The sequence below is a fragment of the Blastococcus brunescens genome, from assembly GCF_035320885.1.
GTDB classification, from domain to species: domain Bacteria; phylum Actinomycetota; class Actinomycetes; order Mycobacteriales; family Geodermatophilaceae; genus Blastococcus_B; species Blastococcus_B brunescens.
This window is the reverse complement of the sequence record NZ_CP141261.1, coordinates 3,492,218-3,548,118: the sequence shown is the minus strand read 5'-3', so window position 1 is coordinate 3,548,118 and position 55,901 is coordinate 3,492,218. Positions and strand designations below refer to the sequence as shown.

At 72.6% G+C, this 55,901-nt stretch carries 58 protein-coding genes and 11 pseudogenes (2 of these 69 running past the window's edge); 50 read left to right on the top strand and 19 right to left on the bottom strand.

Features of this window, described 5'->3' with window-relative positions:
* From U6N30_RS23875 to hpf, 14 genes and pseudogenes are all read left to right on the top strand, one after another.
* Positions 1-195: the 3' portion of a DUF808 domain-containing protein gene (locus tag U6N30_RS23875; RefSeq protein ID WP_324274236.1), read on the top strand. The gene continues 750 nt to the left of window position 1, outside the view; only the last 195 of its 945 coding nucleotides appear in the window; its start codon lies beyond the left edge, outside the window; the stop codon is at positions 193-195.
* Between the two features lie 108 nt (positions 196-303).
* Positions 304-645 carry an FAD-dependent oxidoreductase gene (locus tag U6N30_RS23870; RefSeq protein WP_324274235.1) on the top strand — a complete coding sequence of 114 codons (342 nt, stop codon included), beginning with the start codon at positions 304-306 and terminating at the stop codon, positions 643-645.
* Positions 582-1,235 carry an FAD-dependent oxidoreductase gene (locus U6N30_RS23865; protein WP_324278611.1) on the top strand — a complete coding sequence of 218 codons (654 nt, stop codon included), beginning with the start codon at positions 582-584 and terminating at the stop codon, positions 1,233-1,235. Before U6N30_RS23870 ends, U6N30_RS23865 begins: the two co-directional genes overlap by 64 nt.
* A gap of 20 nt (positions 1,236-1,255) precedes the next feature.
* Positions 1,256-2,113 carry a glycerol-3-phosphate dehydrogenase C-terminal domain-containing protein gene (locus tag U6N30_RS23860; protein WP_324274234.1) on the top strand — a complete coding sequence of 286 codons (858 nt, stop codon included), beginning with the start codon at positions 1,256-1,258 and terminating at the stop codon, positions 2,111-2,113.
* Between the two features lie 115 nt (positions 2,114-2,228).
* Positions 2,229-3,470, top strand: a complete 1,242-nt coding sequence (gene manA, locus U6N30_RS23855) for a mannose-6-phosphate isomerase, class I (RefSeq protein WP_324274233.1) — start codon at positions 2,229-2,231, stop codon at positions 3,468-3,470.
* Between the two features lie 125 nt (positions 3,471-3,595).
* A pseudogene (locus U6N30_RS35700) lies at positions 3,596-3,832 on the top strand (adenosylhomocysteinase); the annotation flags it as partial.
* A gap of 95 nt (positions 3,833-3,927) precedes the next feature.
* Entirely contained in the window at positions 3,928-5,070 is a 1,143-nt protein-coding gene (locus U6N30_RS23850; protein ID WP_479690540.1) for an adenosylhomocysteinase, read from the top strand.
* Positions 5,071-5,220: 150 nt separating this feature from the next.
* Positions 5,221-5,928 (top strand): MtrAB system response regulator MtrA, encoded by a 708-nt coding sequence (gene mtrA, locus U6N30_RS23845; RefSeq protein WP_422677975.1) that lies wholly within the window; start codon positions 5,221-5,223, stop codon positions 5,926-5,928.
* A gap of 271 nt (positions 5,929-6,199) precedes the next feature.
* A pseudogene (gene mtrB / locus U6N30_RS23840) lies at positions 6,200-7,426 on the top strand (MtrAB system histidine kinase MtrB); the annotation flags it as partial.
* Between the two features lie 65 nt (positions 7,427-7,491).
* On the top strand, positions 7,492-7,638 hold the full coding sequence (locus tag U6N30_RS23835) for an ATP-binding protein (RefSeq protein ID WP_324274231.1): 147 nt from the start codon (positions 7,492-7,494) through the stop codon (positions 7,636-7,638).
* A gap of 180 nt (positions 7,639-7,818) precedes the next feature.
* Entirely contained in the window at positions 7,819-8,826 is a 1,008-nt protein-coding gene (locus U6N30_RS23830; protein WP_324274230.1) for an LpqB family beta-propeller domain-containing protein, read from the top strand.
* A gap of 5 nt (positions 8,827-8,831) precedes the next feature.
* The gene (locus U6N30_RS23825) at positions 8,832-9,536 is read left to right on the top strand and encodes an LpqB family beta-propeller domain-containing protein (protein ID WP_324274229.1); all 705 of its coding nucleotides are present in this window, start codon (positions 8,832-8,834) and stop codon (positions 9,534-9,536) included.
* Between the two features lie 29 nt (positions 9,537-9,565).
* Positions 9,566-10,381: a ComF family protein gene (locus tag U6N30_RS23820; RefSeq protein ID WP_324274228.1), complete on the top strand. Its 816-nt coding sequence runs from the start codon at positions 9,566-9,568 to the stop codon at positions 10,379-10,381.
* 39 nt (positions 10,382-10,420) lie between these two features.
* Positions 10,421-11,098, top strand: a complete 678-nt coding sequence (hpf, locus tag U6N30_RS23815) for a ribosome hibernation-promoting factor, HPF/YfiA family (protein ID WP_324274227.1) — start codon at positions 10,421-10,423, stop codon at positions 11,096-11,098.
* A 50-nt stretch (positions 11,099-11,148) separates the two neighbouring features.
* Here the strand turns inward: hpf and U6N30_RS23810 are convergent, their stop codons facing one another.
* The 5 genes and pseudogenes from U6N30_RS23810 to U6N30_RS23795 form a co-directional block, all read right to left on the bottom strand.
* The gene (locus U6N30_RS23810) at positions 11,149-11,775 is read right to left on the bottom strand and encodes an aldehyde dehydrogenase family protein (RefSeq protein ID WP_324274226.1); all 627 of its coding nucleotides are present in this window, start codon (positions 11,773-11,775) and stop codon (positions 11,149-11,151) included.
* A 117-nt stretch (positions 11,776-11,892) separates the two neighbouring features.
* Positions 11,893-12,589 (bottom strand): annotated as a pseudogene (locus U6N30_RS34515) (aldehyde dehydrogenase family protein); the annotation flags it as partial.
* Between the two features lie 31 nt (positions 12,590-12,620).
* The gene (locus tag U6N30_RS23800; RefSeq protein WP_422677974.1) at positions 12,621-13,376 is read right to left on the bottom strand and encodes a dehydroquinate synthase/iron-containing alcohol dehydrogenase family protein; all 756 of its coding nucleotides are present in this window, start codon (positions 13,374-13,376) and stop codon (positions 12,621-12,623) included.
* Between the two features lie 106 nt (positions 13,377-13,482).
* A pseudogene (locus U6N30_RS34510) lies at positions 13,483-13,833 on the bottom strand (iron-containing alcohol dehydrogenase); the annotation flags it as partial.
* Positions 13,826-15,030, bottom strand: a pseudogene (locus U6N30_RS23795) (Ldh family oxidoreductase). The pseudogenes U6N30_RS23795 and U6N30_RS34510, both read right to left, overlap by 8 nt.
* On the opposite strand from U6N30_RS23795, the gene U6N30_RS23790 reads away from it, so the two are divergent.
* The 22 genes and pseudogenes from U6N30_RS23790 to U6N30_RS23675 all read left to right on the top strand — a co-directional run bounded on the left by U6N30_RS23790 (position 14,936) and on the right by U6N30_RS23675 (position 31,663).
* Positions 14,936-16,981: an extracellular solute-binding protein gene (locus U6N30_RS23790; RefSeq protein WP_324274224.1), complete on the top strand. Its 2,046-nt coding sequence runs from the start codon at positions 14,936-14,938 to the stop codon at positions 16,979-16,981. The pseudogene U6N30_RS23795 and the gene U6N30_RS23790 sit on opposite strands and share 95 nt — an antisense overlap.
* Positions 16,982-17,102: 121 nt before the next feature.
* Entirely contained in the window at positions 17,103-17,465 is a 363-nt protein-coding gene (locus U6N30_RS23785) for an ABC transporter permease family protein (protein ID WP_324274223.1), read from the top strand.
* The gene (locus U6N30_RS23780) at positions 17,462-18,196 is read left to right on the top strand and encodes an ABC transporter permease (RefSeq protein WP_324274222.1); all 735 of its coding nucleotides are present in this window, start codon (positions 17,462-17,464) and stop codon (positions 18,194-18,196) included. Before U6N30_RS23785 ends, U6N30_RS23780 begins: the two co-directional genes overlap by 4 nt.
* A complete protein-coding gene (locus U6N30_RS23775) occupies positions 18,184-18,762 on the top strand; it encodes an ABC transporter permease (RefSeq protein WP_324274221.1) in 579 nt (192 codons plus the stop codon). The genes U6N30_RS23780 and U6N30_RS23775 overlap by 13 nt, the downstream gene beginning before the upstream one ends.
* Positions 18,763-18,770: 8 nt before the next feature.
* Complete coding sequence (locus tag U6N30_RS23770) at positions 18,771-19,910, top strand: ABC transporter ATP-binding protein (RefSeq protein ID WP_324274220.1); 1,140 nt, start codon at positions 18,771-18,773, stop codon at positions 19,908-19,910.
* Positions 19,911-19,914: 4 nt separating this feature from the next.
* Positions 19,915-20,415 (top strand): hypothetical protein, encoded by a 501-nt coding sequence (locus U6N30_RS23765; RefSeq protein WP_324274219.1) that lies wholly within the window; start codon positions 19,915-19,917, stop codon positions 20,413-20,415.
* Positions 20,412-20,573, top strand: a complete 162-nt coding sequence (locus tag U6N30_RS23760; protein WP_324274218.1) for a hypothetical protein — start codon at positions 20,412-20,414, stop codon at positions 20,571-20,573. Before U6N30_RS23765 ends, U6N30_RS23760 begins: the two co-directional genes overlap by 4 nt.
* 193 nt (positions 20,574-20,766) lie before the next feature.
* Complete coding sequence (locus U6N30_RS23755) at positions 20,767-21,087, top strand: enolase C-terminal domain-like protein (RefSeq protein ID WP_324274217.1); 321 nt, start codon at positions 20,767-20,769, stop codon at positions 21,085-21,087.
* 1 nt (position 21,088) lies between these two features.
* Positions 21,089-21,673: an enolase-like domain-containing protein gene (locus U6N30_RS23750; protein WP_324274216.1), complete on the top strand. Its 585-nt coding sequence runs from the start codon at positions 21,089-21,091 to the stop codon at positions 21,671-21,673.
* Positions 21,592-22,247 (top strand): annotated as a pseudogene (locus U6N30_RS23745) (enolase C-terminal domain-like protein). The gene U6N30_RS23750 and the pseudogene U6N30_RS23745 overlap by 82 nt, the downstream one beginning before the upstream one ends.
* A complete protein-coding gene (locus U6N30_RS23740; protein ID WP_324274214.1) occupies positions 22,244-23,407 on the top strand; it encodes an enolase C-terminal domain-like protein in 1,164 nt (387 codons plus the stop codon). Before U6N30_RS23745 ends, U6N30_RS23740 begins: the two are co-directional and overlap by 4 nt.
* Before the next feature lie 157 nt (positions 23,408-23,564).
* Complete coding sequence (locus U6N30_RS23735; protein WP_324274213.1) at positions 23,565-23,726, top strand: hypothetical protein; 162 nt, start codon at positions 23,565-23,567, stop codon at positions 23,724-23,726.
* Positions 23,663-24,775, top strand: a complete 1,113-nt coding sequence (locus U6N30_RS23725; RefSeq protein ID WP_479690539.1) for a hypothetical protein — start codon at positions 23,663-23,665, stop codon at positions 24,773-24,775. The genes U6N30_RS23735 and U6N30_RS23725 overlap by 64 nt, the downstream gene beginning before the upstream one ends.
* Positions 24,664-26,339 (top strand): annotated as a pseudogene (locus U6N30_RS34505) (preprotein translocase subunit SecA); the annotation flags it as partial. The gene U6N30_RS23725 and the pseudogene U6N30_RS34505, both read left to right, overlap by 112 nt.
* Positions 26,234-26,923 (top strand): SEC-C metal-binding domain-containing protein, encoded by a 690-nt coding sequence (locus U6N30_RS23710; RefSeq protein ID WP_324278435.1) that lies wholly within the window; start codon positions 26,234-26,236, stop codon positions 26,921-26,923. The pseudogene U6N30_RS34505 and the gene U6N30_RS23710, both read left to right, overlap by 106 nt.
* A 227-nt stretch (positions 26,924-27,150) precedes the next feature.
* Positions 27,151-27,758: pseudogene (locus tag U6N30_RS34500) on the top strand (UGSC family (seleno)protein).
* Entirely contained in the window at positions 27,755-28,831 is a 1,077-nt protein-coding gene (locus tag U6N30_RS23700; protein WP_324274210.1) for a hypothetical protein, read from the top strand. The pseudogene U6N30_RS34500 and the gene U6N30_RS23700 overlap by 4 nt, the downstream one beginning before the upstream one ends.
* A 267-nt stretch (positions 28,832-29,098) precedes the next feature.
* A complete protein-coding gene (locus tag U6N30_RS23695) occupies positions 29,099-29,644 on the top strand; it encodes an amidohydrolase family protein (protein WP_324278434.1) in 546 nt (181 codons plus the stop codon).
* A gap of 103 nt (positions 29,645-29,747) precedes the next feature.
* Positions 29,748-29,990: an amidohydrolase family protein gene (locus U6N30_RS23690; protein ID WP_324274209.1), complete on the top strand. Its 243-nt coding sequence runs from the start codon at positions 29,748-29,750 to the stop codon at positions 29,988-29,990.
* Position 29,991: 1 nt separating this feature from the next.
* Entirely contained in the window at positions 29,992-30,531 is a 540-nt protein-coding gene (locus U6N30_RS23685; protein WP_324274208.1) for an AMP-binding protein, read from the top strand.
* A complete protein-coding gene (locus U6N30_RS23680; RefSeq protein WP_324274207.1) occupies positions 30,525-31,211 on the top strand; it encodes an AMP-binding protein in 687 nt (228 codons plus the stop codon). Before U6N30_RS23685 ends, U6N30_RS23680 begins: the two co-directional genes overlap by 7 nt.
* Positions 31,145-31,663 carry an AMP-binding enzyme gene (locus U6N30_RS23675; protein WP_324274206.1) on the top strand — a complete coding sequence of 173 codons (519 nt, stop codon included), beginning with the start codon at positions 31,145-31,147 and terminating at the stop codon, positions 31,661-31,663. Before U6N30_RS23680 ends, U6N30_RS23675 begins: the two co-directional genes overlap by 67 nt.
* Before the next feature lie 20 nt (positions 31,664-31,683).
* Here U6N30_RS23675 and U6N30_RS23670 read toward each other — a convergent pair whose 3' ends face one another.
* From U6N30_RS23670 to U6N30_RS23635, 9 genes and pseudogenes are all read right to left on the bottom strand, one after another.
* Positions 31,684-32,628, bottom strand: a complete 945-nt coding sequence (locus tag U6N30_RS23670; protein ID WP_324274205.1) for an IclR family transcriptional regulator domain-containing protein — start codon at positions 32,626-32,628, stop codon at positions 31,684-31,686.
* Between the two features lie 62 nt (positions 32,629-32,690).
* Positions 32,691-33,110 (bottom strand): aconitase X swivel domain-containing protein, encoded by a 420-nt coding sequence (locus tag U6N30_RS23665; protein ID WP_324274204.1) that lies wholly within the window; start codon positions 33,108-33,110, stop codon positions 32,691-32,693.
* Positions 33,111-33,186: 76 nt separating this feature from the next.
* Positions 33,187-34,077 carry an aconitase X gene (locus tag U6N30_RS23660; protein WP_422678141.1) on the bottom strand — a complete coding sequence of 297 codons (891 nt, stop codon included), beginning with the start codon at positions 34,075-34,077 and terminating at the stop codon, positions 33,187-33,189.
* A gap of 191 nt (positions 34,078-34,268) precedes the next feature.
* Positions 34,269-34,385, bottom strand: a pseudogene (locus tag U6N30_RS34495) (aconitase X); the annotation flags it as partial.
* Positions 34,382-34,998: pseudogene (locus U6N30_RS23655) on the bottom strand (FAD-dependent oxidoreductase). The pseudogenes U6N30_RS34495 and U6N30_RS23655, both read right to left, overlap by 4 nt.
* Complete coding sequence (locus U6N30_RS23650; protein WP_324274202.1) at positions 34,920-37,343, bottom strand: dihydroxy-acid dehydratase domain-containing protein; 2,424 nt, start codon at positions 37,341-37,343, stop codon at positions 34,920-34,922. Before U6N30_RS23650 ends, U6N30_RS23655 begins: the two are co-directional and overlap by 79 nt.
* A 152-nt stretch (positions 37,344-37,495) precedes the next feature.
* A complete protein-coding gene (locus U6N30_RS23645; RefSeq protein WP_324274201.1) occupies positions 37,496-38,302 on the bottom strand; it encodes an ABC transporter permease in 807 nt (268 codons plus the stop codon).
* Positions 38,299-39,051, bottom strand: a complete 753-nt coding sequence (locus U6N30_RS23640; protein ID WP_324274200.1) for an ABC transporter ATP-binding protein — start codon at positions 39,049-39,051, stop codon at positions 38,299-38,301. Before U6N30_RS23640 ends, U6N30_RS23645 begins: the two co-directional genes overlap by 4 nt.
* Before the next feature lie 211 nt (positions 39,052-39,262).
* Complete coding sequence (locus U6N30_RS23635) at positions 39,263-40,360, bottom strand: ABC transporter substrate-binding protein (RefSeq protein ID WP_324274199.1); 1,098 nt, start codon at positions 40,358-40,360, stop codon at positions 39,263-39,265.
* A 471-nt stretch (positions 40,361-40,831) separates the two neighbouring features.
* On the opposite strand from U6N30_RS23635, the gene U6N30_RS23630 reads away from it, so the two are divergent.
* The 5 genes and pseudogenes from U6N30_RS23630 to U6N30_RS23610 all read left to right on the top strand — a co-directional run bounded on the left by U6N30_RS23630 (position 40,832) and on the right by U6N30_RS23610 (position 45,040).
* Complete coding sequence (locus U6N30_RS23630; protein WP_324274198.1) at positions 40,832-41,467, top strand: hypothetical protein; 636 nt, start codon at positions 40,832-40,834, stop codon at positions 41,465-41,467.
* Positions 41,464-42,036: a hypothetical protein gene (locus U6N30_RS23625; RefSeq protein ID WP_324274197.1), complete on the top strand. Its 573-nt coding sequence runs from the start codon at positions 41,464-41,466 to the stop codon at positions 42,034-42,036. Before U6N30_RS23630 ends, U6N30_RS23625 begins: the two co-directional genes overlap by 4 nt.
* A complete protein-coding gene (locus U6N30_RS23620) occupies positions 41,969-42,778 on the top strand; it encodes an FAD-dependent oxidoreductase (protein WP_324274196.1) in 810 nt (269 codons plus the stop codon). The genes U6N30_RS23625 and U6N30_RS23620 overlap by 68 nt, the downstream gene beginning before the upstream one ends.
* Complete coding sequence (locus tag U6N30_RS23615) at positions 42,661-44,382, top strand: dihydroxy-acid dehydratase domain-containing protein (RefSeq protein WP_324274195.1); 1,722 nt, start codon at positions 42,661-42,663, stop codon at positions 44,380-44,382. Before U6N30_RS23620 ends, U6N30_RS23615 begins: the two co-directional genes overlap by 118 nt.
* Positions 44,383-44,450: 68 nt before the next feature.
* Positions 44,451-45,040: pseudogene (locus U6N30_RS23610) on the top strand (hypothetical protein).
* 17 nt (positions 45,041-45,057) lie between these two features.
* Here U6N30_RS23610 and U6N30_RS23605 read toward each other — a convergent pair.
* The gene (locus U6N30_RS23605) at positions 45,058-45,426 is read right to left on the bottom strand and encodes an Rv3235 family protein (protein WP_324274194.1); all 369 of its coding nucleotides are present in this window, start codon (positions 45,424-45,426) and stop codon (positions 45,058-45,060) included.
* A 237-nt stretch (positions 45,427-45,663) separates the two neighbouring features.
* Complete coding sequence (locus U6N30_RS23600) at positions 45,664-46,266, bottom strand: LysM peptidoglycan-binding domain-containing protein (RefSeq protein WP_324274193.1); 603 nt, start codon at positions 46,264-46,266, stop codon at positions 45,664-45,666.
* Between the two features lie 197 nt (positions 46,267-46,463).
* Between U6N30_RS23600 and U6N30_RS23595 the strand changes: the two genes are divergently transcribed.
* Positions 46,464-47,033, top strand: coding sequence for a hypothetical protein (locus tag U6N30_RS23595; RefSeq protein WP_324274192.1), 570 nt, complete (start codon positions 46,464-46,466; stop codon positions 47,031-47,033).
* A 40-nt stretch (positions 47,034-47,073) separates the two neighbouring features.
* On the opposite strand, the gene U6N30_RS23590 is transcribed toward U6N30_RS23595, so the two are convergent.
* A complete protein-coding gene (locus tag U6N30_RS23590; protein ID WP_324274191.1) occupies positions 47,074-47,343 on the bottom strand; it encodes a helix-turn-helix domain-containing protein in 270 nt (89 codons plus the stop codon).
* 741 nt (positions 47,344-48,084) lie between these two features.
* Here U6N30_RS23590 and U6N30_RS23585 point away from each other — a divergent pair.
* The 7 genes from U6N30_RS23585 (at position 48,085) to U6N30_RS23555 (ending at position 51,635) form a co-directional block, all read left to right on the top strand.
* Positions 48,085-48,342 carry a hypothetical protein gene (locus U6N30_RS23585; protein ID WP_324274190.1) on the top strand — a complete coding sequence of 86 codons (258 nt, stop codon included), beginning with the start codon at positions 48,085-48,087 and terminating at the stop codon, positions 48,340-48,342.
* 295 nt (positions 48,343-48,637) lie between these two features.
* Positions 48,638-49,675, top strand: coding sequence for a CpaE/TadZ family protein (locus U6N30_RS23580; RefSeq protein WP_324274189.1), 1,038 nt, complete (start codon positions 48,638-48,640; stop codon positions 49,673-49,675).
* Between the two features lie 22 nt (positions 49,676-49,697).
* Positions 49,698-50,396, top strand: a complete 699-nt coding sequence (locus tag U6N30_RS23575; RefSeq protein WP_324274188.1) for a wax ester/triacylglycerol synthase family O-acyltransferase — start codon at positions 49,698-49,700, stop codon at positions 50,394-50,396.
* 32 nt (positions 50,397-50,428) lie between these two features.
* Positions 50,429-50,686, top strand: coding sequence for a hypothetical protein (locus U6N30_RS23570; RefSeq protein WP_324274187.1), 258 nt, complete (start codon positions 50,429-50,431; stop codon positions 50,684-50,686).
* Positions 50,677-51,075: a WS/DGAT domain-containing protein gene (locus U6N30_RS23565; protein ID WP_324274186.1), complete on the top strand. Its 399-nt coding sequence runs from the start codon at positions 50,677-50,679 to the stop codon at positions 51,073-51,075. The genes U6N30_RS23570 and U6N30_RS23565 overlap by 10 nt, the downstream gene beginning before the upstream one ends.
* Before the next feature lie 48 nt (positions 51,076-51,123).
* A complete protein-coding gene (locus U6N30_RS23560; RefSeq protein ID WP_324274185.1) occupies positions 51,124-51,513 on the top strand; it encodes a DUF6912 family protein in 390 nt (129 codons plus the stop codon).
* Positions 51,447-51,635 carry a DUF6912 family protein gene (locus tag U6N30_RS23555; RefSeq protein WP_422677973.1) on the top strand — a complete coding sequence of 63 codons (189 nt, stop codon included), beginning with the start codon at positions 51,447-51,449 and terminating at the stop codon, positions 51,633-51,635. Before U6N30_RS23560 ends, U6N30_RS23555 begins: the two co-directional genes overlap by 67 nt.
* A gap of 1,586 nt (positions 51,636-53,221) precedes the next feature.
* Here U6N30_RS23555 and U6N30_RS23550 read toward each other — a convergent pair.
* Both U6N30_RS23550 and U6N30_RS23545 read right to left on the bottom strand, forming a co-directional pair.
* Positions 53,222-55,120, bottom strand: a complete 1,899-nt coding sequence (locus U6N30_RS23550; RefSeq protein ID WP_324274183.1) for an FtsK/SpoIIIE domain-containing protein — start codon at positions 55,118-55,120, stop codon at positions 53,222-53,224.
* Between the two features lie 109 nt (positions 55,121-55,229).
* Entirely contained in the window at positions 55,230-55,709 is a 480-nt protein-coding gene (locus U6N30_RS23545; protein ID WP_324274182.1) for an FHA domain-containing protein, read from the bottom strand.
* On the opposite strand from U6N30_RS23545, the gene U6N30_RS23540 reads away from it, so the two are divergent.
* Positions 55,607-55,901: the 5' portion of a hypothetical protein gene (locus tag U6N30_RS23540; RefSeq protein ID WP_324278610.1), read on the top strand. The gene runs 86 nt beyond the window's last position; only the first 295 of its 381 coding nucleotides appear in the window; its start codon is at positions 55,607-55,609; the stop codon falls past the right edge of the window. The genes U6N30_RS23545 and U6N30_RS23540 overlap by 103 nt on opposite strands.

Below are 55,901 nucleotides of genomic sequence, written 5' to 3'. Positions count from 1 at the left end.
TTCCACCCGATCTACGAGTTCGTCCACCACCTGGAGGAGGCGGCGAAGGAGGCGACCGGCGCCGTCGGCGGCGTCGTGGGGTGGCTGGTCAACACCGTGAGCAGCGCGATCCTCGGGCTGGTCGTCGGCGCGCTGGTCGTGCTGGTCATGTCCCTGACGGTGCACCGCAGGAAGGCCGACGCCGGGTCGCACTGACGAAGGACCCGCCTGCCCCCACCGCTCGCAGGCTCGCGGCGGGCCCCTGCAGGCGGGCCGTTCCATCGCGTCACCCTGGCTCGGCGCGAGCCTCCGGACGGGGCCTGGATGTTGAGGGACAGTGGAGGGCATGCACACGGGGAGACCGACCGCACGCTGCTGTCACCGGAGCGCCGCCGGACCGACCGCGCCGCGCTCGCCGACGGCGTGGTCGACGTCCTGGTGATCGGTGGCGGGGTGACCGGCGCCGGTGCGGCGCTCGACGCCGCCAGCCGGGGCCTGTCGGTCGCACTCGTCGAGGCCCGGGACTGGGCGGCCGGGACGTCGAGCCGGTCCAGCAAGCTGATCCACGGGGGCTGCGCTACCTCGAGCAGTTCGCCTTCCCGTTGGTCCGGGAAGCGCTGGCCGAGCGGTCCCGGCTGGTCCAGACGATCGCCCCGCACCTGGTGACCCCGCTGCCCTTCCTGCTGCCGCTGACCTCGCCGGTCTGGCAGCGCGCGTACTTCGGCGCCGGGGTCGCGCTGTACGACGTGCTCGGCGCCGCCTTCACGCCCGGTCGGGAGTCGGGCGGGCGGGGGATCCCCAGGCACCGGCACCTGTCCCGGGCGAAGACCCTCGAGGCGTTCCCCGCCCTGCGGGGGACGTGGTGCGCGGTGCCATCCAGTACTGGGACGCGCAGGTGGACGACGCGCGGCACACCTCGCCGTGGTGCGCACGGCAGCGGGGTACGGCGCGCGCGTGCTGTCCAGCGCCCGGGTGACCGGGCTGCTGCGGGACGGCGCCGGCGGGGAGCTCCCGGCTCCCACTCGCCGGTCGTCGGCGCCCGCGTGGCCGACCTGACCGACGGGTCGTCGTTCACCGTCCGGGCCCGCAGCGTGGTCGCGGCCACCGGGGTGTGGAGCGACGACATCGGATCGATGCTGGGCGACGCGGCGCCCAGCCTCAAGGTGCGGGCCTCCAAGGGCGTGCACCTCGTCCTGCCCGGTTCCGCCATCGACCGTGCGGAGCTCGCGGGGACGGGGGTGACCAGGCCGGCCTGATCCTCCGGACGCCCACCAGCGTGCTGTTCGTCATCCCGTGGGGTGAGCGCTGGATCGTCGGCACCACCGACACGCCCTGGCGGCTGGACCGCGACCACCCCGCGGCGAGCAGTGCCGACATCGACTACATCCTCGGCCAGGTCAACCGGGTGCTCGTGCGGCCGGTCGGCACCGACGACATCCTGGGCGTCTACGCCGGCCTGCGGCCGCTGCTGGCGGGTGAGTCGGACGAGACGAGCCGGCTCTCGCGCGAGCACGCCGTCCTCACGCCGGTCCCCGGGCTCGTGCTGGTCGCCGGCGGCAAGTACACGACCTACCGGGTCATGGCCGAGGACGCCGTCGACGCGGCCGTTGCCGGCCTCCCGGGCGTTCCGGCGTCCCGGACGGCGCGGCTGCCGCTCGTGGGCGCGCACCACTGGCAGGAGGTCCGGGACGGCGCGGCCGGGCTCGCCGCCGGCAGCGGGGTGCCCGAGGAGACGGTGGCGCGGCTGCTGCGCCGGCACGGCGACCGCACCCGGGACGTCCTCGACCTGGTGCGGGAGGACCCGGCGCTCGGCCGCCCCCTGGAGGGGGCACCGGGCTACCTGGCCGCCGAGGTGCTGCACGCCGTCCTCGCCGAGGGTGCGCTGCACCTGGACGACGTCCTGACCCGGCGGACGCGCGTCTCGATCGAGACCGCCCACCGCGGTGTCGAGTCCGCGCCGGAGGTGGCCCGCCTCATGGCCGCGGCACTCGGCTGGGACGAGGAGCGGACGGCGCGCGAGGTGGCGCACTACGGCGCGCGGGTCGAGGCCGAGCGGGAGTCCCAGCGCATGCCCGACGACCACACCGCCGACGCCGCCCGGCTCGGCGCGCCGGACGTCCGCGCGGGGGTCTGAGGAAGGACGACGTCCTCGCCACCCGTCGCAGGCCCGGCGCGGGCACGGGACGGGGCCACCCCGGACGGGGAGGAAGGCCGGGAAGGGGCCCGCCGTCCGGGTAGCCTCCAGCGCGATGTGGCAGCTCATGAACCCGGTGCGGCACTACCCCTGGGGGTCGCGCACGGTCATCCCCGAACTCCTGGGTGAGCCGAGTCCTGCCGACCAGCCGTACGCCGAGCTCTGGATGGGCGCCCACCCGGACGCGCCGAGCGTGCTGTCCACGGGCACGCCGCTGGACAAGGCGATCGAGTCCGATCCCGAGCTGCTGCTGGGGTCGTCCGTCCGCGAGCGGTTCGGCGGCCGGCTGCCGTTCCTGATGAAGGTGCTGGCCGCCGAGCAGCCGCTGTCCCTGCAGGCCCACCCCACCACCGCGCAGGCCGAGGTCGGGTTCGCGGCCGAGGACACGGCGGGGATCCCGCACGACGACCCCAAGCGCACGTTCAAGGACCCCTTCCACAAGCCGGAGCTGCTCCTCGCGCTGACCGAGTTCGAGGCGCTGTGCGGTTTCCGTCCGGTCGAGGAGTCCCTGCACTGCCTGGCCAAGCTCCAGGTGCCCGAGCTGAAGCCGACGATCGCGGCACTGGCCCGCGGCGGTCTGCGGGCGGCCATCCCGCAGCTGCTGGCGCTGACACCGGCGCTCCGGACGGAGCTGGTCACCTCCGTCGCCCGGGCCGCGGCGCGGTTCGTGGCCGCGCACGACCCGGAGTTCATCAACACCTACCGCTGGGCGGCGTCCCTGGCGCAGACCTACCCCGGTGACCCCGGCGTGGTCATCTCGCTGATGTGCAACCACCTCAAGCTGGCGCCCGGCGAGGCGGTCTTCCTGCCCGCGGGGAACCTGCACGCCTACCTGTCCGGGGCGGGCGTCGAGGTCATGGCCAGCTCGGACAACGTCCTGCGCGGCGGCCTCACCGGCAAGCACGTCGACCTCGCCGCGCTGATCGAGGTGCTGGACTTCACCGACGGCAAGGTGCCCGTCATCCACCCGGTGCTCGGCCCCGGCGGGCTGCGCTACCCGGTGCCGGTCGAGGACTTCGACCTGACCCGCATCCAGCTCGACGGGCAGGCCGGTTCGCTGACCACCCGGGGTCCGCAGGTTCTGCTGTGCACGGAGGGCCGGGCGGAGCTCGCCTCCGCCGACCCGGCCTCGCCGGAGGGGCGGGTGGTCCTCGAGAAGGGGCGGCCGCGTTCGTCCCCGCGGGCGCGCACGTCAGCGCGTCGGGGCCCGCCGTCCTGTACCGGGCGACGACGAACCTGCACTGATCCGCGGGGGTGTCCCGCGTCGCGCTCCCACGGGGTTGCGCCGCGGCCGTAGACTGGTCGACGGCACGAGCCCCGCCGAAGCCTCGGCATGCTCGCTCTCCCCGCATCGGGGATCGAAGCGACCCTGCATCCGACTGCATCGCCTGGCCTCGTGCCGGGCGGAACCCTGGAGCCTCCATGACCGCCAGCACCACCCTGACCGACGTCGACCACAAGGTCGCCGACCTCTCCCTGGCCGCCTTCGGCCGCAAGGAGATCCAGCTCGCCGAGCACGAGATGCCCGGCCTGATGTCCCTGCGCACCGAGTACGGCGACGCCCAGCCGCTGGCCGGCGCCCGCATCGCCGGCTCGCTGCACATGACGGTGCAGACCGCCGTCCTCATCGAGACGCTGACGGCCCTCGGCGCCGACGTCCGCTGGGTCAGCTGCAACATCTTCTCCACGCAGGACCACGCCGCCGCCGCGATCGTCGTCGGCGACGGCACCCCGAGCAGCCGGCCGGCGTCCCGGTGTTCGCCTGGAAGGGCGAGTCGCTGCCCGAGTACTGGTGGTGCACCCAGCGCCTGTTCGAGTTCCGCGACGAGTCGGGCGCGGTCGTCGGCCCGAACATGCTCCTGGACGACGGCGGCGACGCCACCCTGCTCGTGCACCTGGGCACCCGCTTCGAGGCCGACGGCGTCGTCCCCGACACCACCGAGGCCGACTCCGAGGAGTACGGGGTCATCCTCGACGTCCTCCGCGGCACCCTGGGCGAGGACCCCGGCTACTGGACCCGCATCGGCCAGGGCATCAAGGGCGTCACCGAGGAGACCACCACCGGCGTCATGCGGCTCTACGAGCTCGCCCGTGACGAGCGGCTGCTGTTCCCGGCCATCAACGTCAACGACTCGGTCACCAAGAGCAAGTTCGACAACCTCTACGGCTGCCGGCACTCGCTGATCGACGGCATCAACCGCGCCACCGACGTCATGATCGGCGGCAAGGTCGCCGTGGTCTGCGGCTACGGCGACGTCGGCAAGGGCTGCGCGGAGTCGCTGCGCGGCCAGGGCGCCCGCGTCATCGTCACCGAGATCGACCCGATCAACGCCCTGCAGGCGGCCATGCACGGCTACGAGGTGACCACGCTCGACGAGGTCATCGGCAAGGCCGACATCATCATCACCGCCACGGGCAACAAGGACATCATCTCCGCCGAGCAGCTCGGGCAGACCAAGCACCAGGCGATCATCGGCAACATCGGCCACTTCGACAACGAGATCGACGTGGCCGGCCTGGCCCGCACGCCCGGCATCACCCGGACGACGATCAAGCCGCAGGTCGACGAGTGGCGGTTCGCCGACGGCCACACGATCATCCTGCTGTCCGAGGGCCGGCTGCTGAACCTCGGCAACGCCACCGGGCACCCCAGCTTCGTCATGAGCGCCTCGTTCTCCAACCAGGTGCTGGCCCAGATCGAGCTGTGGAACAACCGCGCCGCCTACGAGGGCACGGTTCCCGGCGTCACCGTGCTGCCGAAGAAGCTCGACGAGCACGTGGCGCGGCTGCACCTCGACGCGCTGGGCGTGAAGCTCACCGAGCTGACCAAGGTGCAGGCCGACTACATCGGCGTGCCGGTCGAGGGCCCCTACAAGAGCGACCACTACCGCTACTGAACCCCCCGGGCATAGGTACCTATACCTGCGTTCTGGGGCCCGGGACACAGGTATAGGTACCTATGCCCACGACGGCGTTGGGACGCTGGGAAAGCGGCTCACCCTGACGGGTGGGCCGCTTTTCTTGCCTCACAGCGCAGAATGGACGACGTGCCACCCACCGCTCCGCAGAACGGGCCCAGCCGCGGCCGTGTCCTCGTCGTCGACGACGACGCCGCTCTCGCCGAGATGCTCGGCATCGTGCTGCGGCGCGAGGGCTACGAACCGGCCTTCGTGTCCGACGGCAATCGCGCGGTCGGGGTCTTCCAGCAGACCCGGCCCGACCTGGTGCTCCTGGACCTGATGCTGCCCGGCCGCAACGGCCTGCAGATCTGCCAGGACATCCGCACCCAGTCGACGGTGCCGATCGTCATGCTCACCGCCAAGGGCGACACGATCGACGTCGTCCAGGGGCTGGAGGCCGGCGCCGACGACTACGTGACCAAGCCCTTCAAGCCGGTGGAGCTGGTGGCCCGCGTCCGGGCGCAGCTGCGCCGCGGCGAGACGGGACAGGCCGAGAACCTGGCCATCGGTGACGTGCAGATCGACGTCCCGGCGCACCAGGTCACCCGGGACGGCGAGCCCATCGCGCTGACGCCCCTGGAGTTCGACCTGCTCGTCGCCCTGGCCCGGAAGCCGCGCCAGGTGTTCACCCGCGAGCTGCTGCTCGAGCAGGTCTGGGGCTACCGGCACGCGGCCGACACGCGGCTGGTGAACGTCCACGTGCAGCGGTTGCGCGCGAAGATCGAGCGCGACCCCGAGAAGCCCGAGGTCGTCCTGACCGTCCGCGGCGTCGGCTACAAGGCGGGGCCACCCTGACCGGACCGAGGCGCGGCGGCGGAGCCGTCGGCACCGTGCCGGTCACAATGGCTGGGTGACCCGCACCGCGCCGCCCTCGGGGCAGACCGAGGCGCAGCCTCCTGCACCGGAGAAGCCGCGGCCGACCGCGGAGCTCCGGCGCATCCGGCGGGGGCTGCGGCGCCGGGTCGGACGCGGCCGGCGCTGGGCCCAGCGCGCGCTGCGCCGGGAGACGGCGCGCGCGGTGCACGCGTGGCGCTCGTCCCTGCAGGTACGCATCGGCGCGATCACCATGGTCGTGGCCGGCACCGTGGTGATCATCGTGAGCCTCGTGCTCTTCAGCCAGATCCGCGACCAGTTGCTGTCGGTCAAGGAGGAAGCGGCCATCGACCAGGCGCAGACGGGCGTCGTCTACGCGCAGAGCCAGATCGCGGCCATCGCCCCGGGTGACGGCGCCAGCGTGCGCTCCACCCTCGACCGCACCGTGAACGCGCTGCTGCAGCGTGGGGGTGCGGCGGGGGACTTCGACGTCGTGATGGTGCACCGCATCGGTGACGTCGAGCGCCCCGCCTACAGCCGCCGCGCGGTCTTCCAGGCGCTGCCCGCAGATCTGCGCGCCGACGCCGCCTCAGGCGGGCAGTCCCGCAAGTACTGGCCGGTGCCCGATGCGGCCGGGGAACCGCAGCCGACGCTGCTCATCGGGGCCGCGGTGCCCAGCGACGTCACCGGCACCCAGCAGGTGGAGCTCTACTACGCCTTCCCGCTCCGCCAGGAGGTGGAGAGCCTGTCGCTGATCCGCAGCACGGTGGTGATCAGCGGGATCGCGCTCACGCTGTTCGTCGTCGGGATCGGCGTCCTGGTCACCCGGCTGGTGGTCGACCCGGTGCGCCGGGCCGCCGGCACGGCGCAACGGCTGGCCGAAGGGCAACTGGAGGAACGGATGACGGTGCGCGGTGAGGACGACCTCGCCCGCCTGGCCACCAGCTTCAATGCGATGGCCGACAGCCTCCAACGCCAGATCACCCAGCTGGAGGGGCTCTCGCAACTGCAGCAGCGGTTCACCTCCGACGTCTCCCACGAGCTGCGGACGCCGCTGACGACGGTGCAGATGGCCGCCGACGTCCTGCACGAGGCGCGCGGTGACTTCCCCGCCCACGTGGCGCGCTCGGCCGAACTGCTGCGCGCGGAACTGGACCGGTTCGAGGGTCTGCTGACCGACCTGCTGGAGATCAGCCGCTACGACGCCGGTGCCGCCGTCCTCGATGCCGAGCCGGCCGACCTGGGCGCAGTGGTGGCGCGCGTCGTCGCCGGCATGTACCCGCTGGCCGAGCGGCACGACTCGGAGCTGGTGGTGAACCGGCCCGACGAGGCGATCGTCGCCGAGGTCGACGGGCGCCGGGTGGAACGGATCCTGCGCAACCTGGTGGGCAACGCGATCGAGCACGGTGCGGGGCGGCCGATCGAGATCACCGTCGCCGCCAACCGGACCGCCGCCGCCGTCACGGTCCGCGACCGCGGCGTCGGGCTCAGCCCGGCCGAGACCCAGCACGTCTTCGACCGCTTCTGGCGGGCCGATCCTCGCGGGTGCGGACCGTGGGCGGCAGCGGGCTGGGCCTGTCCATCAGCCTCGAGGACGCCCGCCTGCACGGCGGCTGGCTGCAGGTGTGGGGACAGCCGGGAGCCGGCGCCCAGTTCCGGCTCACGCTGCCGCTGACCGCGGGGGCGAGCTGACCAACTCTCCGCTGCCGTTGCGCCCGGCCTTCCTCCGCCGACCGGGGACACCGTCGTGAGGCGGGCCGTCCGGATGCCCGTCGTCACGGCTCTGCTCTTCGTACTGTCGGCCTGCTCCACCGTGCCCATGACCTCGTCGACGGTCGAGATCCCCAGGCGCCGAACCGTCCGGCCGAGGTGGTGGGCATCGAGCCGCTGTCGCCGGCGCCCGGGGCGACGCCCGACGAGATCGTCCGCAACTTCATCGACGCTGCCGCTAGCGCGCGGCCGGGGCACCGCGTGGCGCGCGAGTACCTGACGCCCGAAGCCGCGCGCACCTGGTACCCCGAGGAGTCGGAGACCACCGTGATCAGCCAGGACTTCGCCACCGTGACGCGGGAGTCCGGCGCGGTGGAGGTGACGGCGAACCCCGTCGGGACGGTCGATCCGTGGGGTGTGTTCACCGTGGCCCCGCTCGGGACGTTCACCCGGCAGTTCGCCCTCGAGCAGGTGGACGACGAATGGCGGATCACCGATCCTCCCGACGGGCTGATCATCCTGGAGCCGGATTTTCAGCGGCTCTACGAGGAGACCCCGGTCTACTTCTTCGATCCGACGTACCAGCGCCTGGTGCCCGACCCCCGGTACGTCATCGCCGGCGAGGGCCTGCCCACCGCGATCGTCGACCGGCTGCTCGCCGGGCCGTCGGGCTACCTGTCCGCGGGGGTGCGCAACGCGCTGGCCGGTGCCCGGCTGCGGAGCAACGTCAGCCTGGACGGGCAGGCCGCGATCGTGGACCTGACCGGTCTGCCCGCGGAGCCGTCGCCCATGCTCGCGCAGGCCTCGGCGCAGCTGGTGTGGACGCTCAGCCGGCTGCGGAACGTCTCGATCAGGTCGGTGGAGGTCCGGATCGACGGCGAGCCGGTCGACATCGCCGACGTGCCGGACACGCAGACCACGGAGCACTGGACCGCCTTCGACCCCGAGGCGGTGCCGCTCGGGACGGTGGGCCACTACGTGACCGGCGGTGGAGTGCACACGGTGGCCTCCGGCGAGGCGATCCCGGGACCGGCCGGCACCGGCCAGTACGGCCTCGTCGCCGCGACCGTCTCGATCGACCCCGCGTCCGGTGACCCGTCCTACCTCGTCGGTGTGCAGCCCCAGGGGGCGGTGCCACCCTGCTGGCCGGCCCGTACGCCGGCGAGCTGACCGCGGTGCTCAGCGGTGGTCGGCTGAGTGCCCCCACCGTGGCGACCACCCGTGGGGAGGTCTGGGTGGTGCGCGACGGCACCTCCGTCGTGCGGGTGCAGGCCGGCGGCTCACCGCAGGCCGTCGCCACGCCCACGCTGCAGTCCCTGGGCCCGGCCCAGGCGTTCCAGCTCTCTCCCGACGGCACGCGTGCGGCGCTGGTGGTCGAGGGCCCCAGCGGCCCGGGCCTCTACATCGGGACGGTCGTCCGGGCCGACGACGGCAGCGTGGCGGTGCGGGACTTCCGCGCGATCGCGCCGGAGCTGACGCGGGTGACCGACGTCGCCTGGCGGGACAGCGGGAGCCTGCTGGTGCTCGCCGGCGACCTGGCGGAGGGCCGGGTCGTGCCCTACTCCGTCGGCGTCGACGGCTGGGGTCTCGCGGAGATCTCCCAGTCCGGGCTGCCCAGCGAACCACGGTCGGTCGCCGCCGCTCCCACCCGACAGCCGCTGGTGGACGCCGGCGGGACGATCTGGCAGCTCACCGGGGGACCTGGGCCACGCTGGTCCGAGGACGCGAGCCCCTTCCCGGGATGGCGCCCTTCTACCCGCTCTGACGACGACCGGCGTCCACAGGAGAAGGACCACCGGAAGGACCCCGTCCTCCTCACCACTCGCGGGCTCGCAGCGAGCCTCCGGACGGAGCCGTTCGAACTCACAGGCCCGCGGTGAGCCTCGCGACGGGGCCCTAGGGTGCGGTGATGGCCAGTCCGAGGCTCCGCGGCGTGGGGGCCGTGCTCGCCGATCTCGTGCTGCCCCGCACCTGCGCCGGCTGCGGGATCCCCGGCGCGGTGCTCTGCTCCCCGTGCGCACGGCACCTGGCCCGGCCCCTGCCTGCGGCACCGCGGCGTGTGCCCTGGGGTTTCCCGCCGACGGCCGCCGCGGGCCGCTACGCCGGTCCGGTCCGCCCGGCGGTGCTGGAGTTCAAGGAACGCGGGCGGGCCGAGCTGGCCCGGCCGCTGGGTGCGGCGCTGGCCCTCGCGGTCGCCGCCGTCGTCTCCGCCGTCCCGGGGCCGCTGGCTTCGCACCGTCCCGTGCTGCTCGTGCCGGTGCCGAGCTCGCGGGCGGAACTGCGCTCGCGCGGGCGGGACCACGTGCGCGAGCTGACCGGTCGGGCGGTCGCGGAGCTGCGAGCGGCCGGCCTGCCGGCCGCAGAGGCCAGGCTGCTGCGGCGTCGCGGGCAGGTGCGGGACTCCGCCGGGATGTCCGTGGCGCAGCGCCGCGCGAACCTGGCCGGCACGTTCCAGCGGGTGGACACGAGGCCGCTCCCGGAAGCGCTGCTGGTCCTCGTCGACGACGTCGTGACGACCGGGGCCACGCTCACCGAGGCCGCCGCGGCGCTCGAGGCCGGCCGGCCGGCAGGAGGCACGCCGGTCCTCGCCGCCGTCGTCGCGGCGACGCCGAGGACTGCCCGGGGCGGTCGTCCGGGAGTCCACCTGCAGGTTGTCCCGAAGCGGTCCGAGAACGTCCGTGGGGCGTCTCTCGATCGACTGTCGGGACCTCCGAGGAGGGACTAGCGTCGAAGCGACCTACAACCGGCTCAACCGGGAGGTCCCATGGAGATCGTGGTCCGAGGTCGCAACGTCGAGGTTCCGGAGCACTACCGCCAACACGTGGAGGACAAGGTCGGTCAGCTGGAGCGGTTCGACACCAAGCTCAGCCGGATCGACGTCGAGCTCTTCCACGAGAAGAACCCCCGCCAGTCGGCCGCCTGCCAGCGCGTGGAGATCACGTTGCGAGGCAAGGGCCCCGTCGTCAGGGCCGAAGCAGCCGGCCCCGACTTCTACGCCGCGCTCGATCTCGCGGCCGGCAAGCTCGACAACCGGCTGCGTCGCGCGGCGGACCGCCGCCGCGTGCACCACGGCCGGCGCACCCCGGCCAGCGTGCGGGTGGGCGGGAACATGGTCGCCGACATGGGCGCCGTCGATGCGCTCGAGCTCGACCGCCAGCTCGCCCAGGGGACGCACGTGACCGACCTCGACGAGCACCTACCCGGGCAGGTCGTGCGCGAGAAGCACCACCCGGCCACGCCCATGACCGTCGACCAGGCGCTGCACGAGATGGAGCTGGTCGGCCACGACTTCTTCCTCTTCCAGTGCGCCGACACGGGGCAGCCGACGGTCGTCTACCGCCGGCACGCCTACGACTACGGCCTCATCCGGCTGACCGAGGTGACGCAGAACGGCGCCGCTCCCGCTCGGACGGCCGAGCCGCAGGCCGTTCCCACCGCCTGAGCGCTGGGTTGGGGGGCGCCCGGAGGGGCGCCCCCAGCCCAGCGGGTCGGTCAGGCAGGCACCGTCGGCAGGTCCATCCCGATGTACTTCTCCTCGAGGAACTCAAGGATCCCCTCCGAGCTGCCCTCGCGGCCGAGTCCGCTCTGCTTGACGCCGCCGAAGGGTGCGGCGGGGTCGCTGAGCACGGCGCGATTGACGGCGACCATCCCGGATTCAAGCCGGTGGGCGACTGCCAGCGCGAGGGCCTGCTCGCCGTACACGTAGGCGATGAGCCCGTGGACGGTGTCGTTCGCCATCCGGACGGCCTCCGCGACGTCGTCGTAGCTCACGATCGCCGCGACCGGTCCGAAGATCTCGGTCGTGGTCAGCGCGCTGCCGTGCGCCACGTCCGTGACGACCGTGGGCTCGTAGAACGCGCCGGTCTCCGACCCGTGCCCGCCCGTCGTGATCCGGGCACCGTCGGCGACCGCGTCGGCCACGAGACCGGCCACCTTGTCCCGCTCGGCCACCGAGACGAGCGCGCCGAGCTGCACGCCCTCCTGCAGGCCCGGGCCGGTGCGTACGGCCCGCATCGCCGCGGTGAGGCGCTCGATGAACTCCGCCAGCAGGGAGCGGTGCACGTAGAAGCGGTTGGCCGCCGTGCACGCGGACCCGCCGTTGCGCATCTTCGCGACCATGGCCCCCTCGACGGCCGCATCGACGTCTGCCCCTGGGAGGACCAGGAAGGGGCGTTGCCGCCCAGCTCCATCGAGCAGTGCACCACCGTGTCCGCTGCCTCCCGGAGGAGCAGCCGGCCGACTTCGGTGGAGCCGGTGAACGACAGCTTGCGCACGGCCGGGTGGTGGATCATGCGGGCGACCGGCGGGCCGGCGGGCACCGGGGTCACCAGGTTCACAACCCCGTCGGGGAGCCCGGCCCGCTGCAGCGCATCGGTCACGTAGGCCGCCGTGAGGGGCGTCTCCGGCGCCGGCTTGAGCACGACCGTGCACCCCGCGGCGAGGGCAGGGGCGATCTTGCGGGTCGCCATCGCGGCGGGGAAGTTCCAGGGCGTGACGAGCAGCGAGACGCCGATCGGCTGCCGCGTCACGAGGATGTGCTTGTCACCCGCAGGGGAGAGCCGGAAGTCCCCGCCGATGCGCACCGCTTCCTCGGCGAACCAGCGGAAGAACTCGATCGCGTAGTCGGCCTCACCCAGCGCGTCCGAAAGCGCCTTGCCGTTCTCCCGCACGATGATCTCCGCCATCGTGGCGCGCTCGGCCCGCAGCAGCTCGAACACGGCGCGCAGCAACTCGCCCCGCTCGCGCGGCGGGTCGCCGCCCACCCGGGGCCCGCGGCGTCCGCGGCCTCCACCGCGTCGACGCAGTCCTGTTCCGTGGCGACGGCGAACTGCGCGATCGTCGTGCCGTCGCACGGGTCGATGACCGGGAAGCGCGCGTCCCCGGCGCCGGCCCGCCACCGGCCCCCGATGTGCAGGTCGGTCCTCAGCTGCATGGAAGTCTCCGTTCGTCGTGTCGTCGGCGGGTCAGGCGAGGGCTCGTGCGGGCCGGCCCTCGAAGGCGGCGGTCACGATCTCGGTGACCAGCTCGGGGGACCCGGGGAGCGGGGCGTTGCCCACCAGCCGCGTCACCCCGAGCGACAGCTCGACGACGCGCGGCAGGTCGGCGCGCTGCATGCCCAGCTCGGCCAGGGAGCCGGGGATGCCGATGTCCGCGACGAGCGCCCGGACCGCGGCCAGGGTGGCGGGCACGGTGGGGTCGGACAGTCCCATCGCGGTGCCGATGCCGACCAGCTCCGCGCCGATGGCCGGGGCGCACGCCTCCAGCACGTACGGCAGCAGGAGCCCGGTACCCAGCCCGTGCGGCGTGCGGGTGAGGGTGCCGACCGGGTACTGGATCGCGTGGGACAGGTGCGTGCCGGCCGTTCCGAAGGCCATGCCGGCGTAGAGGCTGCCCAGCGCCATGTCGGTGCGGGCGGCGAGGTCGCCGCCGTCGGTGACCGCCGTGCGCAGCGAGCCCGACACGAGGCGGACGGCGTCGAGGGCGAGGCCGGAGCTCAGCCGGTTGCGGCCGACGAAGACGCCGAGGGACTCCGGCCATTCCGTGAACCGGCCCGAGGCGGTGAACGACTCCACCGCGTGCACGAAGGCATCGATCCCCGAGTGTGCCGTGACGGCCGGCGGTGCCCCCACGGTGAGCTGCGGGTCGACGACGGCGGCGCGCGGGATCAGGGCCGGGTCGGAGACGCCGACCTTGAGGGCGCGGTCGGGGTCCGACAGCACGGCGACGGGGTGACCTCCGACCCGGTGCCGGCCGTCGTCGGGATCGCGACGATCGGCAGGACCGGCCCGGGCACCCGGTTCTCGCCGTAGAACTCCGCCACCGGCCGGGGTGGCTGACCAGCAGGGCCACCAGCTTGGCCAGGTCCAGGGCGCTGCCGCCGCCGTATCCGACGACGACGTCGGGACCGAAGCCCCGGGCCAGCTCGGCGCAGGCGAGGACGGAGCCGAGCGGCAGCTCGGCCTCGACGTCGTCCAGGACCAGCACGGCGTGCCCTCGCCCCTCCAGCTCGGCGTGCAGGGACCGGAAGGCAGGTGTCGCGGAGAGGATCCGGTCGGTGCAGAGGAGCACGCGGCGCCCGAACCGCTCGACCACGGCGGCGGCGGTGCCGGCCGCGCCGACGCCGAAGCGGATCTCCGTCGGCAGTCGCAGCAGCCCGAAGGGTGGCAGCTCAGACATGGCGGGCCTCCATGGCGGTCGGCTCGATCAGGGCGAGGGTCGCGCTCCACGTCGCCCGGTGCAGCGGGATCCCCTCCGCGAGTCGGCTGGTCCGGACGGCCCGGGAGCGGTCACCGGGCACGGAGACCGGAGGGGAACCTTCGGCTCCGCTCGCCCGCAACTGCTCCAGGTAGGCGGTGAGTGCGGGCAGCATCCCCTGCAGGCCGAGCCGCTCGAGCGAGATGGCCATGAACAGGTCGCCCTTCGTCGTCGGCTCGGTGGTGTCCAGCGTGCCGCGGACGTCGGTGCCCAAGGCACTCTCGGTGAGTACCGCGACGAGCGCCTCGAACGCCACACCGAGCGCGTACCCCTTCGACCCGCCGAACGGGGAGATGGCGCCCCGGCTGGCGGCGGCCGCGTCGGTGGTGGGCCTGCCGTGCTCGTCGACCGCCCAGCCGGCCGGGATCGGCTGCGACCGGCCGAGGTGGTCGAGGATCTTGCCCATCGAGACCGACGCGGTCGACATGTCGACCACCAGCGGGTCGCCCGTCGTGGGCACCGCGATCCCGATCGGGTTCGTGCCGACCAGTGCTCGTGAGCCGCCCCAGGGGTGGACGAGGGCCTCGCTCGTCGTCAGGGCCAGGCCGATCTGCCCGGCGGCGGCGATGCGTTCGACGTGGGGGCCAGCATGCCGATGTGGTTGGCCCCGCGCACTGCGGCGACGGCTACGCCGGTGCGGCCCGCCCGCCCGACGACCGCATCGACCGCGGTCTCGGCGACGACGGCGCCGAACCCCCAGCCGCCGTCGATGCTCGCGAACGACTCGGTTCGCCACTCGATCCGGACCTCGGCGTCGGTGACGATCAGGCCGTTGCGCATCCGCTCCACCAGCACCGGCAGGCGCCGGACGCCGTGCGAGCTGTGTCCCCGCAGATCGCCGTCGAGCAGCAGCTCGGTCTGGGAGCACGCGTCGCGCTCGGAGGCCCCGGCGCGGCGCAGCGCAGCGCGCACCGCGCGGCGGTACTCCTCGACCTCGATCGAGACTTCGTCGTCCACGTCCACCTCACCGTCGGCCGTCCGCTCCAGGGCGCGCCTACGATCCCGGCATGCGACGGACCAGGCGATGACGCGTCCCGCTCCGCAGGACGCCACTTCCTCCCTCCTGCGCGGCCTCTCGCTGCTGGAGCTGTTCTCCGCGGAGCGGACCGAGCTCAGCATCCGCGAGCTGGCCCGGCGGTCCGGCGTGCCCAAATCGACCACCCACCGGCTGGTCCTGGACCTCCTCGAGTGGGGTGCCTTGGAGAGGGGGCGGACCGGGGTCCGGCTCGGTGTCCGGCTGTTCGAGCTCGGGCACCTGGTCCCGGAGCACTCCCGGCTGCGGGAGCTGGCCATCCCCTTCGCGCACTCGCTGAACGGGATCACCCACCTGACCTCGAACCTGGCCGTGCGCGACGGCAACGAGATCATCTACATCGAGAAGATCAGCGCCCGCGACCTGAAGGTGCCGCACTCCCGCACGGGTGGCCGACTGCCCATGCACTGCACCGCGCTGGGCAAGGCGATCCTCGCCTACAGCAGCGAGGAGTACGTCGACGCGGTGCTGGCCGGGCCGCTCGCCCGTCGCTCCCGCAGGACCCTCACCGACCCGGCGCAGATCCGCCGGGAGCTCGTCGGCATCCGCCAGGAGAAGGTGGCCTACGACCTCGAGGAGTCGCAGGAGTCCCTGTTCTGCGTGGCGGCACCCATCTTCGCCCGGGGAACCGCGTCGTGGGGCGCTCTCGGTCACCGGGGCGACCGCACTGAACCAGGCGCGCAGCTTCGCCGGCGTCGTCCGGGCGTCGGCCCAGGCCATCTCGCTCGCGCTCGGGGCGCCGCGCGTCCCCTGAGGCGGGCGTCACAGGATCTGCCCCGCTCTGCGGGACACGGCCTTGCGACCGGGTGGCACGTCGGATGGATGATCCGCCTGCCTCGCCCCTCGGACCCAGTCCGCGGGCACGGCAGGACGACGGCGATCCCACCGAGCAAAGGAGCTACCGTGCGCAGATCCCACAGGACGGCCAGCGGGGCGTTGGCCGCGGCCGCGCTCATCCTGGTGTCCGGCTGTTCGGGCGGCGGCGACGAGACTGCGTCGGGCGACCAGCCCACCTCGGCGAGCGGCGATCTGGAAGCCCTCGTGGCGGATGCCCAGGCCGAGGGGCAGCTCACGCTCTACGGTGACGCCAACGAGACCTCCCTGCAGGCGTGGACCCAGGGCTTCACCGACGAGTACGACATCCCGGTGTCCGTGCTGCGGCTCCCCGGCAGCCAGCTCTTCCAGCGCTTCGCCCAGGAACAGTCCGCCGGCCAGGCGCAGGCGGACGTGTTCTGCCTCGCCGACTACGCCTCGCTGAGCCAGGCCGTCGAGCAGCAGTGGTTCGCGGAGTACACCCCGGAGGACGGTGACCTGCTGCCGGAGGACCTCGGGCAGCCGGGCTACTTCTATCCCCTCCAGAACTCCTATTACCAGACCGTCACCTACAACACCTCGCTGCTGTCCGAGGAGGAGATCGCCCTCGTCCAGGAGGACCCGATCGCCGCCGCGGGCGACCCACGGTTCGCCGGCCGCATCGCGGTGAACATGCCGCAGTCCTCGCAACAGATCGCCGCCTTCTACTACCAGCTCGCCGAGGGCCGGCTGGCCGACGAGTACGGCTGGGAGGCGCTGGAGGCGATCGCCGCCAACGACCCCGACTTCCTCTCGTCGGCCGAACTGGTCAACGGCGTCGTCCAGGGCGAGTACGCACTCGGCGTGGGCATCACGGACAGCCTGGCCGGTCCCATCGCCCTGCAGGGCGCACCGATCGAGTTCGCCTATCCGGACACCACCGTCGGTGGCGCCTTCGGGTGCGGGGTGGTCGAGAACGCCCCGAACTCCGCCGCCGCCCGCCTGTTCATGGAATGGGGGACGTCCCCGGAGGCCGGGGCCCGGTACTCCGAGATCACCCAGACGAACCCGTTGAACACCGAGGTCGAGGACAACCGGGAGATCACCGAGCTCGACTGGTACGAGGCCCCCGACGACTCCACCACCTGGTTCGAGTTCGTGACCGACGAGGAGTTCCTGGGCACGATCGGTCCGGACGGCGACTTCTACGACCGGTGGAGCGAGACCTTCGGGTACTCCGGCTGATGGCCGTTCCGACTCGGTCCGGCTCCGTGGCCGGCGGGGACCCTGCGATCGCTCCGGCGGACGCGGGGGACCTGCCGGTCGCGGGCCCCGGGGGCAGCCCAGCGGGCGGCGCAGGGCGAGTGTGCTGGCCTGGGCGGTCCTGCTCTTCGTGGTCGGCCTCATCGTGGGCCCGGTCGCCACCCTGTTCTACGGTGCCTTCCGCAGCGGCGGGCCGGGGCTGCCCGACGCCTCCTTCTCGCTGGACGCCGTCCTCCGGGTGTACGCGAGCACCGAGTACCTGGGATCGCTGTTCGGCACGCTCGCCCTGGCGCTCTCCACCGCCGCTCTCGCGGTGACCTTCGGTGGGCTGGCGGCGTGGGTGCTCTCCCGCACCGACGTCCGGGCGCGCGGGCTGCTGGAGCTCGGGGTGATCGTCCCGCTGTTCCTCTCCCCGTTCGTCGGAGCGGTGGCCTGGAGCATGCTCGCCGCCCCCGCTCGGGCATGATCAACGTGAACCTGCGGTGGCTGCTGGGGACGGATGCGACGTTCGTCGACATCACGACCTTCGTCGGCGTGATGTTCGTGATGCTCCTGTACTACATCCCCTACGCCTACCTGCTGATCTCCTCGGCGCTGAAGAACATGGACCCCTCGCTCGAGGAGGCGTCCTACATGAACGGCCGCGGGGTGATCGCCACGGCGCTGAAGGTCACCCTGCCGATCATGCGGCCCTCGCTCGCCGCGGCGTTCTTCTTCGTGGCGGTGCTGGCCACCGGCGTGTTCGCCATCCCCTCCGTGCTCGGCCTTGACGCCGGGTTCACGCCGCTGGCCGTGCAGGTCTACCGGGCGACGACGGTCTTCCCGTCGGACCCGCCGCTGGGTGCGGCGATCGGCACGATGATCTTCTGGTTCACCCTCGCCGGCATCTACTTCTACCGTCGGGCCATCCGCCACGGAGGCCGGTTCGTCACGGTGGGAGCGCGCGGCACCCGGCCCCGGCTCATCCGGCTGGGGTGGAAGAAGATCCCGGTCACGGCCGGGTTCGCCCTGTACGTCCTGCTGGCCACGGTCCTGCCGTACACCGCGCTGGTGCTCATGAGCCTGACGCCGTTCGCGATCACGGACTTCCGGGACCTCTCGCTGAGCTTCGACAACTTCGTCGAGGTGGCCACCACCCCGACGTCCTCAACGCGTTCACGAACTCGCTCTGGCTCGCCTTCCTGGTGCCGACCCTGACGGTGGTGCTCGGCGTGGCGGTCGCCTACGTGGTCGTCCGGGAGCGGGGCCTGCTCAGCGGGCTGGTCGACTACATCTCCACCGTCCCCATCGCGGTGCCCGGCATCGTGTTCGCCACCGGCATCGTCTGGCTGTACCTGCGCAGCCCGCTGTACGGCACGCTCACCCTGATCGTGGTCGCCCTGGTGGGCGTCTACATCCCGCACGCCGCGCGGTTCGCCAGCGCGGGGCTCATCCAGATCGACAAGTCGCTGGAGGAAGCGGGGCGGATGTCGGGCGCCGGCAAGCTCCGCGTCATCCGCACCATCACGTTCCCGCTCCTGCGTCCGTCGCTGATGTCCGCGTGGATCCTGCTCTACGTCTTCGCCATGCGGGAGGTGGACGAGGCCGTCATCATCGCCGGGCCCAACTCCCGTCCCCTGGCGGTCCTGGCCTTCAGCTTCATCGAAGCCGGGGCCATCCGGAACTCCGCCGTCATCGGACTCCTGCTGACCCTGGTCATGCTGACCGGCGTCCTCATCGCCCGGATGGTCTTCCGGGTGCGGCTCGACTCGTCGAGCCTGTGAACCGAGAGGTGATCGTGCCCGAGACCATCAACCCGACGTCCTCACCGGCCCGTGCCCGGGAGGACCGCCCCGTCACCGGCGCCTCCGTCGTCGTCGAGGACCTGCGCATCAAGTACGGGGACACCGAGGCGGTCAAGGGCATCAGCTTCTCGATCGCGCCCGGTGAGTTCGTCACGCTGCTCGGGCCCAGCGGCTGCGGCAAGAGCACCACGCTGCGCTGCATCGCCGGGCTGGAACCGCCCTCCGCCGGTCGGATCACGATCGACGGCCAGGTCGTGGCGACCGCGCAGAACCAGGTGCCCCCGGAGCGGCGGGGCGTCAACATGGTGTTCCAGTCCTACGCGGTGTGGCCGCACATGACGGTGGCCGGCAACGTCGGCTACGGCCTCACGAAGATGCCCAAGGCCGATGCGCAGGCCCGGGTGGCGGAGGTCCTCGACCTGGTCGGCCTGAGCCCCTACGCGAGCCGGTACGGAACGGAGCTCAGCGGTGGCCAGCAACAGCGGGTCGCGCTCGCCCGCGCCATCGTCACCCGCCCCAAGGTCATCCTCTTCGACGAGCCGCTGAGCAACCTCGACGCCGGCCTGCGGGAGCAGATGCGGTTCGAACTGCTCGAGCTGCAGCGCACGGTCGGGGTCACGAGCATCTACGTGACCCACGACCAGACCGAGGCGATGTCGATGTCCGACCGCGTCGTGCTCCTGCGCGACGGCCTGATCGAGCAGGAGGCCCCGCCGCGCGAGATCTACCGCCGTCCCCGGTCGCGGTTCGTGGCCGAGTTCGTGGGCCGGGCGAACATGATCGGTGGCACGGTCGCCGAGGGCGGGCGCACGCTCACCACCGAGCTGCCCGGCGTGACGGTCACCGGTGCAGAGGGCGCCGACGAGCCGGTGGGCGCCCGCAGCGTCGCGGTCTTCCGGTCGGAGGACGTGCTGCTCGGTGACGCGGCCGGCGGATGCGAGAACCGCTGGCCGGCGACGGTGGAGCGGGTCACGTTCCTCGGCCGGTTCCTGGACGTCACGCTCGACGTGGGCGGCACCGTGGTGCGGGCGGAGCTGCGGGCCGACGCATCCGTGGCGGAGGGCGAGCGCACGACCCTGGGCGTGCGCGCGGCGGACGTGCACTTCGTCCCGGCGGCGGAGCTGTAGGAACGTGCGGATCACCGATGCCGAGATCCTGACCTGCGCCGCCGGCACCCGCTACTGGTCGTACCTGAAGATCAGCACCGACGACGGCGTGACCGGATGGGCGGAGTTCACCGACGGCATGCTCTCCGCGCACGGGATGGCCGGCGTCGTGCGCCGGCTGGCCTCCTTCGTGCTGGGCGAGGACCCCACGTGCTGGCGCCGGATCGAGCAGCTGCTCCGCTCCCGCACCCGCGAGGCCGAGGACGGGCTCAACCGGCGGGCCGTCGGCACGGTCGTCAACGCGTGCCTGGACGTCGCTGCCCGGGCGCGCGGCCTCAGCGTGGCGGAGCTGCTCGGGGACCGCTGCGGCAGGATTTCCGGCTGTACTGGTCGCACTGCGGCCTCGGCCGGATCCGGCTCGCCCAGGCGGGGCTGGCCGAGCCGCTGCGCTCCCTGGACGACGTCCGGCAGCTGGGTGCCGACGTCGCCTCCGCCGGCTTCTCCGCGCTCAAGACCAACCTCATGACGGTCGGGCCGGACGGCGCCCGGCTTCAGCTGTCCTCGTGGGGCGGACCGGGCTGGCCGGAGCTGGAGCCCGACCCCGCGTCGTCGGCGGGGTCTGCGACGTCCTCGACGCCCTCGGCGACGGGGCCGGCCCCGGGGTGGAGCTGTTCATCGACGTGAACCACAACGTCAAGGGCGAGGGCATCGCGCGACTGGCCGACCGGTTCGGGGACCACGGCCTGGACTGGTTCGAGATCGACTCCGACGAGATCGCGCCGCTGGCGCACGCCCGCAGCCGTCGCGGCCCGCGCATCGCGTCGGGGAGACCTACACCGGGCTGCGTTCCTTCCGGCGGCTGTTCGAGGCCGGCGCCGTGGACGTGCCCATCGTCGACGTGGCGTGGAACGGTCTCCCCGAGGCGCTGCGCGTCGCGGACCTCGCGCACAACTTCGACCTCAACGTGGTGCCGCACAACTACGGCAGCCATCTGCTCACCTACATGAGCGCGCAGTTCGCCGCGCTGGTGCCCAACTTCGCGATCTTCGAGATCGACGTCGAGGGAGTTCCCTGGCGCGACGAGGTCGTGCCGGCGCCTGACATCGTCGACGGCCGCCTGCAGCTGCCGACGGGCCCGGGATGGGGTGCCGAGGTCGACGAGGAAGCGCTGCGCCGCCATCCCGTCGAGGAGGGCTGAGATGGCGACCGAGGTGGTGGCGCTCGAGGCGTTCCCCGTCACCGCCGAGTTCGACACGCCACCGGACCCGCTCAGCCTCGGCACGGCGAGCCGCCGCGACATCGTGCTGGTGAAGGTCACCTGCGCCGACGGGACGGTCGGCTGGGGCGAGGCGTTCCACGGCCACGCCGGCTCGGCGGTCGCGGAGATCGTGCGCACCACCATGCAGGAGGTCGTCGTCGGACGCGACGTCGGCGACAGCGCCGGGGTGAATGCGGAGACGGATGAGCGGTTCCTGTCCGGTGCCGGGATGGCCGGAGGATTCTCGCTCGCGCTCAGTGGTATCGACCTGGCCCTGTGGGATGCCTACGGGAAGCACCTCGGCCAGCCGGTGCACCGCCTGCTCGGCGGTGCGACGACCCGGTTCCAGACCTACGCCGGGGCTTCACCCTCGGCTTCACGACCCCGGAGCGGCTCGTGGCCTCGATCGGCGCCCTGGTCGATCGCGGCTTCTCCGCCGGGAAGGTGCGGGTCGGGGAACGGCTGGACCACGACCTGGCGAGACTGCGCGCGGTGCGGGATGCCTTTCCCGACTTCCGGATCATGACCGACGCCAACCTGGGCCCGAACTACGATGTCGCGGCGCTCGCCGGAGCCGCTGCCGATCTCGGCCTCGACTGGCTCGAGGAGCCCTACCCCGGAGCCGGATGGCGGACTTCGTCCGGCTGCGCGCGCGTGGCCTGGTGCCCGTCGCCGCGGGCGAGAACCTCGCCGGGGCGGCGGCCTTCGCCGAGTGGGTCCACCGCGGCGCGCTCGACGTCGTGCAGCCCGACGTGAGCCGGGCGGGAGGGCTCACCGAGTCATTGCGCATCGGGGCGCTGACCCTGGCGGCCGGACTCCGCCTCGCGCCGCACATCTCGCACGGCGTCATCAACCACGCCGCGACGCTGCACCTGCTGTCGGCGCTGGGCCGGGACACCGTCTTCGAGGCCGACCCCACCCCGGTCAACCCGCTCCGGGACGGTCTGCTGAGCGGGGGTGTTCGGCTCGACGGTGGGATCGCGGTGCTGGTCGACGCGCCGGGCTTCGGCGTGCAGGTGGACGAAGAACGCCTCGGGGCGTTCGCCGGCCGGACCGGGTCGCCCTGGCCACGGCCGCCGAGGTACGGGAGGACGTCATGAGCGCGATCAGGCGTGTGAGGCTGCAGACGCTGGGCTGGACCCGGCGCGGGCGGGCGTTCGACCGGTTCCTGCCGGTGGCCTCCGACACGGACAGCGAGAGCCCCGGCAGGGGCTGGGTCCTCACGATCGAGTCGGACGCCGGTACCGGCCGGCACGTCTGGAGCAGCGGGATCAACGGCTTCGCGGCTGCGGCCGTCCCGCAGGTGGCGAACTGGCTCCTCGGGCAGGACCCCTTCCAGCGCGAGCGGATCTGGAGCGACCTCAGCCACTTCTGGCGCAAGCACGACCGCACCGGCATCGGGTGCATCGACATCGCGCTGTGGGACCTGGCCGGCCGGGCGTACGGGGTCGGCGTCTCCCAGCTGCTCGGCGGGTACCGCACGACCCTGCCGGCCTACGTGTCCACCCTGCACGGGGCGGAGACCGGGTCGCTCTCCGCGCCGGAGGACTACGCGGACTTCGCCGTCCAGTGCGCGGACCTGGGGTACACCGCCTTCAAGATCCACGGCTGGAACGGTGAGGACATCCCGCGGGAGGTCGCCAACGTCCTCGGGGTGCGCGCGGCGGTCGGCGAGCGGATGGCGCTGATGCTCGACCCGTCGTGCGGCTACTCGACGTTCGCCGACGCGCTGCGTGTCGGCCGGGCCTGCGATGAGGCCGGCTTCTTCTGGTACGAGGACCCGTACCGGGAGGGCGGGATCTCGGTGCACGCGCACCGTCGCCTCGGGGAGCTGCTGACCACGCCGCTGCTGCTGGGCGAGCACGTCCGCGGGTTCGCCGCCCACGTAGACCAGATCGCCGGCCGTGGGACCGACTTCGTGCGGGCCGACGCCGACCTGGACGGTGGGATCACCGGCGTCATGAAGATCGCCCACGCCGCCGAGGGATTCGGTCTGGACGTGGAGCTGCACGGGCCGGGCCCGGCGCACCGGGCGTGCATGTCGGCGATCCGCAACACCAACTTCTACGAGCTGGCGCTGTCGGCGCCGAGCCTGCTGCGGGCCTCGGACGACTTCCCGGTCTACCTCGACTACAGCGACGACGTGCTGGCCGCGGGGCCCGGGGGCACGTTCCCGGTACCGGTGGATGCCGGGCTGGGCGTCGAGCTCGACGAGGACTGGATCGGCGCGCACGTCGTCGACGAGTTCGTAGCCGACTGACGGGGGGCGATCGCCGGCCGAGCGCCCCGGGCGCGTTGATCCCTGCTCAGGCGTTGCCGAGCACGCGGTCCACCGAGATCTCGATGACCACCCGGGCCGGGTTCTCGCGGGGCTGCCGGTAGCGCTGCGCGTAGCGGGCCACGGCGTCGGCGACCGCGTGGCCCTCGTGCAGGGTCCCGGCCCGAGCGTGCGAGGGCTGGGGGCACGGGGGTCCTTCAACTGGCAGACCGCGACCCGTTGCTGCCCGGCGCGGACGTGGCGGACCTTGACCGAGGAGCCCGAGGTGATCACCCGCGCCGCGGCCGTGGCGGGGTCGTAGGTGACCCCGACCGGGACCACGTGCGGGGTGCCGTCGGCGCGCAGCGTGGTGAGGGTGGCCAGGTGGCGCTCGACCAGCAGCTCGAGCAGGCCGGGGCCGAGGTCGTGGGGATCGTGGGGCACGCGGGAAGGTTACGGAGCAGCCGCTGTGCCGTACCGGCTGATCCCGGGGCGCATGCCGCCTACGCTGGGGGCGTGGTGTTCCAGAAGCTTCTCCGTGCCGGCGAGGGCAAGCTCGTCCGTCGGTTGTCCAAGATCGCCGATGCGGTCGAGTCCCACGCCGACGAGACCGGCGCGCTCAGCGACGCGGAACTGCGGGCCAAGACCGACGAGTTCAGGGAGCGGTACGGCGACGGGGAGTCGCTGGACTCCCTGCTGCCGGAGGCCTTCGCCGTCGTCCGGGAGGCGGCCACCCGCACCCTGGGCCAGCGGCACTACCGGGTCCAGCTCATGGGCGGCGCCGCGCTGCACCTGGGCAACATCGCCGAGATGAAGACCGGTGAGGGCAAGACCCTCACCGGTGTGCTGCCGGCCTACCTCAACGCGCTGGCCGGGAACGGCGTGCACGTGGTCACCACCAACGACTACCTCGCCTCGCGCGACGCCGAGTGGATGGGGCGGGTGCACCGCTTCCTCGGCCTCAACGTGGGCACGATCGTCTCCGGTCAGCGGCCCGACGTCCGGCGCGAGCAGTACCTGTGCGACATCACGCACGGCACCAACAACGAGTTCGGCTTCGACTACCTGCGCGACAACATGGCGTGGAGCAAGGCCGACCTGGTGCAGCGCGGCCACCACTTCGCGATCGTCGACGAGGTCGACTCGATCCTCATCGACGAGGCCCGCACCCCGCTGATCATCAGCGGCCCGGCCGAGACCAGCGCCAAGTGGTACGGGAGTTCGCCCGGATCGCGCCGATGCTCAAGCGCGACGTCCACTACGAGGTGGAGGAGGGCAAGCGCACCGTCGCCATCACCGAGGAGGGCGTGGAGTTCGTCGAGGACCAGCTCGGCATCGACAACCTCTACGAGGCGGCGAACACCCCGCTGATCAGCTACCTGAACAACTCGCTGAAGGCCAAGGAGCTGTTCAAGAAGGACCAGCAGTACATCGTCAGCAACGGCGAGGTGCTCATCGTCGACGAGTTCACCGGACGCGTGCTGTCCGGGCGCCGCTACAACGAGGGCATGCACCAGGCCATCGAGGCCAAGGAGAAGGTGCAGATCAAGGACGAGAACCAGACGCTCGCCACGATCACGCTGCAGAACTACTTCCGGCTCTACGAGAAGCTGTCGGGGATGACCGGCACGGCCCAGACCGAGGCCGCCGAGCTCAACCAGACCTACGGCCTGGGCGTCGTCCCGATCCCGACGAACCGGCCGATGGTCCGGGCGGACAAGTCCGACGTCATCTACAAGACGGAGAAGGCGAAGTTCGACTCCGTCGTCGACGACATCGCCGAGCGGCACGAGGGCGGCCAGCCGGTGCTGGCGGGAACGGCCAGCGTCGAGAAGTCCGAGATCCTGGCGAAGTACCTGCTCAAGCGGGGCATCCCGCACGAGGTGCTGAACGCCAAGAATCACGCACGCGAGGCGGCGATCATCGCCCAGGCCGGCCGGCTGGGCGCGGTCACGGTGGCCACCAACATGGCCGGCCGCGGAACCGACATCGTGCTGGGCGGCAACCCCGAGTTCATCGCCGACGAGACCCTGCGGGCCCGTGGCCTGTCGCCGGCGGAGACGCCGGAGGAGTACGAGGCCGCCTGGGACGACGCGCTGGCCGAGGCGAAGGCCCAGGTGAAGGCCGAGCACGAGCAGGTCGTCGAGGCCGGCGGGCTCTACGTGCTCGGCACCGAGCGGCACGAGAGCCGGCGCATCGACAACCAGCTGCGGGGCCGGTCCGGCCGTCAGGGCGACCCGGGGAGTCGCGGTTCTACCTCTCCCTCGGCGACGACCTGATGCGCCGGTTCAACGGCCCGATGCTCGAGTCGATGATGAACACCCTGCGGGTGCCCGACGACCAGCCGATCGAGTCGAAGATGGTCAGCCGGGCGATCCTCTCGGCGCAGACCCAGGTGGAGCAGCAGAACTTCGAGGTCCGCAAGGACGTCCTCAAGTACGACGAGGTGCTCAACCGCCAGCGCACGGTCATCTACGACGAGCGCCGCAAGGTGCTCGACGGCCAGGACCTGCACGTCCAGATCCAGACGATGGTCGACGACGTCATCAGCGCCTACGTCGATGGTGCGACCGAGATCGGCTACGCCGAGGACTGGGACCTCGAGCAGCTGTGGACCGGGCTCAAGGCGCTCTACCCGGTGGGCCTGGACATCCCGGAGCTGCTGGAGCGGACGGCCGACGGCGACCAGTCCTCGCTCGCTCCCGAGGTGCTCAAGCAGGAGCTCCTGGACGACGTCCACCGCGCGTACGAGGAGCGGGAGACCGGGCTCGGGTCGGAGGTGATGCGGGAGCTCGAGCGGCGCGTGCTGCTCTCGGTGCTGGACCGCAAGTGGCGCGAGCACCTCTACGAGATGGACTACCTGCGGGCCGGCATCCACCTGCGTGCGATGGCCAACCGCGACCCGGTCGTGGAGTACCAGCGCGAGGGCTACGACATGTTCAACGCGATGCTCGACGGCATCAAGGAGGAGTCCGTCGGCTTCCTGTTCAACCTCGAGGTGAAGACCAAGGCGGAGCAGGACGCCGAGGCCAAGGCCAAGCAGGACGAGGCGGAGGCCAAGGCGCTGGCCGCCGCGCAGGAGGGCACCGCCCGCGTCCTGGCCCGCCAGGCCGCCGAGGCCAAGGCCGCCCCGCAGGGTCAGGCGACCGCCGCCCCGTCGGCTCCCACCGCACCCACGCCGGCGGCATCGGCCGGCAACGGGACGGCAACACCGACGGCCCGCCGCTCCGGGACGGCCAAGCCGTCCGCGGCTGCGGCGTCCGCGGCCGCTCCGGTGGCGCCGACGCCGTCGGGCACCGGGCCGCAGCTGGACGTCAAGGGTTTGGAGGCACCGCGGCGCAGCCCGGAGCAGCTGAGCTACTCGGCGCCCAGCCTGGACGCCTCCGCGGGGAGTCGGGCAAGGCGAAGGCGGCCAAGTCGGCGACCGTCTCCGGCACCAAGGAGACCCCGCGCAACGCCCCGTGCCCGTGCGGGTCGGGCAAGAAGTACAAGTTCTGCCACGGGGCCAGCGCCGGCTGAGACAGACCCCTCAGCTCGGGATGAACTCCGTCCCGCTCACCCTCCACCGGCTCGTGGTGCCTCCGGACGGGGCCGACCGCCGCCGGGTCGAGCTCCCGACGGAACCTTCGCCGCGCCCCGAAGATCCCATCGGAGAGCCGTCGCGACAGCGCCATCCCAGCGAGGCGTCGCCGACCGTACCGGCCGTTGACCGCGCTTCCTCGTCTCACTAGCATCATGTGCGGGGTATGAATCGATGTTCGGATGACGCACAATCCGAGGTCCGGCCCGACGCCCCCGACCGATCGAGGGGTGCTGCCATGGAACTGGAATCAATCCTGGATCCGACTGGCGTCGCGGACCAGAGTGCGGACACGACGCTGGCGCCGCGACTCGCGTCGCTCCGCGGCGCGACCCTGGGGTTGCTGGACAACGGCAAGCCGAACGGCGCCGCGTTGCTGAGCGAGATGGGCGTCGTGCTCAAGGAGCGTTACGGGGTCAAGGACGTCCTGATGTTCACCAAGCCCTACTTCGGCACGCCGGTCGAGCCGACGCAGACCCAGCGCATCTTCGAGGAGTGCGATTTCGCCATCACGGCGATCGGCGATTAGGGCTCGTGCAGCGCGGCCAGTTTGGCCGACGGCATCCTTCTGGAGCGACAGGGCGTCCCTGCTGTCTCCATCTGCACCGAGGTCTTCCGGATCCCGGCGGACGCCATGGCGCGGACGTACGGCTTCCCGGCTTCCAATACGCGCTGGTGCCCCATCCGGTGGCCAGCCTCAACGCCGAGGAGATCAGGCAACGAGTGGAGGATCTGCTTCCGCGGGTCCTGGCGATCCTCGGGGTCGAGGAGTGACCGGGGCTCCCCAGGCGATCGAGCACTGCTTCGCGGAGGGGTGGACCGACGGGCTCCCGGTCGTGCCGTGCGGCCAGGAGCAGTTGGACGCGATGCTCGCGCGGCTCGACCGGGACCAGGACGACGTCCTGCTGGAGATGCCCCAGATCAACCGCTCCGTCACCGTTCGGCTCGCGGCCATCAACGCGGTCATGGCCGGCTGCCTGCCGGAGTACTTCCCGGTGGTCGTAGCGGCGTGGGAGTCCCTGCGCGAGGAGGGCTACGCCCGCAAGGGAATCTGGCAGAGCACCACGGGGACGGCCTCCCTGCTGCTGGTCAACGGGCCGGTGCGCCAGCAGATCGGGATCAACAGCCGGGGCAACCTCTTCGGTCCCGGGTTCCGGGCCAATGCCACCATCGGCCGGGCGATCCGCCTCACGGCGATGAACGCCCTGGGTCTGCGACCGCACGAGTTGGATCAGGCGACTCAGGGCACGCCGGCCAAGTACACCTGCTGCATCGGCGAGAACGAAGAGGAGTCGCCGTGGACTCCGCTGCACGTCGACTGCGGGCTGGCGCCCGAGGAGAGCGCGGTGACGGCGCTGACCATGCGTTCGACGGTGCACATCGAGGCCCGGCACACCGCAGTCGCGGAACAGTTGCTCTACGACATCGCCGGGACCACCTCCCGTACCGGTGCGTTGCTGCACGAGAGCGTCAGCGTCTGCGTGGTGCTGTGTCCCGAGCACGCCCATCTGCTGGCGAACGCCGGATGGAGCAAGCGAGACGTCTCGGTCTTCCTGCACGAGCAGTCGTTCCTGCGCCGCGATGAACTGGACCGCGCGGGCAAGGGTGCGGTGTCGCGGATCAGTCGGTGGCGCGTGTCCCGGGACCACCCTGACGCGGTCGTCGACACCGGGGCCGATCCCGCGCGGGACGGCGTACACGCCCTCACGTCCCCGGATGCCGTCCTCGTGGTGGTCGCCGGCGCCTCGAACTCCGGGGTGTCCGCCGTCGTCGAGACCTTCGGTCCCCGGGGCGGCCGGCCGGCCGTCACACCTGTCCCGACCAACAGCCAGGAGAGCCAGCTATGACCACGTCCGAGTCTGCTTCCCGGTCCGACGCCGAACTGGCCAGCGCGCTGGCCGGCGCCACGACGATGCTGGAGAGCGACGGCTTCGAGGCGGCCTGGGAGGTCGATCCGGCCAACGGCGTGCACTTCACCGTGCGGGCCGGCTCGGCCGAGTGCCAGGACTGCCTGGTGCCCAAGCCGGTCATGGCAGCCATCATCGGTGACGCCCTGGCCGGAACCCCTGGTCGCTGGCCGAGATCACCCTCCCCGGCGACGACGCCGAGTGACGATGGGCGGAGCCACCGGTTCGCCGATGGACGTCTCGGCGCTCACGGCCATCGACGTCCACGTACACGTGCACGCCTCGGTGGGGGCTCCCGCGGATCGTCACGAGCGCCTCGAAGGGATGTCGGACTACTTCCGAGCCGGAAAGGTGTCGCAGTACACGGTCCCCGAGATCGCCGAGTACTACCGCTCCCGGCGGATGGGGGCCGTGGTGTTCGGTGTCGACACCCTCGCCGACGGCGACGCGCCCGGCCGGCCGTCGAACGAGGAGGTCGCCGAGCTGGCGGCGGAGCACCGCGACGTCCTCATCCCCTTCGCCAGCGTCGATCCCGCCCGAGGTGCCGACGCCGTGGCACGGGCCCGCCGGCTGGTCGATGGCCGGGGGATCCGGGGGTTCAAGTTCCATCCCAACCTGCAGGGTTTCTTCCCGAACGACCGCGAGGTCTATCCCCTGTACGAGGTGCTGCAGGAGCACGGGATGGTCGCGCTCTTCCACTCCGGGCACACCGGCGTGGGGGCGGGGTCGCGAGGCGGTCAGGGGTGCGGCTGAAGTACAGCAACCCGATGCACGTGGACGACGTGGCCGTCGACTTCCCCGATCTGCCGATCATCCTGGCCCATCCGTCCTTCCCTGGCAGGACGAGGCGCTGTCCGTGGCGCTGCACAAGCCGAACGTGCACATCGACCTCTCGGGCTGGTCTCCGAAGTACTTCCCGCCCTCGCTGGTGCAGCACGCGAACACCCTGCTCAAGAACAAGGTGCTCTTCGGCTCCGACTTCCCGGTCATCACCCCCGACCGGTGGCTGGCAGACCTGGACCTGACGGAGATCCGGGACTCCGTCCGCCCGCTGATCCTCAAGGACAATGCCGTTCGCCTCTTCGGTCTGGACGGCTGAGATGGGCGATCCGGCACCTGTCCGGGACAACCTCGCCTCGCTGCTGGAGGCGGTCGGCGACGCGGTGTCGGGCCTCGACCCGCAGCGCCGGGCTCTGGTGCACGGCGACCGCCACCGGACGTGGCGCGAGTTCGACGACCGGGCGTCCCGACTCGCCGGCTACCTGGCCGAGGCCGGCACCGGACCCGGTGACCGGGTGGGGATCGGGCTCTACAACTCGCCCGAGTACCTCGAGAGTCTCCTGGCGGTCCTGAAGCTCCGGGCCGTGCCGGTCAACGTCAACTACCGCTACCGGGAGGCCGAGCTCGAGCAGGTGCTCGAGCTCGCGGATGTTCGCGCGCTCGTGGTCGACGCCACGCTCGCCGCCAAGGTGGGAGCCGTGGCGCAACGGTCGCCGAGGCTGCGCTCCGTGCTGCTCGCGGACGGGGAGGCCGCAGGTGCGCCGCCGCAGGGGTGGTCGCAGGATACGAGTGGGCGATGTCCAGCGCGGCACCCCTGCCGCGACAGGAGCGCTCACCCGACGACCAGATCCTCATGCTGACCGGTGGTACGACGGGGGCGCCGAAGGGGGTCGTCTGGGACCACGCGGGTGTCTGCGGGGTCGTCTCCTCGGCCTACCGGCGGGCGGGAGTGCCCGTGCCGGCCGACCGTGCCGAGGTGGTGGCCGCGGCCGAGGTGGCGGTCCGCGGCGGTAGCGCGCCCGTCATGCTTCCGGCCTCACCCCTCATGCACGGCACCGGGTTCTTCTTCAGCATCGGCAACCTGCTGCGCGGCGGGTGCGTGGTGACTCTTCCGCAGCGGTCCCTCGATCCGGAGGCGCTCTGGACGGCGGTGCAGGAGCACCGCGTCGTGGAGCTGGGGATCGTGGGTGACGCCTTCGCCGTCCCCCTGCTCGCCGAGCTGGACCGCGCGGCCGCGGACGGCTCGCCCTACGACCTCTCCACGCTGCGCCGGGTGGTCAGCTCGGGCGTCCGCTGGAGCACGGAGAACAAGCGCCGGCTGCTGCGGGCCGGCCGGTTCACCGTCCAGGACACCATCGCCTCCACCGAGGGTGGGCCCTACGGCGTGGCGCTCGGGGGCCGGACCCGGACGAGTTGCCGACGGAGTTCACACTGCCGCCGAACGCCCGGGTGCTGGCGCCGGACGGGACGGACGTGGTCCCGGGGTCGGGGCAGGTCGGCGAGCTGGCCAGCACCGGCGCCCTGCCGCTCGGTTACCTGAACGACCCCGAGCTCACTGCCGAGGTCTTCCGGACCATCGACGGGATCCGGTACGCCGTGCCCGGGGACGCAGCCGCGCTCGAGGCAGACGGCACCCTCCGGTTCCTCGGTCGTGGCTCCGGCGTCATCAACACCGGCGGGGAGAAGGTCTTCGCCGAGGAGGTCGAGCAGGCGCTCGTCGATCACCCCGCCGTGACCGAGGCCGTGGTCGTCGGCGTCCCCGACCCGCGATGGGGGAACCAGGTGACTGCCCTGGTGGTGCAGTCGGACGGTGCCGAACTGCCGGAGGGCGAGCTGGCCGACCACATGCGCGAGCGGCTGGCGGGCTACAAGCGGCCCCGCAGCATCGTGGCCGTCGCGAACCTGCAGCGCACGGCGTCCGGAAAGGTCGACCGTCGATGGGCTCAGCAGCAGGCGCTGGAACTCTTCGATCCGCAGCCTCGGGAACGGTGAGCCCGACCGGGGACATCGGCTCAGAAGGACGTGGGGACTGACCGGACCCCCAGCAGGGCGATGTCCCGTTCGACCTGACGGGCGGTCTCGCGCAGCGGTTCGAGGGCGATCTGCTTCAGCGCCACCGGCGATAGGCGCCGCGAATGCGTCCCCACGTTCACCGAGGCGATGACGGTGCCCAGCGCGTCGCGCACCGGGACCGCGATGGACGTGACGCCCTCCTCGAGTTCCTGGTCCACCGAGCACCAGCCCTGCGCGCGCGACTCCAGCAGGAGCACCCGCAGGCGCGCGGGATCGGTGACGGTCTGCGCGGTGCGCGGTTCGAGCCGGACCCGGGCCAGATAGGCGTCGATCTCCTCGTCGGTCCGGGCGGCGAGCTGCACGCGCCCGTGCGACGTCAGGTAGGCGGGCAGTCGGGTACCCACCGTCAGCCCGCTGGCCACCACGCGACGTGCTCCGACGCGGACGACGTAGACGATGTCGTCCCCGTCCAGGACGGCCAGGCTCGTCGTCTCGTGCACCTGATCGGCGAGCGCGGTCAGGTGCGGCGTCGCCACCTGCGGAAAGGACATGAGGGACAGGTAGGTGTAGCCCAGCTCGAGCACCGTCGGCCGCAGGGAGAACTTCCGGTCGACCGTGGTCACGTAGCCGAGGTCCGCGAGGGTCAGCAGGAATCGGCGGGCCGCGGCGCGGGTCATGCCGGTGCGGCGGGCGATGTCGCTCAGCGTCAGCTCGGGTTCGTCGGCGGAGAAGGCTTTGATGACGGCCAGGCCACGCTCGAGGGACTGCACGAAGTAGTCGCCGCGGGGTCGGAGCGCACCAGCGTCCTCGGGTCCGTCGACGTCCTCGACGTCCTCGACGGCCTCGACGGCCTCGACGGCCTCGACGGCCTCGCCCTCGGAGAGGGCGTGGGGATCGGGCTCGGCCGTGCCTGCCCGCGTCCGGTTCTGCGCCGCGCCGTCCATCCCTGGTCCTGTCTTGTTCGTCTGCCACGGAGGGGTCTCCGCCCGGCCTCTCGATCCGGAGGTTACGTGGCGGGCCGGGTCACGATGATCCGCCCGCGGTCGGCGTCCACCTGCACCCAGTCACCGGAACGGATGACCTCGAAAGGGTCCCTGTCCAGGTCGGTGATCGCCGGCACGTGCGTGACCACCACGCCGAGAGCGATCTTGGTGTTCATCGTGGTGAACACCATCGCCGCCGGCGCGGATCCCATGAGACGGGACATGTGGAACATCCCCGACCACCCCGAGGAGCCCTTGGCGCCCTTGAAGACCAGGACCTTGCCGGCGAAGGACTGCCCCACCAGCTCGTGCCGCGACTCGATGACCCGGCCCTTGCGGGGCTCCACCCCGCCCCAGCCGGAGATCGCTTCGCGGGTGACCAGCGCCTCGCCCTCGGCGACGCCACCGACCAGGCCGCGGCCGGACAGCACGACATCGCTCATGACAGCTCCCCGCGCCACGTGCCGGTCACCGCCGCGTCGACGCACTCGGCGAGCGTGCCGAACCAGCCCTGGACGTTCATGATCGCCGGGAGGTAGTGGACCTGCTTGGCCGAGTCGGTCGCGAAGACCCGCGCCCCCGGGGGAGGAACTGGCCGATGGCCGGGCAGGTGTCACTCATCAGCAGCGCGCCGGCGTCCTCCAGCGCCCGTGCGTACCCGTTCTGCTCGGCGACGTGCCGCAGCGCCCGCGGGGTGAATACCCACAGCTCGCTGTCGGGGTGCACGCGGCGGCCCTCGAGCAACCGGACGACGTCGCGGATCTGACCGAGCGTGGCGTGCGGGCAACCGATCATCACCAGGTCGACCGCGGTGTCCGAGGCGGTCGCGTTCAGGTGCTCGTAGGCCTCGCGGCGCTGCGCCGGGCCGTACCGCAGGTGCTCGACCGCCGCGCGCCCGGCGAGGGCCTCGTCGCGGGTCCGCGCCTCCGCCGTGATGCCAGGGACGTGGTACATCTCCACGCCGCCCGACGAGGCGGCCGCCGCGCCGAAGTGCTTGAGCCGGACGAGGTCCGGGGTGGCGGCGATGCCGTCGACGACCGGGATGGCCTCCTCGGGCACCTGCTCGCCGATCCAGTAGCCCAGCAGGCCCCAATCGCGGTTGGTGACCACCGGAGTCGTGACCTCCACCAGGTGGGAGCCGCGCCGGTTCTCCTCCAGGTGCAGGCCCCAGTACGGGATCTTGCCGGTGAGCATCGCCGCGCCCGTGCTCTCCCGGCCCTCCACGTTGGTCCGGGCGCCGAGCACGGAGTTGACGTAGACGACCGCCGAGCTCTCCATCCAGGCGCAGTGCTCGCCCTTGAGCGGCACGTTGCCCACCTGGTAGGGCGTGCAGGTGTTGAGCAGGTGGATGCCGTGCTCGGCGTTGTACTGCTCGCTGGCCATGATCTCGTCGTGCTCGGCCTGCGGCAGCCCTGCACCTGCCAGTGCTTGGTGTCCATCGGCCCGATGAGCTGGTAGCTCTGCGCCTTCACCGGCGGGATGGTCAGGACCTCCGGCGCGTCCAGGCTGTGCTCGGAGAAGGCGCCGTCGGGGGTGGGCGACCCGCAGACCAGGCTGTGCCGGGAGCCGAACAGGTTCGCCCCGCAGACGTTGTCGGTGTCGACCAGCCGCTCGGCGCCGAGCACCTCGCCGTAGCGGACGAGCAGGTCCATCGCGGCGGCGACGGCCTCGCCCTGCTCGCCGTCGAGCATCGCGCGCTCGTCGTCGGCCAGCTTCACCGCGTGTCCTCTCCACCGAGCCAGGCGCCGTGCTCCGCCAGGCGTGCCTGCAGCTTGCCCACGTCGATGTCCCCGACGGCCACGCCTGAATCCAGCGCCAGGTCGGCAGCGGTGCCCGCGGCCTGACCCATGACGAAGCACGGGCCGGTCACGCGGGCGCTGGACTGTCCCATGTGGGTCATGGACGCGCAGCGCCCACGACGTAGGTGTTGGTCAGCACCTGCGGGACGATCATCCGGAAGGGCAGCTGGTTGTAGCCGCGGGGATCCTCGCCCCGCTGCCAGCGGATCTCCACGTCGCCGGCGACGTGCGCCTCCACCGGCCAGCCGTTGACCCCGATCGCGTCGGGGAAGTCGGCGCAGTCGAGGATGTCGTCCTCGCTGAGCTGGTAGGGCCCGACGATCCGCCGGGTCTCCCGGATGCCGATGTCGGGGGCGATGTCCACGACGTAGGCGGCCTCGAAGCCGGGGACTTCCTGCCGGTAGAAGGGGAACACGTCGCGCACCTGGCGGCGGCCCTGCAGTTCACCCCGGGTCAGTTGCCAGACGTCGGTGCCGTCGATCGCACTGCCGTCGGGGTTGGACAGCTGGGTGATGTTGGCTCGCCACTCCAGCGGGTTGCGCTGCGGGCGGACGATCGGCCGCTTGCGGGGAACTGGAAGAGCCCCGCCTGTTCGGCGTCCTCCATGAGCGCCGGCAGCCGGCCCTGCGTGGCGTGGGCGGCGTCGGCGTCCACGCCGTTGATGCGGAACATCAGCGACGGGTACAGCATCCCGTGCGCCGGGTCGGTCTTCTCGTACGGCGCCCCCGCCCAGGCGGCGAGGTCGCCGTCGCCGGACCCGTCGACGAAGATCCGACCGCGGATCGCGCCGCGCCCGGACTTGGACTCCACCAGCAGGGCGTCCACCCGGTGCTCGTCGGCCATGACCACGCCGACGGCCAGCGCGTGGAAGAGCAGCGTCACGCCGGACTCCACCAGCATGTCGTCGAGGGCGATCTTGTAGGCCGAGATGTCGTAGGCCTGGGCCAGGATGCGGTCGGCGAAGCTGAGGTGCGGCTCGTTCAGCCCGTCCAGGGCGTCGATCCGCTCCAGCAGTTCGTCCGCCAGCCCGTGCACCACCTGGCGGTGCTCGCCGTGCACGTTGGCGTGCAGCCCGCAGAAGGTGGACAGCCCGCCGGCGCTGCCCGCCCCACCGGTGTACCCGTTGCGCTCGACCAGGATCGTCGAGCGCCCCGCGCGGGCCGCGGCGGCCGCCGCCATGACACCGGCCGGTCCACCGCCGACGACCACGACGTCGTACTCACCGAGGATCGGCGTGCGGCGGCCGGGCTCCTCCACCCAGGAGTGCGTCACGAGGCCTCCTCGGGGGCTCGGCCGGGGAGGGGCGGTCAGCACCGCGCCGCCGGGAACCGTGGACACCAGTCGGCGGTAGGCCGACAGCCAGCCGTGGTCCGGGCCGAGGTCCGGCGAGCCCAGCCCTGACCGCCGCTCGGCGAGGACGTCCTCGGGGACGTCGAGGTCGACGGTTCGCCGGTCGACGTCGATGACGATCCGGTCGCCGTCCTCGACCAGGGCCAACGGGCCGCGCAGGGCGGCCTCCGGAGTCACCTCGCCGACGACGGTGCCGACGTTGACCAGGCCGGACATCTGCCCGTCGGTGACCACGGCGACGCTGTCGCCCAGCCCGGCGCCCTCCAGGGCGAAGACGACCGCCGAGCCCAGCGCCATGCCGGGCCCGCCGACGACGCCGAGGCCCCGGACGACGAGCACCGTGCCCGGCTGCACCTCGCCCCGGGCCAGGCCCGCGAGGGCCTCGTCGCGGGAGGAGTAGCACAGCGCCGTCCCCTCGAACCGGCGGGCGCCGCGGTCGACGACCGGCCGCTTGACGACGGCGCCGCCTGGGGCCAGCGAGCCGCGGACGATGACGATGCTCGGGCGCGTGCCGAACGGGCGGTCGACGGGGCGCACGACTTCCTCGTCGGCCACAGTGGCGCCGCGCAGCACATCCCGCAGGGTGCCGCCGTCCACCGTGCGGGCGTCGAGGTCGAGCAGGTCGGCGAGCTGGGACAGGACGGCACGGGTGCCGCCCGCGGCCTCGAGCTGCTCGATGAAGTGCGGACCGTTGGGGCGCACCGCGCACAGCAGCGGCACCCGGTCGGCCAGGTCGGCGAACAACTCCGGCACGTCGACCGGGCACGCCGCCTCGTGGGCGACCGCCTGGAGGTGCTTGATCGAGTTGACCGATGCGCTGGTGGCCAGCATGAGCGTGACGGCGTTGTGGAAGGCGCCGGCGGTGAGCACCTCGCGCGGGCGCTGCCCCTCGGTGACCAGCTCGACGATGCGCGCGCCGGCTCTGCGGACGCCGTCCCACATGGCCGGGCTGTTGGCCAGAACCGGCGTGGTCCCGGTCAGCGACATGCCCAGGGCCTCGCAGGCCATGTGCATGGTGTTGGCCGTGCCCAGGCCGGCGCAGACACCCGGGCCGCGGATGGCGTTGTCGGCCATCCCGCACAGGTGCTCCAGCGACATCCGTCCCGCCGCGACGGAGCCGGCGGCGAGGAACACCTCCTCGATGTCCACGTGCTCGCCGCGGTACTCGCCACTGGGCTGGTAGCCGCAGCCGACGACGATGGTCGGGATGTCCAGCCGGGCGGCGGCCATGAGATGGGCCGGGCCGGTCTTGTCGCAGGAGGCGAGCGTGACCATGCCGTCCAGCTGGGCGCCCTCGACGGCGACCTCGATGTCGTTGGTGATCAGGTCGCGGCTGGGCAGGATGTAGCGCCCGTCCCGCCCGGCCGAGGTGATGAAGTCGGCCGGCGCCGCCGTCCGGACCTCGAACGGCAGGCCGCCGGCGGCGCGGATCGCCTCCTCGAGCGTCGGCACGATCCCGTCGAGGTGGCTGAAGCAGATCGCCAGCTTGGACGAGGAGTTGACGACGGCGATCTTGGGTTTGGTCATGTCCTCGTCGGAGATGCCCAGGGCCCGCCACTGGGCACGGCGCACCGCCCAGCGGGAACTTCCTCCTGCAGGTTGCTGCGCAACGGCCGGGGGCCTCGGTCACGAGCTCTGTCCGGCCACCGAGTCGTGCCACGGGATCATCAGCCGTTTGGTCAGCGTGACAGCGGCGTAGAGCAGCGAGCCCATGAGGGCCAGCAGCACGATGACCGCGAACAGTTGCGGGGCGTCGAGGGCGTTGAGGCTGCGGACGACCAGGTGTCCCAGCCCTCGCTGCCGCCCAGGTACTCGCCGACGATCGCGCCGATGACGGCGAACACGATGCCGACCTCGGCCCCGGCGAAGATGTAGGGCAGGGTGCTGGGCAGCTCCAGGCTCTTGAACGTCTGCCACCTGCTGGCGCCCAGCCCGCGCATGACGTCACGGTGGCCTCGGTCGACCGATCGCACCCCGAGCATCACGTTCAGCATGATCGGGAAGAAGGCCAGGATGCCGGCCATGATGATCTTGGACGTCGGTCCGAAGCCGAACCAGATGACGAAGATCGGGATGAACGCGACCTTCGGTACCACCTGGAGAGCGACGAGGGCGGGCTGCACGGCCCGCTCCAGCCAGATCACCCGGCCGAGGACGGCCCCCACGATCGTGCCCACGACGAGGGCGAAGGCGAAGCCGACGAGCACCTCGTAGAGCGTGATCCAGATGTCATGCCAGACCGCGCCGCCGCTCAGGAGGTCGAGCAGCGACCGCCAGACGTCCAGGGGCGCCGGGAGGATGAACTCCGACACCCCGACGACCGAGACGGCGAACTGCCAACCGCCGATGAGGATGAACAGCAGGATCGGGGTGGAGATGAAGGGCAACCACTTCATCAGGGTGTCCCGGTCGTTCACCGGGGCGTCCGGGTCCGTCGCCACGGGCTCGGAGGCAGGCTTCTCGCGGGACTTCACGGCATCGGTCATTCTTCGTCCAGTTCGTGGCGGAGCTCCCGGACGATCTCCTGGAACTCGGCACTGGTCTCGGTCTCCAGCGAGCGCGGCCGCGCCAGCTGGACGGGGGTGATGGAACGTATGCGCCCGGGCCGCGGAGTGAGCAGCACGACGCGGTCGGCCAGGAAGACGGCCTCGCTGATGGAGTGCGTGACGAAGACCACCGTCGCGCCGGCCTGCGCGTGGATCGACTGCAGTTCCAGGTTCATCTTGTCCCGGGTCAGGGCATCCAGGGCCCCGAACGGCTCGTCCATGAGCAGGATGGTCGGGTCGTAGCTCAGCGCCCGGGCGATCGCGGCGCGCTGCCGCATGCCGCCGGAGAGCTCCCTCGGGTAGGCGTTCTCGAAACCGGGGAGGCCGACCAGCTCGCACAACTCGGTGGCCCGCGCACGACGGGCCCGTCTGCCCATCCCTCGCAGCTTGAGCGGCAGCGAGACGTTGTCCGCGACGGTGTACCAGGGGAAGAGATTGGCGTCCTGGAAGACGAGGCCGAAGTTCTCGAACGCCTCGTCGTTGCGCTTGCCGCCGCGCCAGATGCTCTGCCCGTCCGCGGTGACCGTGCCCGAGGTCGGCGGCAGCAGGCCGGCGAGGATCCGGAGGAGCGTGGTCTTGCCGCAGCCCGACCGGCCGACGAGCGAGATGAACTCGCCGCGACCGATCGACAGATTGACGTTGCTGAGGGCGTGCACCGCGCCGCGCCGCGCCTGGTAGGTCTTGTCCACTCCGGTGACCTCGAGCTGCGCCTCCCTGGAGTGCCCGGCTGGACGCGCGGGGCGTCCGGGTGGTCGGCGACGTGCTGCTGCTGAGGTTCGGTGGTCGTGTGGCTCGCCTGCGGCCCGGTCGGCGCGCCGGCTTCGGCCTCGGGGACCCCCGACGGGGTGACCCCGACGTGGGCGGGCGACCCGAGGCCGCTGCCGGCCTGCCGTGGCGAGGTCACTGGCCCGGGGCGAAGTCGTTGGTGTACCACTCCGACGGGTCGAGGCCCTCGGGCACGAAGCCGGACCCGGCCATCTCCTCGTAGACGGACTCCCACTGCTCAGGCACGGTCTGCGCGATCTCGTCCTCGCCGGCCGTGGTCCAGGACTCGACGTACTGGCTGAGCGATCCCACGGCCACCTCCGGGTTCTCGAGGCTCGGGATGTCGTACTCGGACAGGCACTCGATCGTCTCGGCGAAGTCGTTGGCCTCGTCCTCGGCCACGAACTGCACGGCCTCCTTGATCGCGGCCAGGTAGGCGCGTAGCTGCTCCTGCTTCTCCGGGTCCTCGGCCTGCTCCTCGGAGGTGATGTAGACCTGGCCGCCGCTGTCGACGAAGTCCGACGGGGACATGATGACCGCCTCGGGCTGCTGCTGCTCGAGGGCCACCGAGGTGTCCAGCGAGACGATGTAGCCGCCGATCCGACCGGAGGACACCAGGTCGAAGACCCCGGGCGCCAGCCCGACGACCTGGGTCTGCACCTCCTCGGGAGCGATGCCGGCCTCGGCCGCGACGAGCTTCAGGATGATCTCGCTCGTCCCGCCCTCCGACGGTGTGCCCACCAGCCGGCCCTCGATGTCCTCCGGGGACTCCAGCGGGTCGGACTCCGCCGAGACGAAGCGGATCGTCCCCGTCTTGTTGATCTGGCCGACATTCACGAGCGGGGCGTCGCGCTCCCCGATGGCGAGCATGGTCTCCATGTCGCCGACGCGGGTGATGAGGGCCCCGCCCGCGAGCACGGTCTGGATTGCCTGGGCCGAGCCCTGCGTCGTCTCGAACGTGACGTTCAGCCCCTGCTCCTCGAAGTACCCGCAGGAGGCGGCCACCAACTCGGGGGTGAAGGTCAGGCTTTCCAGCGGGAGGATGTTGAGGAAGGTGACGTCCTGCACCTCGCCACCGCCGCCGTCCCCACCGGTTCCGCCGGCGGCCGGCTCCTCGTCGCCGCCACCGCAGGCGGCCAGCATGGTGGCGGTGACGCCGGCGGCCAGGGCGGTCTGCCACGGCGATCGACGTCGCGTGAAGGCGCCGAGCGGGCGTGCGGTCGTGGGGCTCATCGGGGCTCTCCTCAAAGGCGGACAGGCGGTCGAGTCGAACGGGGTGGAGCGCGGGGGCGAGATCGGCCCGAGCGGCGGTTCGCACGAAAGCGAGGCTTGGCGAAAGTGTGCGGCATGCGACCGCGCGGGCTCTTACCGAACATATTGCGTGGGTCACATTCGTGTCAACGGCGACGTCGTCGTCCGCGGCACGGCCGGAGGCGGCGTGCCGACGGCCCGATGTCGCCCGGGACGGACCGTGCCCCGACGGCCGGGGGTGCCGGGGCCATCCCGTCCGGATCGGCCCCTCGGTGCACCTTGACGCGTCGAGGCCCGGGGCTACGATGTGCGGAATATGCGCATTGGTTCGCATTGCGCACACATCGACGTGTGGAGTCTGTTCGTCGACGGACTGCGCCGTCCCGCCTCGGCAACGCCACCGGATCCCCCGGATCGCCTGGCAGGTGCCGGCAGCAGGGAGGAGGTGTCGGCATGCAGCGGCACACGAGCGAGCCGGACGCGGACCTGGTGGATCGGCCGGAGGTGGACATCGCCGGCCTGCGGGAACTCATGGAGTTCTACGCCCGGAAGGGCTGGACGGACGGACTGCCGGTCATGCCGGTCACCCAGTCCTACCTCCAGGAGTTCCTGGACCGCACGGAGCGAGACGCCGACGACGTGCTCCTCCGCATGCCGCACCTCAACCGGGTGTGCACTGTCCGCGCGGCCGCGATCAACGCGGCGATGGCCGGATGTCTGCCCGAGTACTTCCCGGTCGTCCTCTCCGCCTGGGATGCCCTGGCGATGGAGGGTTACGCCGGCAAGGGCATCTGGCAGAGCACGACCGGAACGGCTCCGCTGCTCCTCGTCAACGGGCCGGTCCGGGGGCGGCTGGGGATCAACAGCCGGGGCAACGTGTTCGGCTCGGGCTTCCGGGCGAACGCCACCATCGGACGGGCCATCCGCCTCACCGCCATCAACGCGTTCGGGCTGCACCCCACCAGCTCGACCAGGCCACCCAGGGGACGCCCGCGAAGTACAGCGCGTGCATCGCCGAGAACGAGGAGGAGAGCCCCTGGTCACCGTTGCACGCGGACTTCGGCCTCGACGCCGGCGACAGCGCGGTGACGGCCATGCTCATCCGCTCCTGCATCCACGTCGAGGCCCGGCACACGACCGACCCCGAGCAGCTGGGGCGGGACATCGCCGGCACCTTGGCCAGGACGGGCGCGCTGGTGCACGAGACCATCAGCGGCTGCGTCGTGCTGGGCCCCGAGCACGCCTGGGTCTTCGCGCGGGCGGGCTGGAGCAAGGCCGACCTCCGGCAGTTCCTCCACGCACACGCCACGAACACCCGCGCCCGGTTGGCCGAGGTCGGCAAGGACGCCGTCTCGCGGCATACCCGGTGGCGGCTGCCGGCCGGTCATCCCGATGCCGTACCCGACACGTGCGCCTCCGCCGGGCAGGACGTGGTGCCCGTCCTCAACTCGGCCGACGCCGTGCTGATCGCTGTGGCCGGCGCCCAGAACGCCGGGGTGTCGGCCGTGCTGGAGACCTTCGGTCCCCGCGGAGGGCCCCCGCCGTCGCACGCGTGCACGACGACCCGACCTCGAACCCCCAGGAGACCGAATGATGAACGACGCCATCAACACGGGGGCGCGGGCCGAGGTGACCGGGGCTTCGGCGGTCGTCCATGAAGCTGCGCGGGACACCCCGGTCTACGGGGAGTTCGACGTCGTCGTCATCGGCGGTGGCCCCGCCGGACTGATGGCGGCGACCGCGGCCGCCCGCGCAGGGCGGTCCACGATCCTCGTCGAGCGCTACGGATTCCTCGGCGGCGCAGGCACGATGGGCGGGCTGAGCACGTTCTGCGGTCTGCACGCCAAGGTCCACGGCGAGCACCGTCAGGTGATCCACGGCCTCGCCGACGAGTTGCTGGGGCGGCTGGCGAAGCTCGACGGGCTGTCGCAGCCGCACCTGACCATTAACGACGGCATCCTGGCGCAGGCCTTCGACATCTCCAGCTACAAGCTCGCGGCTGACGAGTTGGTCGTGTCCTCGGGTGCGCGACTGTTGTTCCACGCGATGGCCGTCGGTGTGGTCATGGCGGACGACGCCACCATCGACTCGGTGCTGATCGAGTCGAAGTCGGGCCGAGCCGCCGTGCGCGGCCGGGTGTTCGTCGACGCCTCCGGCGACGGGGACGTCGCCGCCTGGTCGGGCGTCCCCTACGAGAAGGCCCCGCCCGGTGAGTGGCTGCTCTACCCCTCTCTGATGTTCCGCATCAACGGTGTCGACGTCGAGGCCGCCGGGCCTGCCCCGTGGCGCACCGTCGAACGCCTGATGGACGACGCCGAGGCCGCAGGTACCCACACGTTCCCGCGCAAGAAGCCGATCGTCCGGCCGCAGCGCAACCCCTGGAGTGGCGCGCCAACCTGACTCAGCTGCGCAACCGGGACGGCAGCCCGGTAGACGGCACCGACGTCGACCAGTTGACGCACGGCGAGCTGCAGGGCCGCCAGCAGGTCTTCGACACTTTCCACTTCATCCGGGATCGGACGCCCGGCTTCGAGAACTCCTACATCGTCGACATCGCCCCGCAGATCGGGATCCGCGAGACCCGCCGGATCGTCGGGGAGTACCGGCTCAGCGAGGACGACGTCCTCGGCTGCGTCGACTTCCCTGACACGGTCGGGGTGAACGGCTGGCCGGTCGAGGCCCATGTCGACGGCAACGTCGAGTTCCGCTGGCAGCGGGGTCAGGATCCGCGGGGCTTCAATCAGCTGCCCTATCGGATGCTCGTGCCGCAACAGGTCGACAACCTTTTCGTCGCGGGTCGCTGTGCCTCCATGACGCACGGAGGTCAGTCCTCGGCGCGGGTGACCGGCCCCTGCTTCGCGATGGGGAGGCGGTCGGGACGGCCGCCGATCTCGCGCTCGGCGGTGGACTCGCGGTCCGGGACGTGCCGATCCCGGAGTTGCAGCGCCGGCTGGAGCGGAACGGCGTGTACCTGGGCCGGGACGGGAGAAGTCGTGAGCGCGTTGCGCAGCAACTTCGAGCGGGGCAGCAACCGGTGGGCCATGCGCCGTGCGCAGTGGACGGCCCTGGGGCTGACCGACGCCGACATGGAGAAGCCGAAGATCGCGATCGTCAACAGTTCGTCGGGGCTCGCCAGCTGCTTCAGCCATCTCGACGGCATCGTCGGGCCCCTCAAGTCGGCCATCCGCGCGGCGGGCGGCGTGCCGTTCGAGGTCCGCACGGCCGCGCCCAGCGACGCCATCACCAGTGCGGGGCGAGGGGGCCAGTACATCCTGCCGAGCCGGGACCTCATCGCCAGTGACATCGAGGTGGCGGTCGAGGGAGCCCTGCTCGACGGGATGGTGTGCCTGGCGTCGTGCGACAAGACGACCCCGGGCCAGCTCATGGCGGCCGGCCGGCTCGACATCCCCACGATCGTCGTCGGCTGCGGTTACCAGCCCTCTGGCGTCTACCGCGGCGAGCACGTGGACTTCGAGGACGTGTTCCTCTACGCCGGTCACGTGGCCAGCGGCGCCATGACGGTGGACGAGCTCGCCGACATGGCCGCGGTGGCCGTCGGCGGACCGGGGGTCTGTGCCGGCATGGGAACCGCCAACTCGATGCACATCGCCACCGAGGCGCTGGGCATGGCGCTGCCGGGCAGCACGCCGGTGCTGGCCAACAGCCCGCGCATGTGGGAGACGGTCGAGCGCGCCGGGCGCCGGATCCTCGACCTCGTCGAGGAGGACGTCCGCCCTCGCGACATCATGACCGCCGGCGCCTTCCGGAACGCGGTCACCGCTGTGCTCGCCGTGAGTGGCTCGGTCAACTGTGTCAAGCACCTGCAGGCCATCGCGGTCGAGGCGGGGTGCGACGTCGACGTGACCGCGCTGTTCGAGGAGCTCGCCCCCAAGTCCCGCTGCTGGCCGCCGTCAAGCCGAATGGGGAGCGGCGCATCGACGAGTTCGAGGCCGCTGGTGGCACCCAGGCGCTGCTGTACCGGCTCCGTCCCCTGCTCGATCTGACCCGGCCGACGGTGGGCGGCCCCCGGCTGGCCGACATCCTCGGCGACATCCCGATCGGCGACGAGGAGATGATCCGACCGATCGATGCGCCGTTGGCCCGGCATCCCGGGATCGTGATCGTGCGCGGGTCGCTCGCCCCGGAGGGTGCCATCGTCAAGCGGACCGTCGCCGACGACGGTGTGCATCGGTTCTCCGGCCGGGCGAAGGTGTTCCATTCCCGCGACGAGGGCCTGGAGGGGATTCGCAGCGGCGCGGTGCGTGCGGGTGATGTCGTCGTGCTCAGCGGCCTCGGCCTGCGCGGATCGCCCGGCATGGCGTTGACGTCCGCCTTCATCTTCGCCCTCGACGGCGCGGGGTTGGGCAGCGAGGTCGCGGTCGTGACGGACGGCCAGATGTCCGGGCTGGTGAACACGGGCCTCGTCGTGGCGGAGGTCAGCCCTGAGGGGCCGTCGGTGGCCCGCTCGGCCTGGTGGAGGACGGCGACATGATCCACGTCGACGTCGAGACCCGGACGCTGGACCTGGCGGTGCCCGAGGCCGAGTTGCAGGAGAGGCGGGCGCGGCGCGAGCCGCTCACCGCGCCGACCGGCTGCGGCTGGCTGTCGGTCTATGCGCGATCGGTCCAGCCACTGTCCCGCGGAGCGACCCTGGGCGGATGACTGCAGATCGTCGCCGGTCAGCCGATCTGCAGCGCCGTGCACTGCCAGCGACCGTCGATGCCCTCCATCCGGGCGGCGACCGCGTGCGCCCGTCCACTGCGCCGGGCGACGGCGCTGATCTCCGCGACGCCGTCGACCGGTTCGCTGAGGTGCACGGGGCCCACCAGCAGCGGCGCGGTGCCCTCGGTGCACCACCGTGGGCGCCGACCCTCTGACAGGGCGGTGAAGACTCCCGCCGACGTCATGGCCCGCACCTGGGTGAGCGGTCGGCGCCCCGTCAGAGCCTCGAGCGTGCAGGTGATCAGGCGGCGCCCGGTCTCCCGCGCGTCGGGGAGGTCGGCGCGCACCGACAAGGACGGGCCGAAGTCGTCGTCGGGGCGTCCCACCGTGCGTGCGGCGCGGGGGCGTGGCCCCGGGCGGTGTGCCGGCCGGGGCACGGCGACCCCGGAAGGACGAGCCGCAGCGGCAGGCGCTCGTCCTCCAGCGGTGGCTGGGGCGTCGGGACGACGACCAGTCGCAGGGTGGGCTGGGCCGGAGGGAGCGCCTGGGGCGCGCGGGTGGAGGTGGTCATCGGGTGCTCCCGGTCGTGGGTCGGTCTCGAGGGGCGCGGGCGGAGTGGGCCGTCACGTCGCGTCCGGCGCGCGCAGTACCTGGCCGGGTAGCAGGACGTCGGGGTCCGGGCCCATGACGTCGGCATTCGCCGTCCACCAGGCGTGCACCGCCCGTGCGGTGTCGGCGTCCGTCGGCTGCGCCCCGGTCCGTTCGAGCAGCCGGGCCCCCGCGATGTGCCAGAGGCAGTCGCCGCGGACGACGACATGCGTGTCCTGTACCGGTACGGCGGGACGATCGAGGGGCCAGTCCGGCGCGGAGGTCGATGTCGGCGCGGCTGACGGGACCGCTGCGGCGGGCCAGTCAGGCACGCCTCCGGTTGGCGCGGCGGACGCGACGGGAGCGACGATGACGGTCGCGGCGACTCCCGCGACGGGTCCGGCCACCCCGAGTCCCAGCCCCAGCAGCAAGCCGGCGCTACGCCGCGCTCCGGCCGGAAGGACCACCTGGGTGCCCAGTCGCGCCGCGGTGCCGAGCAGACCGGGCATCGCGGAGGCTGCGGTGAGGGCCAGCCCGAGCGCGCCCCAGACCCACACGGCCCAGGCGAGCAACCCCGCCGTCGCGAGGACCAGGGAGTCCGGACCTGCGGAGTCGACCGTCCGCTGAGGGGCGGTCAACGCGCGCACCAGTTCGTCGTGCCCGGGGTGAGCGCTGACAGCGCCCACGCGATCGCGCCCATCGCGAGCGCGGTGAGCATCAGTCGTCGAACTGACATGGCCTGCCTTCCAGTGATGGTGGATGCAGACTAAATCAAGCAAACGCATGCAAACGTAACGTTCCACAGGGAACTAGGGTGGCGGGCGGGAGGTGCGGGATGCGCTGGCAACAGTTGTTCGACGACCTGCAGTCGCAGTTCGAGGCAGAGGAGTCGGCCGCGGAGCGCGCCGAGTCGGCGTCGCGGTCACGGGCCGAGGTCGGCGGGGTGCAGCTCGTCGAGCGGCTCGGCGGGGTCCTCGGGCTCCCCGTGGTCCTGGGGGTCCGGGGAGCCGGTCAGGTCGCGGGAACCCTCGTGCACCGGGGCCCGGACTGGCTCCTGCTGGAGGACGAACTGGGCCGCGACCTGCTCGTGGCGCTGGGGGCGGTCCGGACCGTCGGAGGGCTGGGTCGACGGACGGTTCCTGTGGAGCCGGCCGGCGAGGTGCGTGCCCGCCTCGACCTCCGCCGGGCGCTGCGCGGACTGGCCCGCGATCGCAGCTCCGTCCAGCTCGTCCTGGACGACGGCGCGACGCTGACCGGCACGGTGGACCGCGTCGGGGCCGATCACGTGGAGCTGGCCGAGCACCCCGCGGACGCGCCCCGTCGCGCCGAAGCGGTGCACGGTGTCCGTGCCGTGGTCATCGACGCGATCGCGGTGGTGCGCACGCTCGTGCCCGGGTTGGGCTGAGCGCCCCCGCGTACGGGGCCGGCCGGAGGTCAGGCGCCGGTCAGCCGCGGGGCGAGCCGCCGCCGGTCGTCCCGGTCTCCACGACGGTCTCGCCGGTGGGGCCGTCAGCAGGAACCGTGCCCGCGCGCGCCTCGGCGTACTTCTGCTGGATGAATCGCTCGAGCTCGTCGACCTCGACCCGCCACTGGCCGCGACCACCGATCTGGATGGCGATCAGCTCCTTGCGGCGGACCAGGGCGTAGGCCTGGGACCACGAGACGTTCAGGATCTCCGCGACGTCGTCGAGGGTCAGGAAGCGGGGCGTGGGCATCGGTCTTCTCCGTCCGGTCGCGGTCAGTCTGTCAGCCCGTCCGGGGACACCTGACAGTTCTCCACACCCGAACGTGTGGATGACGAGTGCGCGCCATCGCACGAATGACGCATCATCTGTACTTCAACGCCGTCAAGTCTGCTCCAAGCAAGCGACGACACGCCCTGTCCGGCGGCCGTGCACCGCAAGGTGCGAGAAGAGGTGAACGTGCTGTGACCGCCGTCCGGACGTCCGCCGTCCCGCTCCCGACGGCGGACGCGGTCCCGGGCCCGAGTCCGCGGCGGGTGCGCCCACCGCGGTGGCTGGACCTCCGGCTGGTGCTCGGCGTGCTCCTCGTCCTGGCGTCGGTGCTGCTCGGCGCCCGGGTCGTCGGCGCGGCCGACGCGACCGTGCCGGTCTGGTCGGTCACCGGCGACCTCGCCGCCGGCACCCGGCTGAGCGCCGACGACCTCGTCGCGGTCGACGTCCGGTTGGACGACGCCGCCGACGCCTACCTCTCCACGAGCACCCGGCCCGAGGGGCGCACGCTGGGGCGGGCCGTTCAGGACGGAGAGCTGTTGCCCCGCACGGCGCTGGAGGGAGCGAGGACCTGGTGCAGCTGGCGCTGCCGGTGCAGTCGGGCTACGTGCCTCCTGGTCTGCGGCGGGGCCAGCTCGTCGACGTCTACGCGGTCGCGGACCCGGCCGCCGGCGCCACGGCGGTGGCCGACGGCAGCGTCTCGCTCGTGGTCCGACGGGCCCCGTGCAGGCGCTGTCCGGGCGGTCGGAGGGTGTCCTGTCCACGCCGACGACCGCGGTGCAGGTGGTCATCGCGGTGTCCGCGGACGACGCGCCCGACGTGCTGGCCGCCATCGCCGGGCGCCCGCTCGTCGTCGTCGTCCACGACTCGGTGGACGGGGACGGGGACGAGGTCGAGGCTGGGACGGTCGCCCCGCGCGCGGCGGGCGGCGTTCCCGGGGCGGGTGCGACCGGCCCTGCCCCGGTGGGACCGGCCGGCTGATGGCGCTGCACGTCTTCACGGCCGTCACGGGCGCGGCCTGGGAGTCGGAGCTGGTCGGTGCTCTCGACCGGGCCGATCACGGGGTGACGGTGGTCCGCCGGTGCGTGGACGTGGCCGAGCTCCTGGCGGTCGCGGCGACCGGGACCGGCCAGGCCGCGCTGCTCTCGGCCGAGCTCCGTCGGCTCGACGGCGACGCGGTCGCCCGCCTGGAGGCGGCGGGGGTGGCCGTCGTCGGCCTGGTGGAGCCGGGTGACGAGCGTGCCGCGAACCGGTTGCGACAGCTGGGGTGCGCCAGGTGCTGCCCGCCGACGCCGATCCCGACGCGATCGCGCAGGCATTGCGTGAAGCGGTCGCCGGGGCGCCGTCCCAGGGCCGTGACGTCGCCGACCCGCGCGCCGCGTTGCCGGTGCTCGGTGCGCCCGAGCTGCCCGAGGAACGGCCGGCGGGCCGCGGACGCGTGGTGGCGGTGTGGGGGCCGACCGGCGCGCCGGGGCGGACGACCGTCGCGGTGGGCGTGGCGGACGAGCTCTCCCGGCTCGGGGTCTCCACGCTCCTGGTGGACGCCGACGTCTACGGCGGGGTGATCGCGCAGGTGCTGGGCCTGCTCGACGAGTCCCCGGGATTCGCCGGCGCCGCCCGGCTCGCGGCTGCCGGGAACCTGGACGCGCAGGAACTCGTGCGCCTGGCATGGGCGGTGCGGCCGCAGCTCCGGGTGCTCACCGGCCTGGCGCGCGCCGATCGGTGGCCCGAGCTGCGACCGCGGGCGGTGGGCACGGTGCTGGAGGAGGCACGCAGGCTGGCCGAGGTCACGGTGGTCGACTGCGCCTTCAACCTGGAGGACGACGAGGAGCTGTCCTTCGACACGGTAGCGCCGCGGCGGAACGGGGCGACGCTGGCCGTGCTGGAGGAGGCGGACACGGTGCTGTGCATCAGCGGCGCGGATCCGGTGGCCCTGCAGCGCAGCATCCGGGCACTCGGAGAGCTGCGGGACGGGCTGCCGGACGTGGAGCCGGTCCTCGTGGTCAACCAGGTGCGGCGCGGGCCCGTACCCGGTGATCCGCGCCGAGAGATCGGGGAGGCGCTCGAGCGCTTCGCCGGACGAGAGGTGCGCTTCTTCCTCCCGGCCGACCGTCGGGCCACCGACGCCGCCCTGGCGTCCGGGCGCTCGCTCGCCGAGGCCGCGCCCGGGTCGTCGCTCCGGGTCGAGCTGCGAGCGCTGGCCGCGGCGCTGGCCGACGTCCCCTCCCGTCCGGCCGGCGACGCGTGGCCCTGCGGTCCGCCGGGACCCGGTGACGTCCGACGTGTGCGCGGGCACGACCGCGCCGTAGCGTGAGCCACCGACCCTGAGGAGACCGATGGTCGAGCGGCTGACCAGACTGGATGCGTCCTTCCTCTATCTCGAGGAACCGGGCACCCCGATGCACGTCGGCGGCGTGCTGATCCTCCAGCGACCCCCGGGTGGGGTGGAGGCGCTGGCCGCCCTCGTGCAGGCGCGGCTGGCGCTGGTGCCGCGTTATCGGCAGCGGGTGGCGGAGGTGCCCGGTCACCTGGCCAACCCGGTGTGGGTGGACGACCCGAGCTTCGACATCAACTACCACGTCCGGCGCTCGGCCCTGCCACGGCCGGGCACCGAGGTGCAGTTGCTGGAGCTGGTGTCCCGGCTGACCTCGCGCGCGCTCGACCGCCGGCGTCCCCTGTGGGAGGCGTACCTGGTCGAGGGTCTGGCCGACGACCGCGTCGCCGTGGTCACCAAGACGCATCCGGCGCTCGTCGACGGCCTCAGCGCGTTCGACATCGGGCAGGTGCTCCTGGACGCGGATCCGGACGCGCCCGTCCCACCCGTGGAGGAGTGGCACCCGAAGCCCCCGCCGAACGGTGCCGCGCTGCTGTGGGAGGCCCTGGACGAGTACGCCCGTCGGCCGTCGGCCGTGGTGGACACCGTGGTCGGGGCGGTCACCGACGTCCGGTCGACCGCTGCCCGCGTCACCGGAGCTGCCGGCGGCCTGCTGCGTACGGCACGGAAGACGCTCATGCCTGCGCCGCACAGCCCCTGAACGCGACGGCGGGCCGGCAGCGGCGGGTCGCCGTGGCGCGGGCGGACCTCGACGACCTGAAGACGATCCGCAAGGCCCATGGCGGGACCGTCAACGATGTCCTGCTGACGGTCGTCACCGGGGCGCTGCGGGAGTGGTTGCTCTCCCGGGGCGAGCCGGTGGTGGCGGGGACGTCGGTGCGCGCACTCGTCCCCTTGTCGATGCGGGACGAGGATGCCTCCGCGGGCAGCCGGGTGTCCTCCTACCTGGTCGACCTGCCGGTGGGGAGCCCAATCCCAAGGTGCGGCTGACCCGCCTCAGCTACGCGATGCGGGGCATCGCGCTGCACGGGCAGTCGGTGGGCGCCGACAGCCTCATCGCGCTCACCGGGTTCGCGCCGCCCACGTTGCACGCTCTGGGTGCCCGGGCGGCACGGGGCTTGTCCCGTCGCCTGTTCAACCTGGTGGTGACCAACGTGCCAGGTCCGCAGCTGCCGCTGTACGCCGCGGGAAGCCGGATGCTGGAGGTGTTCCCGGTCGTCCCTCTGGCCCGGGGGCAGGGGGTGTCCATCGGCATGACCAGCTACGACGGCCGTGTCTACTTCGGCTTCAACGCCGACCGGGACGGGGTCGGCGACGTCGACGTGCTGGCCGATCTGGTGGAGCAGGAGGTCGGCCAGCTGGTGGAGACGGCGGGCTGATCCCGGGTCCGGGATACGGTCGCCCTTTCGACGAAGGGAGCGATCCGGGTGCGCGTGTACCTGCCTGCCACCACCACGGTCCTGCGGAGGCTGGTGGAGGAGGGTGCCCTGCCCGGACCGCACACGGTCTTCGCGGTGACCCCTCAGCTCCGGCGGTTCTACGAGCTGAACGATGCCGACGCCGATCTCGAGGAACTCGAGTACGCCGCCCTGCTCGGGGCGGCTCGCGCCAGCCTGCGCCTGATCGACAACGATCCGACCGCGGCGCGCCGGCGCGTGGTCGTGGCGGCCGATGTCCCTGATGACGCCGTCCGGCCGATCGACGACGCGGACACCGACCGGGGGCAGCGCGCGTCGAGGCCGACGTCCGGGTGCCGGATGTCGCCAGCGCACACATCGACGGCTCGGACGCCGAGGACGACGTCCGGGCGGCGGTGAACGTGGTGCTCGAGGCTGATCTGGGCAGCGAGGACGCGCAGTTCGTCGTCGACCAGGCCGAGGGTCACGAGCTGGCCTGGTACGCCCGGCAGGAGATGGGCTCGGCGCTCGAGCTGCTCTGACCCACCCGTGATGCCGCCTCTGCTGCCTGCGCCGGCACGGGGCGCCGTCGCCGTGCCACCTGCACCCGCTGCATGCCGGCGCCGGTGACCAGCCAGCCGCTCCCGGGGCGCTGCGGGAGCGGGGTCCGGGGAGCCGGACGCCGAGCAGGTCGGCATCCCCGAGCCCCGGGCACAGCAGGAGCCCGGTTCGGCTGCGGCGCAGTGCCGCCACCGGCCCCTGGTAGTGGGCGGACAGCTGACCGGCGTCGGCCGCGGCGATGAGCGCGACTCGTCGGTGCCTCTCGCCGGTGACGCGCGAGAGCGCGGGGACGTCCGCGGGAGACCCGACGTCGTCCGCGACGACGACCCCGGGTCGGCCGTCGAGGCCCTCGAGCCACTCCGCTGTGCCCTGCTCGTCCGCAGAGTGCAGCGTGACCGCTCCCCGGCCGAGCCCCTGACTTTCGTCGGCAGGTGAGTGCGGCCGACCGAGGATCAGCACGGCAACGCCGCGGGACGCAAGATCCTGGGCGAAGGCGGTCAACGCCGACGATCGGCCGCTGCCGGACGGCCCGGTCACCAGCAGCCCGCCGGTGCGCAGGAGGTCCACGGTCAGCAGCTGTCCCTCGTCGCCTCCGGGGCCGACGGGCAGCAGCAGTCCACCGGAGCCCGCCGGCGCAGCCGACGACGGGTCGCGGGCCGGATGGGACAGCCAGGGGTCGGCAGGCAGCTGCACGATGCGCAGCGCCTCCGACCGGCGGTCGCTCATCGCTGCGCGGGCGGTCACCGGGCGAGGGAGGACGAGCTGGCATTCGCGCGCCTCCTCGCCGACCAGCGCCCGACCCGGTGTTCGCCGTGCGGGGACGTCCCGCGCCGCGATGCCGGCCACGGCGTAGTCCGCGCGGTCGGGGAGCGGGAGGACGAGGCGCTGACGGGCGACCGCCGCGAGGCGGCCACCGGGCACGGCGCGATCGGCGGTGGCGACGCAGGTGAGGCCGACGGCGCCGCCGTCACCCATCAGGCGGAGCAGGCTCGCCGATCCTCGGCCGGGGTCGAACTCGTCGAGGACGGTGCTGATCGTCTCGATACCGTCGACCAGGAGCAGGATGCGCCCATTCCCGGTGTGGGCGCCCGCCCGCCGGCCGGCGACCTCCTGGGCCAATCGGTCGACGAGGCGCACGATCCTGAGGGCGTCTTCGCCGCTCGCGATCGTCCCGCTGTGGGGAAGCGGTGCGGCGTCGGTGCCCAGCAGGCCGGCGCCGGCCTCCAGCACGTGCACGTGCAGCTCGTCGGGCCCCAGCCGGTCCACCGCCTCGGCGAGCACGGTTCGCAGCAGGGTGGTGCGTCCGCTCCGCGGTCCGCCGACCGCGAGCCAGGTGCCGCCATCCCCGAGGTCCAGCCGCAGCGTCTCCCGCGACTGCAGGTCCGGGCGGTCGACCAGCCCGAGGGCGAGCACCGTGCGCGGGACGTCGGACGGTGGGATGTGGTCCTCGAGCCGGCCAGGAGGGATGCTGTCCGGCAGCGGCGGGCGCCACGGCCGGTGCGGTCTCGGCGCGCCGGTCGCCCGGCAGCGCTCGTCGAGTACCCGGCAGATGCGGGCGAGGTCGCTGTCACCGCTGCCGGCATGCGGGTCTACGTGCGGCGGCTCGGGGAACGGCCAGCTCCACGGGCGGGCTGTGGGTGTGGTGCCGGCGGACACGGGGGCATGGCCGGCGACGCGGGACACCTGGAGTGCCGTCGGCGTGCCGCTGCCGGAGCGCAGCCAGGCCCGGCCGGGGAGTCCAGCGGGAGGTGCGCCGCCTGGGGGTGCCGAGCACGTCGCGGGACTCCGCCTCGTCGGTCGTGCGCAGGCAGATGCGGAGGCTGCAGTTGGCCCGGATCTCCGGCGAGACCACCCCGCTGGGCCGCTGGGTGGCCAGCACGAGGTGCACCCCGAGCGAACGGCCTCGCTGCGCAATGGCCACCAGCCCCGGCACGAACTCCGGCAGCTCCTCCGACAGACCGGCGAACTCGTCGACGACGATGACGAGCCGGGCCAGGTCGGCCGACTCGGGCAGGGCCGCGATGTCGGCCACGCCGTGCGCGGCGAGGATGCTCTCGCGCCTGGTGAGCTCCGCCGCCAGAGAGCGCAGCGCCCGGGCGGTCGTCTGGCCGTCGAGGTCGGTCACCATCCCGACGGTGTGCGGCAGTGACGAGGCCTCGGCGAACGCGGCGCCGCCCTTGTAGTCGACGAGGAGGAACGAGCAGCGGTCGGGCGGGTGGTTCAGCGCGAGCCCTGCCACGAGGGTCTGCAGCAGCTCGGACTTCCCGGATCCGGTGGTGCCCGCGATCAGCGCGTGGGGTCCCAGACGGCAGAGGTCGATCATCAACGGGCCGTGGGCTGTTCGTCCCAGAGGGGCCACGAGCCGGTCGCGGGCACGTGTCCAGGACACCGGAACGCCGTCCGCCCCGCCCGGTCGGCGACCAGCCGTGGCCACGTCGAGCAGCCGGACCCGATGAGGCAGCGCGCTCTCGGTCGTCACCGGCGCCAGGGACCCGAGGTCGCGCGCCAGGCCCGCCGCGAGCATCGCGGGCAGCCGGTCGACGGCCACGTCATCGCGGTCGGGAAGGCCCTGCCGGCTGAGCACGCCGGTGTCACCGGTCTCACCGCTGAGCCGGAGAACGGCGTCGACGTCGACCGTCACCCCGTCCCGACCCTCTGCTGCGGCGAGCACGACGACGCCGGTCGACCGGGCCGCCCGCAGGACGGCCGTGCTCCGGGGATCCAGGTCTCCGTCGACGACGACCACGAGCCAGCCGCGCCGGTGCTCGACCGTGCCGGCGGTCATGGGTGGCCGGCCCGCGGTGAGCGCCACCAGGCGCGCATGCAGGCCGCCATCGGGGCCGGAGCGGTCGTGCACCGGGTCGAAAGCCAGGATGTGGACCCCGTCCGCGTCCAGGTGGGGCAGCCATCGGGACCATGCCCAGTCGGCGAGCCGGTCCGCGGTCACCAGGAGCAGCAGATCGAGTTCGCCCGGAGCATGCAGCGCGCAGAGCTGGGCGAGGACCGTGGAGAGCGCGCCGGCGGTCCGTTCCCGCGGGCCGACCACTGCCAGCCCGCCGGTGCTGCGGAGATCCACGACGACCGGCAGATGGGGCGCGGACTCCCGCCTCCGCGATCCGTCGCCGTCGATGCGCACCACCCGGGTGGTTTCCGGGCCGCTGCCGATGCGAACGCCGAGCGCCCCCGCGTCGTCGCGCGTGCGACTCCAGAGCAGTGGCGTTCGCCGCCGGGCAGCCACGGCCAGGGTCGCGAGATCGGGGTGAGCGGCCTCGGCGGCACGGACGTCGGCGCGGACCGCCTCCCCGAGTCGCGCCTCGGCCGCGTCGACCTCCAGCGCGTGCGAGGCCGCCTCGGACCGGCCGCTCCGGCGTCCGGACCACCGCTCGGACAGCCAGGTGCCCAGCGCCACCACGGGGCTGAGGAGGGCGAAGAACAAGAACGTCGGCGCGTCCAGCAGCCACGCCATCGTCACGCCACCGACAGCCGGCAGCGCGATCGCGACCCATGCGAGCCGGCGGCGGGGAACCTCGGCGGGCGGCCGGGGAAGCGCACCTCGACCTCCGGCACGGGGGCGCTCAGGCGGGGAGCGGGCGCACCCGCCGACGGCCGTCCGGCCCGGCGTCCAGAATCGCCGCCGGCGCCTCGGGGCCGGCGAGCACCAGGGCGCTGGCGCCCAGCCGGAGGACCGTCCCGGCCGGCCAGTTCCGAGGTTCCCGCGCGAGGTCGGCACCGTCGAGCCGGCTCCCGTTGCTCGAGCCCAGGTCGGTGACGGTGACGGTGCCTCCGCCGACGTGCACGGAGGCGTGCCGCCGGGAGATGTCGGGGTCGTCGAGCCGCACGTGGACGTCGCCGCTGCGGCCGATGACGTGAGAGCCCTGACCGAGTGGGAACGAGCGCCCGGCATCGGGCCCCCGACGACGCGCAGCTCGAGCGCACTGGGGGCGCGGTCGAGGTGGCGACGTCGGACCGGCTGCCCGATACCGAGGATCGCGCCGTGGTCGAGCACCGCCGCGGTGAGCGGGGTGTCGTCGGACAGGCGCGTGGAGCCGGCCCACAGGCCGTCGACGGGTCCTCCGACGACGTCGGCGACCACCGGGAGGATGTCGGCGATCCGGTGGTGGTGCGCGGCAGTGACCTCGACGTCGAGCGTTCCCGGATCACCGACGAGCGTCCAGCAGCGACGGCCCAGCACGGGGAGACGTCGGTGGTCGGAGAGTCGGTCACGGCAGCGATCCTGTCGGGTGCGG

Bases quoted from the DNA above. Each gene is read 5' to 3' on its own strand.
- U6N30_RS23665 (WP_324274204.1), bottom strand. From the start codon at position 33,110: ATGAGCGATGTCGTGCTGTCCGGCCGCGGCCTGGTCGGTGGCGTCGCC.
- U6N30_RS23550 (WP_324274183.1), bottom strand. From the start codon at position 55,120: ATGGCGTGGCTGCTGGACGCGCCGACGTTCTTGTTCTTCGCCCTCCTC.
- U6N30_RS23595 (WP_324274192.1), top strand. From the start codon at position 46,464: ATGCGCTGGCAACAGTTGTTCGACGACCTGCAGTCGCAGTTCGAGGCA.
- U6N30_RS23680 (WP_324274207.1), top strand. From the start codon at position 30,525: ATGCTGACCGGTGGTACGACGGGGGCGCCGAAGGGGGTCGTCTGGGAC.
- U6N30_RS23870 (WP_324274235.1), top strand. From the start codon at position 304: ATGTTGAGGGACAGTGGAGGGCATGCACACGGGGAGACCGACCGCACG.
- U6N30_RS23790 (WP_324274224.1), top strand. From the start codon at position 14,936: ATGACGCGTCCCGCTCCGCAGGACGCCACTTCCTCCCTCCTGCGCGGC.
- U6N30_RS23810 (WP_324274226.1), bottom strand. From the start codon at position 11,775: ATGGTCGCGAAGATGCGCAACGGCGGGTCCGCGTGCACGGCGGCCAAC.
- U6N30_RS23645 (WP_324274201.1), bottom strand. From the start codon at position 38,302: ATGACCGATGCCGTGAAGTCCCGCGAGAAGCCTGCCTCCGAGCCCGTG.
- U6N30_RS23780 (WP_324274222.1), top strand. From the start codon at position 17,462: ATGATCAACGTGAACCTGCGGTGGCTGCTGGGGACGGATGCGACGTTC.
- U6N30_RS23650 (WP_324274202.1), bottom strand. From the start codon at position 37,343: ATGACCAAACCCAAGATCGCCGTCGTCAACTCCTCGTCCAAGCTGGCG.
- U6N30_RS23635 (WP_324274199.1), bottom strand. From the start codon at position 40,360: ATGAGCCCCACGACCGCACGCCCGCTCGGCGCCTTCACGCGACGTCGA.
- U6N30_RS23695 (WP_324278434.1), top strand. From the start codon at position 29,099: ATGGGCGGAGCCACCGGTTCGCCGATGGACGTCTCGGCGCTCACGGCC.
- hpf (WP_324274227.1), top strand. From the start codon at position 10,421: ATGGAGATCGTGGTCCGAGGTCGCAACGTCGAGGTTCCGGAGCACTAC.
- U6N30_RS23685 (WP_324274208.1), top strand. From the start codon at position 29,992: ATGGGCGATCCGGCACCTGTCCGGGACAACCTCGCCTCGCTGCTGGAG.
- U6N30_RS23670 (WP_324274205.1), bottom strand. From the start codon at position 32,628: ATGGACGGCGCGGCGCAGAACCGGACGCGGGCAGGCACGGCCGAGCCC.
- U6N30_RS23750 (WP_324274216.1), top strand. From the start codon at position 21,089: ATGGCGACCGAGGTGGTGGCGCTCGAGGCGTTCCCCGTCACCGCCGAG.
- U6N30_RS23760 (WP_324274218.1), top strand. From the start codon at position 20,412: ATGACGGTCGGGCCGGACGGCGCCCGGCTTCAGCTGTCCTCGTGGGGC.
- U6N30_RS23620 (WP_324274196.1), top strand. From the start codon at position 41,969: ATGATGAACGACGCCATCAACACGGGGGCGCGGGCCGAGGTGACCGGG.
- U6N30_RS23820 (WP_324274228.1), top strand. From the start codon at position 9,566: ATGGCCAGTCCGAGGCTCCGCGGCGTGGGGGCCGTGCTCGCCGATCTC.
- manA (WP_324274233.1), top strand. From the start codon at position 2,229: ATGTGGCAGCTCATGAACCCGGTGCGGCACTACCCCTGGGGGTCGCGC.
- U6N30_RS23575 (WP_324274188.1), top strand. From the start codon at position 49,698: ATGGTCGAGCGGCTGACCAGACTGGATGCGTCCTTCCTCTATCTCGAG.
- U6N30_RS23590 (WP_324274191.1), bottom strand. From the start codon at position 47,343: ATGCCCACGCCCCGCTTCCTGACCCTCGACGACGTCGCGGAGATCCTG.
- U6N30_RS23630 (WP_324274198.1), top strand. From the start codon at position 40,832: ATGCAGCGGCACACGAGCGAGCCGGACGCGGACCTGGTGGATCGGCCG.
- U6N30_RS23740 (WP_324274214.1), top strand. From the start codon at position 22,244: ATGAGCGCGATCAGGCGTGTGAGGCTGCAGACGCTGGGCTGGACCCGG.